Raw genomic sequence first — 56480 nt, 5'->3', positions numbered from 1 at the left:
GATTGAAAGATCCATGCTCTTACCTTTTCAAGAATTTGATAGTGTTGATTATTAATCTATATTCAATTTTTAAATAGTTTAGGGTATTTTCTGATTTGAATTGGGTTTTTTGGATTTTATTCCTGTTTGACAGCCCTTCCCTTATCCCTGAAAGGTAAAGTGAACCGAATCCTTTCCTTAAAAAGAAGATATACTTTATGAAAAACCCAAAAAAGAGGAAGATGAAATTGGTAATCTTCAGTGGAATCGGGATGTTCTTGTAAACCGTCCATACGTTGTTTCTTGCAGCCAGCCTTACCTTGAACTCGTTGTATCTGCTTCCGCTGGTTGCGCTTCCGATATGATAAACGATTGCCTGAGGACATAGCATGTTTCTGTAACCGCTGATTTTTGACCTCAATGCAAGGTCAACGTCCTCCATATATGCAAAGAAATTATCGTCAAACATTCCAAGCTCTTCAAGCATTGACTTTCGATACATTGCCGCACCGGCGCAGCTTGAAAATATCTCCATGACTTCGCCGTATTCGTCTGATTTGTGGTTTTCTCCTGTCTTTTTTGTCCATCCGAGAAGGTTGTATTCGTCTCCAACATCATCAATGAGGTTTTTGTTGTCATACTGAAGCATCTTTGCCTGGACTGAGAAGATATCGTCGGCAGATAAAATCAAATCAATCATCTGTCTTATGGATCCCTTTTTAACTTCAGTGTCATTGTTAAGGGAAAATATGTACTCATATTTTGCATTTCTGATTCCCTGATTTACTGCAGGAGCAAATCCCAAGTTTTTATCGTTTTCAATTAGCTTAACAGGGAAGTTGAAACTGTGGCTGTTAATGTAGGATTTGCTCTCGTCACTGGAGCCGTTGTCTATGATGATTACCTCTCCAATGCATTCACTGTCATTGTCTAAAGATTCGAAGAAAGCTTTAAGAAATCTTTCCCCATTATAATTCGGTGTTACAACAGAAACTTTCATATTACTCAATTGAATTTTTGAATTTGAACCATATCCGATAGTATAGCCTTGGGTTCAAAAGAAACATTTTTATCTTTAACTTGAACTTGAAATCACCCTTAAACCTGTCTAGTTTGGAGAAAAGGTTTCTTTTCTTCATCACATACATTACCTCGTCGAATCCATAGCAGCTATAAAAGAAGTAGTTCATGTTGCCAAAAATGGCTTTTGGAATCCTTGAAGTGATTATGAGATTCGCAAGTTCTCTCTTGCCTCTGATTCTATAGTAGTCGACCAAGTTTTCAAATATGTCCACAATATCGAAGCGTCTAAACTCGGTTGTCCTTATTGCTGAGTCTGTGCGCTGGATGTAGTAGTATGTTACTTCATTGCTGATGTGTATCCTGTCGCCGTAAATCAGTGCCTTGAGGGCAAATTCCGTATCTTCGCCGTAAACTACTCCCGGTGTGAATCGGACATTGTTTTCTTTGATGATGTCTGCACGGTACATCAGCTGGAAAAAGTTGAAGAGGATTTCCATTCTGAGTTCCTTTCTGATGAAATCATCTGTAGAAATGAATTCGAAATCAAAATGGTTTGGAGTAGAGAGGGTGTCGCCATCCTTTTTAACGAATTGTATCATGCTAAAGTCGCTTCCTCCAGCATAGAGCTCTGAGAGATGATTTGGCAAGATATAATCATCACCGTCTACAAATACCAGATAATCGCCTGAGGAAACTTCGATTCCATGGTTTCTTGCAACACTTACACCGCCGTTTTCCTGATGGATTATCTTGTAGCTTATTTCACAGCCATTCAGGGTTTCATTGATAACCTTAAGACTGTTGTCGGTTGATCCGTCATCGATGACTATTATTTCAAAATCCCTAAAATCCTGATTGATGACTGATTCAAGGGTCTTACCTATATATTTAGCGCAATTGTAAACCGGAATAATTACACTAATCTTAGCATTTGACATTTTAGCCCCCATATTTTAAAAGAAAATCAACTACCCTTTCGGATGCTTTTCCGTCAATTTCATCAAATTGTGTCTTCACAAATTCGGATAATTTGATTTCATTGAAATCTTTATTTTTTATAGTATTTATCAGTTGATTTGAATCCTCAACAATCGGACCGGGAACGGTTGACCTGAAATCAAAATAGAATCCCCTTTCGTTAGTCATGTAGCTGTCGAAATCATATGTGAAAAAGACAACAGGCTTTTGAAGCATTGCAAATTCAATCATTATAGAGGAGTAGTCGGTAATCAGGATATCGCTCATCAAAAGAAGCTCCTGCTCTGAAGGATAATCACTGCAGTCGATGTATTCTCCTTTGGCTGAAATGTCACCGCTGTAGAAGTCCCTTATTTTCGGATGCAGCCTCAATGCCAGAATATACTCATCACCGAGCTCAATGTTGAAGCTTTCCAAGTCAAGATAATCGAAGACATTGTTGTACTTTTCCTCATCCCTGAATGTTGGGGCGTAGAGAATAATCTTCTTGTCCTCTGAGACACCATACCTCTTGAAAAATTCCCTTTTCAGCCCGTCAATGTCATGGTCTTCAAAATAGTAATCTGCTCTAGGAAGTCCCAAAGGCTTTATCTTGTCTTTTGGCATTTGGAACGCTTCGCAGTATTCATCCTCAATGTTTTTCGAGGATATGATAAGGTAATCTGTGTTGGCGCTGATTTTAGCAAGGATTTCAGCACTTTCCGCATCGACTGACGCTCCGAACTTCTTGGATGCTCCGGGAGCATGCCACAACTGGACCACAACGGTTTCATCCTTGAAGTTCATGAAAGCTATCGGAAAAAAGTTATCGTTGAGAAAAACGAATCTGGAAGTTGCAAGATTCTTGAAGGCTGAAAAGGAAAGTCTGTCCTTGTAAAAAAAGTCATATTCGAAGTCTCCTCTCCTTTCAAACTCCCTTTTGATATAATCAAGATTGCCCTTGAAGGATTCCTTCGAATCTACGATGAATGTTATTCTGTTCTTTTTGATGGGAAACACTTTAAATAAGCTAAATAAAGCACCATATATTTTATGTTTAAGATATTTCATAAAAAATCAATGAGGAAATGTTTAATGGAAGAATGCCATAATTCCAGGGATGGATTCAAGCATTGCCTGCACACCTAAAATGAAAATTGCCAATCCGCCTATGAAATTGATGTATCTTGCATACTTCATTGCGAATCTTGTTCCGAATGTGCCTATAACGAACCAGCCTATTACCGCCAATAGGCTTAAGCAGGCCAATCCTAAAGGATCGACGTGGGCATCAACACCCTGAGCTGCAAGAATAAGGTTTTCAATGTTACCAAACAATATCAAAATAGAAAACTGCTTGATTTCATCTGTCATCCTATTCACCTCTTGCGGATTGAATCATAGCCTGGAGGCCTAATACGAATATTGCAAATCCACCTATGAAATTAATAAAATCGACATATTGATAAAGCAGCTGAGTTCCAAAGGTTCCTATAGTCAGCCACATTATAACGCATAATAAACTTACAATACCGAGTTTTACAGGATTTACCCCTGCTACAACACCCTGAGAGGATAAAACCAAATTTTCAATATTACCAAAAACAATCAAGCCAACAAACGGTAAATATTGCTCCAACATCCAAATCACCATTTCCCAAAAAATATCGGAAAGCCCATTTCCGAAATAATAATGTTTGTACAATCAATATTAAAGAATAATAATATATAAAACTATCCTATTTATTGTAAAAATGATGCCCTATGAAATCACTGAAAAAATAAATGAAATAATAAAATGATTAAAAATTTTTAAAAAAATATTAAAAAATATGAAAAAAAGTGGATATTTTCAAAAAATTAGAGGTGAGTTTCAAGTGTAAAACTATCTGTCACCATACATCTTTTCATAATATTTCTGATAATCGCCGCTTTTGACCTGGGCTGTCCAGTTCTGGTTGTCAAGGTACCATTGGATTGTTTCCCTGATTCCCTTTTCAAAAGTGTATGACGGAGACCATCCCAAATCATTCTGGATTTTGGTTGAATCGATTGCATAACGCCTGTCATGGCCTAACCTGTCGGTTACGAATTCAATCAGTGATTCAGGTTTTCCTAATTCTTCCAAAATCAGTTTGACAATGTAGATGTTTTCCTTTTCATTGTTACCGCCGATGTTGTAGACTTCACCCAGCTTGCCTTCATGTAAAACAAGGTCTATCGCCTGGCAGTGGTCATATACATGCAGCCAGTCACGGATATTCTTTCCATCACCGTAAATCGGCAGATTCTTATCCTCAAGAGCATTTGAAATCATCAAAGGAATCAATTTTTCTGGAAACTGATAAGGCCCGTAATTGTTGGAGCATCTGGTAATGTTGATTGGAAGGCCGAAGGTTTCACCATATGCCCTTGTAATCAAATCCCCGCCTGCCTTTGAAGCGGAATACGGGCTGTTAGGCTGAAGTGGAGTGGTTTCCGTAAAGTATCCAGTCTTTCCAAGGGTTCCGTAGACCTCATCGGTTGAAATCTGGATGTACTTTTCAACGCCGAACTCCTTGGCGGCATTCAAAAGAATCTGGGTTCCCAAAACGTTTGACTTGATGAATATTTCCGGATCCTCGATGCTTCTGTCGACATGGCTTTCGGCTGCAAAGTTGATTACGTAATCGCATTGCCTGACCAGGTCATCAACGACTGACTTGTCCCTGATGTCCCCTTTGACGAATGAGTAATTGTCCTTATTTTCAATGTCCTTTAGGTTTTCAAGGTTTCCACAGTATGTAAGGGCGTCAAGGTTTATAATTTCATATTCTGAGTATTTGTTGACCATGTATCTGACGAAATTGCTTCCGATGAAGCCTGCTCCGCCTGTAACCAATATCTTTGCCATGATATCACTCGTACTTTATTTGGGATTCCCTTAGGGTTTTCCATTCCTTGTCCTTGTCGGACAGTATTATCTCGTCAATGTCATCAATAGGCCAGTCTATTGCAATATCCTCATCGTCCCACATGATTCCGCTTTCATCCTCTCCGTGGTAGAATTCTGTGCATTTGTACTGGAATTCCGCTTCGTCTGAGAGAACCACGAACCCGTGTGCGAATTTTGGTGGGATATAGAGTTGCTTCTTGTTTTCCTCAGACAGTATTGCCCCTGCCCATTTTCCGTAGGTCGGTGAGTCTGCCCTGAGGTCGACTCCAACGTCAAAGACCTCTCCTTTGATGACGCGAACCAGTTTTCCCTGAGGATAGTTGACCTGCAAATGCAGACCCCTTAAAACGCCTTTTGTTGATTTTGACTGGTTATCCTGAACGAATGTCAAGTCATATCCTGCCTCTTTAAAGTCGTTTTCGTTGTAGGATTCCATGAAGTATCCTCTATTGTCTTCAAAAACTGTAGGTTCAACAATGAACATTCCTTCAATGTCCAATTCAGTAAATTTAAATTTTCCCATAAGATCACTTTTTAACTAAATTAAATAGGTATTGTCCATAATCAGTTTTTTTGAGTTCCTGAGCTGTCTTCAGCAATTCTTCATCGTTAATGTAACCTTTAAGGTAAGCTATCTCTTCAAGACAGGCTATGTAGAGTCCCTGTCTTTTCTGTATAGTCTCTATAAAGTTTGAAGCTTCCAAAAGCCCTTCATGAGTACCTGTGTCAAGCCAGGCCATACCCCTTCCCAAAAGCTCGACCTTAAGCTTTCCACGATTGAGATACTCCTCGTTGATTGATGTAATTTCAATTTCGCCACGCTGGGAAGGCTTGACGTTTTTGGCTATTTCGATTACATCGTTATCATAAAAATAAAGTCCAGGTACAATATAGTTTGATTTAGGCTTGTCCGGTTTTTCTTCTATTGACAAAACGTTCCAGTCCTTGTCAAACTCAACAACTCCAAAGTTTTCAGGGTTGTTGGTGTAGTATCCGAATATAACTGCACCTTCTTCCAGTTGCTTTGCCCTTTCAAGGATTTCTGTGAATCTATGACCGTGGAAAATGTTGTCTCCCAAAATCAGTGCAACATTATCGCTGCCAATGAATTCCTCACCAATTATGAATGCTTCAGCAAGTCCGTTGGGATTTTCCTGAACCTCATAGGAAAGTTCAACACCGAAACTGCTCCCGTCACCCAGCAAATCCTTATACATAGGCAAGTCACGGGGAGTTGAGATGATTAGGATTTCCCTGATTCCCGCAAGCATCAGTACGGATATCGGATAATAAATCATCGGTTTATCATATAAAGGCAGCAACTGTTTTGAAACCGCTTTTGTAATTGGATAAAGACGAGTTCCAGAACCGCCTGCAAGTACTATACCTTTCATAACAATCACTAAAATAAGATTTTATTTTTTATAATTAATATAAGTTATTTAAAAAAAAAGGAATGGAAACATTTCCGATTAAGGAAACATTTTCAATTTCAGAAAGTCGTTTTCCAAAGCCGCATCCTTAAAGGTGTCAATGATGTCCTTGTCAACGGCTCCTGCATTGACTATCACTATATCGGCTTCGATTTCACATAGGCAGTCATAAAGGGCATCAAGATTTTTTCCATAGTAATCAGGAAGTTCCAAAGCTTTCATGAGATAATCATGACCGTCCTTTTTGATAAGCTCTCCGTCCAACTGCATGCTATACCTCCTTAAAGGTGTTGTAGTGGTCTGAAGTGTAGTAAACCTTATAGTCGCCGGTATTGTAGACTATCCTTTCAGCTCCACGGGCGGTTCCGTTGGCGTTAATGTCGCATTCTATGTATTTTGAATCTGAATCCGGAAGGACATGCTGACGGTTGGTGAATGTGTCACCGCCTATGCTTTTTCCCGGTGCATAGCTTTTAAGAGGTCCTCCATGCCATCCTAGAGCCTGTGCCTGCTTTTTAGTGATGTAGTTGCTTGGAAGCTTGTGGTATTCCTTGATGTATGCCGCAACTTCATCCACTGTGCAGTATTGGCCGTCCTCATCAACGCTTACTGATGATGAATCGTCCCCGAATTTTAGAAAATCGAAAAATCCTGCACTGACACTGCCGATTGCAAAAAGGGCAATGATGATAGCAGCGATAAACACTATTTTCTTGTTCATTTTATCAGCTCAATGTATTCTTTTATGGCTTCCTTATAATCTCTTAAAGGTTCAAATCCGTTGTCTATCCATTTCTTATTCTTGAGGACTGAGTATGACGGCCTTGGAGCCGGCCTTGAAAATTCGGATGCCGTTACGGGAACGACATTGATGTCAAGCCCTGCAATTTCGAATATGTATTTTGCAAATTCGCACCATGAGCAGCTGCCTGAATTTGTCAGGTGATATATCCCGTAAAAGTCAGTTTCAATAAGTTGTGAGATTCCGTAGGCCAAATCGGGAGTGTATGTAGGTGTTCCGACCTCGTCGTATACGACTGTGATTTCGGGATGGTCCTTTGCAAGTTCAAGCATTGTCTTTGGGAAATTCTTTCCGTTGATTCCGTAAAGCCATGCTGTCCTTACGATGAAGTACTTGTCGAGGATTTCCAAAATGGCCTCCTCTCCTTTGAGCTTGCTTTTTCCGTAAATGCTTATAGGGCCTATCTCGCCGTCCTCTTCAATAGGGTCTCTTGCACTTCCGTCAAAGACATAATCTGTACTTACATGAACTAGCGGGCAGTCCGCTTCCTTGCATGCAAGAGCGAGGTTTTTAACCCCTTCGCCGTTTACGGCATAGGCCAAATCCTGATTTGTCTCGCATCCGTCGACATCGGTATAAGCCGCTGAGTTGATGACAATGTCCGGCTGGTTTTGAGTGATGCATCGGATTGTGCTTTGCCTGTCGGTAATGTCGAGTGTCTTTGAAGTTGTAAGGACCAGTTCGTGCCTGTCCTTTAAAACTTCGATTAAATCATGGCCCAACATTCCGTTGGAGCCTGTAATTAAAATCTTCATAATAATCACTTTAAAAACTTTAATAATATGATTAAATATATATTATATGTAATATTTAAAAGAGGAGTTAAAATCATGAAAGTATGTATTATGGGTCAAGGTTATATTGGACTTCCGACTGCCGCTCTGTTTTCAAGAAGCCACTGCGAGGTTGTTGGAGTCGACATTAGCGAAGAAATGGTCAGCAACCTGAATAAGGGAATCATCCATATTGAAGAGCCTGGAATCGGAGACATCATCAAGAAATCCGTTAGAAAAAATACATACAAAGCATCTTTAACTCCCGAAAAGGCTGACGCTTTCATCATTACCGTTCCCACACCATACATCGTCGAAAACTACAGCTGCGATTTGAGCTACGTAATTGCAGCATGCAAAACCATACTCCCCTACCTTGAAAAGGGAAATACGGTCATCATAGAATCCACAATAGCTCCAATGTCAACCGATGAGGTGATAAAGCCTATCTTTGAGGAAGCGGGCTTTACAATCGGTGAGGACCTGTACCTTGCCCATTGTCCTGAAAGGGTTCTTCCCGGAAAAATCCTCGAAGAGCTTGTCCACAATGACAGGATAATTGGAGGAGTAACTCCGGAGTGCGCCGTCAAGGCCAGTGAAGTTTATGGCCAGTTTGTGGAAGGATATCTGATGCTTACCGAAGCAAAAACAGCCGAACTTTCAAAATGTATGGAAAACACCTTCAGGGACGTCAACATTGCCCTTGCAAATGAGCTTGCAAAAATATGTGCCGAAATAGGCGTCAATGCACTTGACGTCATCAAAATGGCAAACAAGCATCCGAGGGTGAATCTGCACTCACCTGGTCCTGGAGTTGGAGGCCACTGCCTTGCAATCGACCCTTACTTCATCTATGCAAAGGCTCCCGAAACCGCAAAGATTATCAAGCTGGCACGTGACACCAACAATTCCATGCCTGCCTTTGTCTGCGAGTACGTGAGGAAAATCATTCCATCCGGAAAAATAGCCGTTCTGGGAGTCTCATATAAGGGAAACACCGGCGATGACAGGGAAAGTCCTGCCTATAACATAATAGCTGAACTTGAAGGTGACGGATACGAATTGGCAATCCATGACCCGCACTTTGAAAGGGATGATTTCGTAAGCTTTGCCGATGCTGTTGACGGTGCCGATTTGATACTTATTCTGTGTGACCATAATGAATTCAAGCATCCTGATTATGAGCTAATAAGCAAGAAAATGGCCAAACCTATTATTTTTGACACTAAAAACATCATACACAGGGTTCCAGACGACGTAACACTCTACAATTACGGCAATCTATATACCCTTTAATATTGATTTAAAAAAAGATAAAAAATCAGAGCAGTTTCATTCGCCGAAACTGACTCTTTCGAATTTTTCCAATGTCTTCAATGATTTTGTTGCATCCACACCAATTTTTGTAGTGGTTCCATCGCTTTCAGCCACAGGATCAAGTGATGAGCCCCTTACGTTAGGAACTATCATGATGTCCCTATCACCTTTGACACGTGTGGATATTGCATATTCGACATCTTCAGCATCAAAAACATTGACGTCAGTGTCCACCACTACGCAATGCTTGAGTGACGGATGAGCGGACAATGCAGCCATGATTGCATTTTTGCCGTCCCCCTCAGTCTGTTTTCTGATTGATACAACTGCATGCAACCAGCAGCATCCCCCTTCAGTCAATACAACATTTTCAACTGTAGGAACCGCATTCTTAACGGATTTGTAAATCCTTGGTTCCTGAGGAAGGCCCTGCAATAGCTTATGCTCAAAGCCGGCAGGAATGATTGCATGGTAAACAGCATCCTTCTTGATGTGCATTGTTTTGAGGTTTATGATTGGCTGGTCACGGATGATGTCATAAGTGTCAGTCAAATCGACGAACGGACCTTCTGCAACGGTTTCGGTAACGGATATCTTACCTTCAAGAATGATGTCGGCCTGCGGAACATTCAGATTGCCGCATTCAATCAGTTCAAGATCACCGTCCTTGAATGCGTTTGCCACATCCATCTCATCATAGTCAATAGGTATTGAAGTTGTACTTGCAAGCAGGATTGCCGGATCCATTCCGATGGCAATTGCAATTTCCAAATCCTCCCCAAGATTTTGAGCCCTTTGGAAATAGGTATATAGGTTTCTTGGAACAATCCTGATGACCAGTCTCTTGTCGTCAAGCACCATCATCCTATGGATTGACGCATTCTGGATTCCGGTTTCAGGGTCACGTGCAAAAACTACTCCTGCAGTGATGTATGCTCCTCCATCCCTTTTATAGTGAGTCAGAATCGGGATTTTGCTTAAGTCAACTTCTGAGGTTTCATATTCGCTGAAGTCTGTGAACTTATCGACCTTTACAGGCTTTTCCATAGCGTCAATGATTTTCTGGGTGATTTCGGAAACTTCACAGTTTATTGATTTTGCTATCTTTTCTCGTGTATTGCAGATGCCTGAAACGACTGGCATGTCAAAGCCCTTTACATTCCTGACTATGACTGTGTCCTTAGGATATTGCCTGAGGACCTTGGCCACTTCAAACTCGTCTGAAAGCTCGTCTGTTATTTCGATAATGTTATTTTCATCAATTTTCATGTTATCCCTTTATAAAGTAATCTTTTTGTCCTTTAATTTTCCTAAAAGCTCTGTAATGTTCGGATCGTGTATAGCAAGGATTTCACCGGCAAGGACAGCCGCATTCTTACCGTTGTTAATTCCGACTGTTGCAACAGGAACGCCCGGAGGCATGCTGACTGTGGTGAGCATGTAGTCCTCGCCCCTTTCATTGGCACATGGAACTCCAATCACCGGCTTTTCTGTAAGCCCTACAATTCCTCCTGTAACCTGTGATGAGTTTGAACTGATTCCAATGAATATCTTTGCCTTTTTCATGCATTTAACGTAATTTGTGAATTTTTTAGTGGATCTGATCGGACAGACGACCTTGATGTCATAGCTTATCTTGAGCCTGTCGAGAATGATTCCCACATTTTTGGCGATAGGCAAATCAGTCTGCCTTCCGACGATGATTGAAACTTCAGCATCGCTGTTCTTGCAGGACACCTCAGAAGCGCTTTCATCGATTTTAACGCCATTTATCTCAAGATTCTTGATTCTTAAAAAGTCGTTTTGAATGAATGGTCTGTCAATTTTCTGAACAATATCCTCGTTGCTTCTATAAACCTTTTTGGCATAATCCCATCTTAAATCTATCAGTCTCTCTCGCAGTTCTTCATCATGAAGAGCTATAAACTGAGCAGCCAATATTGCAGCATTGTCTCCCCTGTCGATTCCGACGGTTGCAATCGGGGAAGGATATGGCATCTGAACAATGGACTGCAGTGCATCGATACCTCCAGTCTTGACATTAACCGGAACTCCGATGACCGGTCTTGGTGTGTAGGCTGCAATGGCCCCAGGCAAGTGTGCTGCAAGACCTGCAATTCCAATGAAAACCTCAATTCCAGCATCGCTTCCTTGAGTTACGATTTCACGAATTAGATTAGGAGTTCTGTGGGCAGATGCTATTTTAAGGCTGTATGGCACTTCAAGCTTGTCTAAAATGTCCATTGCCTTTTCCGCAACAGCAATATCTGAACCGCTTCCAAGAATTATCATAATTTTTGGTGTCATTAAATCCCTTCTAAAAATAAATTATTCATTATATAATATAGATTTTTAAATATTTAAATTATCATTGACAACTGAATCCTGTTTCTTGACAGGTCAACATCCAGCACTTTAACATCCACAATTTCACCTACGCTGACGATGTCTAGAGGGTGTTTCACATATCTGTTTTCAACCAGCTGTGATATATGGACCAGTCCGTCCTGGTGAACTCCGATGTCCACAAATGCACCGAAATCAACGATGTTTCTGACTGTTCCCTGCATTATCATTCCCTCTTCAAGGTCTTCAATTGACAGCACGTTTTTCCTCAGGATTGGTTTCGGCATGTCTTCCCTTGGGTCACGGCCTGGCTTTTTAAGTTCGGAGATGATGTCCTTTAAGGTTTCAACACCTACATCCAATTCGCCGGAAAGCCCTTCCAAATCCAGGTTGTCAAGTTTCAATCTGTTGGAGCCTATGTCGTTGACTGTGTAGTTGAGCTTCTTCAATAGCTTATCTGTTGCGGCGTATGATTCCGGATGGATTGTGGTATTGTCGAGAGGATAATCCGGATTGTCTATCTTGACGAATCCTGCGCACTGCTCGAATGTCTTTTTTCCCAGTTTCTTAACGTTTAAAAGTTCCCGACGATTGGTGAAGCTTCCGTTTTCATCCCTGTATTCTATGATGTTTTTGGCAGTGGTTTTTCCGATTCCAGAAACATGGTTGAGCAGACTATAGGAAGCGGTGTTCAAATCAACGCCGACTTCGTTTACCACCTTTTCCACCACGCCGTCCAGTGACTCTGAAAGCTGCTTCTGGTTCATGTCATGCTGGTACTGTCCGACACCTATGGATTTCGGATCTATCTTTACAAGCTCGGCCAACGGATCCTGAAGCCTTCTTGCAATTGAAACCGCACTTCTCTCACCTTCTGTGAAATCCGGAAACTCCTCATCGGCCAGTTTTGAAGCGGAATATACTGACGCTCCGGCCTCATTGACGATGATGTATTCCACATTTGTTCCCTTGATGATTTTTGCAACGATTTCCTCGGATTCCCTTGAAGCGGTTCCGTTTCCTATTGCTATAACATTGATGTCGTACCTGTCAATCAGCTCACGGACGGTTTTGATAGATTGTGAGACTTTGTTTTGAGGTTCTGTCGGATAAATCAGGGCTGTGTCAAGGACCTTTCCTGTCTCGTCAATGATTGCAAGCTTGCAGCCTGTCCTGAATGCAGGATCCCACCCTAAAATGGTCTTTCCCACAAGAGGAGATTCCATAAGAAGCTGATTTAGGTTTTTGGCAAATACCTCTATTGACTTTTCCTCAGCCTTCTGCGTAAGATAGTTTCTGATTTCACGCTCGACAGCAGGTGCAATAAGCCTTTTGTAGGAATCCTCGATTGCCTCAACAATGACGGGAGTGGTATGGGGATTGTATTCTATCTTTTCAGGTATCCTTGATTTGTTTTTGAGCATGTGCCTTTTAAGGTAGCTTACCGCATCATCGCTGTCGCATTCGACCTTTGCCCTGATAACACCTTCCTTTTCTGCCCTGTTGATTGCAAGAATCCTGTGGGGAGGAATCCTTTTTATGTCTTCTGAGTAACTGTAGTAGACCTCATATTCCGTTGACTGTTCCGTGTCCTTGGCCTTTGTTGTAATCTGGCCCGTAAAGAATGTGTTTTTCCTGATTTTTCCCCTGAAACCGGAATTGTCTGAAACCACTTCGGCAATGATGTCCTTGGCTCCTTCGATTGCCTCTTCGGGGGTTTTGACCTCTTCGTTGACGTATTTACTGGCAACCTTCTTAACGCTTTCGTTAATGTCCTGTGCCAAAATGATGTCTGCTAAAGGCTCAAGACCCTTCTGCTTGGCCTTGGTTGCCCTTGTCTGCTTTTTGGACTTGTAAGGCCTGTATAAATCCTCAAGCTCAACTAAGGTAGTTGCATCCATAATCTGCTTTTTAAGCCCATCGTCCAGCTTTCCGAGCTCTTCGATTCTTTTGATTACCTTTTCCTTTTTCTCCTCAAGGTTTCTGAGGTACCTTAACCTTTCATCAAATTTCCTTAATGTCTCGTCATTGAGTGAGCCTGTCACGTCCTTTCTGTAACGTGCAATGAATGGTATTGTGTTTCCATCATCAATCAGCTTAATTACCTTTCTTACCTGCCAGTCGGCCAGATTCAATTCCTTTTCAAGTGTCTTTACAATCATAAATACAGCCCTAAAAATTATAATACCATATTGAATTCAAAATAATTTAAAATTTTTCATTAATCGGAAAAAAGGCCTGAAATTCGATAATATATATAATACTTAACAAACAAATTTATAAATAATTAAAATAATTTCGGTGAAATCATTGTATTGGTTTATTGTCATTATAGCATTTCTACTGGCAGGCATCAAAACCGGAAAACCTAAAAAGTATCAGAAGGTTTCAGTCATCATCCCTGCATACAACGAAGAGGAAACCGTTTCAAAGGTAGTTGAAGTGGTCAAGAAGGTGTCCTTTGTAGATGAAATCATCGTTGTAAATGACGGGTCAACCGACAATACCGAAGCCGAAGCAAAAAAGGCCGGCGCAATCGTAATCAACCACGAAACCAACAAGGGTAAGGGTGAAGCGCTCAATACAGGTTTTAAGGAAGCAGAATGTGACATAATTGCATTCATCGATGCGGACATCTACAACCTAACATCCAAAAAGGTGGAAGCCATGATCAGACCTATCCTTGAGGGCAAGGCCGAAATTACAAAAACCAAATTTGCCCGTGAAAGCGGGCGTGTAACTGAACTCACTGCAAAGCCGCTTTTAAACTTTTTCTTCCCTGAAATATCATTCGAACAGCCATTGAGCGGTCAGTTTGCGGCACGTAAGGAAATATTAAAGAAAATTAATTTTGAAGTCGACTACGGTGTGGACGTCGGTATCGTCATTGATGCTGACGTTCTGGGAATATCAATAATGGAAGTGGACATCGGCGCAATCCAGCATGACATGTCACCGCTGGAGGACCTGCATCTGATGGCCAATGAGGTTGTAAGGACAATCATAAACCGTGCAAACAAGTACGGAAGGGTCATAATGATTGATGAAATCGGACATTACATCAGAATGTCAATCGTAGGTCTGCTTCTGGTGATTTTAGGTTTGTTTACAATATTTTTTGTCAAGTTCGTTCCCCTTATTCTGGGCGTTCTTGTAAGCCTCATCGGACTCATCATTGCAATATACTACATCATAAAGGTCATCGTCCAGTCAATCGTGATGTTCAAAAAGACGCCGAGGGGAAACCTCATCAAGTCCTTCGTTAAGATTCACTTCCCGATGATTATCTCAATAGTCATTCTTCTTTTGATGATTTCAACATTCATCGGTGCGGCCCACTTTGAAAACGGAGTGCTTTCAATCGAGCCTAACTCAAGAAACCTGATTATCTATGCCGACGATTCCCCTAGGGAAAACACTATTTCGGCAAGAGGCCCGTACACCATCGATACTGCAATCGAAAACGAATCCGACCAGATAAGGATGCCATCTGACGCCATGATGACGCTTGGAATAAAATCCAACGACACGATGGTGATAGACGGCGAAATCTATACTGTCAACGATACAAGGCCGGGAGACCAGGACATGATAAGGCTGCCTCTTGAAGCCAAGAATGAACTGAAACTGGAAACCGGTGCAGTTATACAGAACAGCCGCCTTAAGGAGATATTCGGAGGAGTGGGCATACTTCACAACTATGAAGGCGAGAACATGACTGCAATCGAAAAGTTCAGCGTATCCTCAAGGGACAGGGACGCATGTAACTTCGAGGTGTTCATAGACAACGTTTCAGTCATGACTTCCTATGGAATATTCCGTGACAACTCAACATATGACATTACCGTCAATGATGAGGTCGTGAAAACCGTTTCCTATGAAGATAAGACATTTTCCGATTCAAACTTCACATATGACGGTCATGAAATCGTGATAAACTTTGTAGACAGGAACAACACTTCAATCAAGCAGTTCGTAAGGTCCGATCAGGGCAATTTCCTGAATTTCTACATTGAAAATTATGATGAAGATTAACTTGTTTTAAAAAAAATAGTAAAAAATCTAAGAAGATTCTTAGATTATTTTTTATCATACGCTTTTACAGCTTCCTCGACATCATCGTAAAGGCCTAAAGCTGCAAGAGCTCCAACTTTTCCCTGCTCGCCTGTTACGGCAATCAGAGGAATTCCCAATTCTTCTGCAACGCTTTCTGCAGTTTCGACATCCATCATTCCGGATTTGGTGGCAATGGAATATTCCCTCAATTTTTCAGGAATGTCCAAACCTTCAAGAATGGCTATGGCTGTCTTGTCGGATAGGGTGTCCCTTTTGAGGATTTCAATTACCCTGTCAATCAAGTCCTGCTTTTTAGCCTCTTCAACCGCAAATGTCAAAGCGATTGAAACGCAGTTTTGAGTCTTGTGAGGATTGTGTGGATACAGCTGGACTATGATGTGGTCCAGGTATTCAAAGCCCTCTTCTGCAAGCTCAACGCCCAGGTTATGGGCCATTGTCCATGTAGCACCGGCATCCTTGGTGTCGGTATCGTCGACTCCTATAACCACCTTTTCAAGCTTAGGTGTGACAACGGTTGCCTTTCCAGCCTTTGAGCCTCCTCCGACTTGAATGAGCTCGACATATTTTACGCCTTCGCCCATTCCTCTGCACATTCCCGCTCCAACGCCAGCGCCTGCAAGGCCTGCATGGGTCACCTTTACCTCATCGCCGTCGACGATGATTTCATCGATTCCTGCGGCATTGAAACTGGCTTTCAAATCCAGAGGAGCGCTTCCGACATGACATTTGTAGACGTGCTTGTTTCCGTCACGGTAGGCTGAATCAATAAGCTCTGAATTGTTCCTGTACTGATTCAAAAGCCAATGGGATCCTGAAATGCACGGATGGTATTCGACGATTTCGACCTTGTCGCCGTCCACCATGGTGAGAACCTTCTTGTACGGCGCTATCCATGGATCTTGGAATTTTTCTTTTAGTTCGTCGGGTTTTAATATTTCCATCTAATCACTAGATTTCTTTTAGTCTGTCGCACATTTTAATTGCTGCTTCAACTGCACTTTTTGCGTTTTTGACACGTCTGTGAGCGTCCAATCTGGTCATTCCTGGACCTGTGATTCCAAGTGCTACAGGAGTGTCGTATTCAAGTGCCAGATCAGCGATTTTACGGGAAGCGTGCTGTGCTACAATCTGGTCGTGGTCGGTTGCGCCTTCAATTACAGCGCCTAATGTGATGATTGCGTCGTATTCGCCTTTCTGCAATAATTTTTTGATTACAAGAGGCATGTCGAATACACCTGGTACTGCGACCACTTTTGTAATTTCACAATCTCTATTTTTAGCTTCTGCTTTAGCTAATTCCAACATCATTTGTGTAATATCATAATTAAATTCAGCAACTACTGCTGCTATTTCATATTTTACCATTTTATCTACCTCTAGTTTATCCAAATATTATCAATAAGAATCCTGCAACCCCACTTACTACCATAATGAATATGATAAAGAGTGCTGCCATTTGCATTCTGGTCAATTTCTTGAAATTCATATTAGTTACTCCATTTAATTTTTTCATAAGTTATTTCTAACCGCTTCGGCAAGCTCGACTGTTGTAGCTGAGCCTCCCAAATCACCGGTTAAAACATTAGCGTCATTCAATACCTTCAATATTGCCGCTTCGAATCTGTCGGCGGCTTCGTTTTCGTTGAGGTATCTGAGCATCATTATTGCCGAAAGCATCATTGCTATCGGATTGGCTATGCCCTCACCTGCAATGTCAGGGGCTGAACCGTGTACAGGTTCGAATAGTGCCGCATCCTCGCCTATGTTTGCTGAGGGAATCACGCCAAGGCCTCCTACAAGGCCTGCGCCTTCATCGGATAGTATGTCTCCGAAAAGGTTTGTTGTCACGATGACCTCAAAGCTTTCAGGCTGTGTGATGAGATACATTGCGGTGGCATCCACATAAAAGTCCTCGGTTGCAATATCAGGGTACCTTTCTGCAACTTCATAGAAAATTTCCTTGAACAGCCCATCGCTTTTTTTCAATACGTTTGCCTTGTGAACGGCTGTGACTTTACTTCTGTTGTTTTCAACCGCATATCTGAATGCATAGTCGATTATGCGCTCTTCAGCCTTTCTTGTTATGATACGCCTTGCAACTGCACCTTCATCGGTGTATTGCTCCTCATCGGCAATGTACATCCCTTCGGTGTTTTCACGAACAATCATGAAATCGATATTCTCAAAAAGAGAATTTGTGTTGGGATACGATTTGACGGGACGAAGGTTTGCAAACATCCTCATTTCCTGGCGTATCTTGACTATGACGTCGGCTGCAGTCTCTCCTGCCGCACCGAACAGGCATGCATCAGCATTGCGTATGATGTCCAAGGTCTCATCAGGCAGGGCTACTCCAGTCCTTTCTAGGCATTCGTCACCCGCTTCACCGTAGACGTAATCGAAATCTATGCCTAAGCTGTCTAGAACCATGAGTGTAGCATCCATTACTTCACACCCGATTCCGTCTCCAGGCACAACAGCTATCTGATATCTATCTTTTGTTTTTGAGGTACTCAATCAAACCACCCTGATTTAGAATTTCCATCATGAACGAAGGCAATTTTTTGAATGTTATTGACTCGCCGTTCTCATTTGTTATTGTTCCTTTTTCCATGTCGACTTCTATTTCCTCTTCGTTTTCAACAAGCCCTGTGATTCCAGGAGCTTCAAGAAGAGGTATGCCTACGTTTGTGGCGTTCCTGTAGAATATCCTTGCAAATGACTCTGCAATCACCGCTGAAACGCCCACACCCTTAAGGGCTATCGGAGCATGTTCACGGGATGATCCGCATCCGAAGTTCTTTCCGGCCACAATGAAGTCTCCCTTTTTGCATTTGCTGCTGAAATCTGCATCAAGCCCTTCCATGCAGTGCTGGGAGAGTCTTTCCTCATCAGTGTAAATCAGATATCTTCCGGGAACGATTATGTCTGTGTCAATGTCATCCCCGAATTTCCATGCGGTTCCTTTCATGGTTTTGCCTCCGGTGCAACGATTCTTCCTTCAAGAGCTGAGGCGGCAGCCACTGCTGCTGAAGCCAGATAAACCTCTCCGTCAGGTGAGCCCTGTCTTCCCCTGAAGTTTCTGTTGGAAGTCGAAAGGCTTACCTCACCGGGACCTATGATTCCGGTGTGCCCTCCAAGGCACGGTCCGCAGCATGGAGCGGAAACAAGTGCTCCTGCATCGACGAATATCCTGATGAGTCCCTCATCAAGTGCCTTTGAGTAGACCTCCTTTGATGCCGGAATGACGAGCATCCTTGTGCCTTCGGCTATTCTATTGCCTTTAAGTATCCTTGCGGCATCCCTCAAATCGGAAATCCTGCCGTTTGTGCATGAGCCAATGAACACCTGGTCGATTTCAACATCGACCTCACTTACAGCCCTGACGTTGTCGACGTTGTGGGGACATGCCACCTGCGGCTCCAAATCTCCCACATCAATGTCTATGACCTCAAGGGACGGAGAGTCCATATCAGTTTTATAAATATTATAAGGTTTTTTGGAGCGGCTTTCGACGTATTCTATTGTCTTTTGGTCCGGTTCGACAAGCCCGGTTTTTCCGCCCATCTCTATAGCCATGTTGCAGAGAACCATCCTGTCTGATACGGTCATGTCGCTTACGGTCTGGCCTGCAAATTCGCATGCCTTGTATGTTGAGCCGTCAGCGCCCATCTTGCCGATTATATGCAGAATGACATCCTTTGCATAAACGTTGTCCTTCAAATCACCTGTGATTTCGAATCTGTTTGTCTCAGGCACCTTAAGCCACAGGTTGCCTTCGGCAAATACCATTGCCATGTCTGTTGAACCTATTCCTGTGGAGAATGCCCCGAGGGCACCGTGAGTGCATGTATGTGAATCGGCTCCCACAATCACTTCCCCAGGCACCACATGGCCAAGTTCTGGAAGTATCTGATGGCAGACTCCCGCATTCACATCATAAAAGTTTTCTATTGCCTGACTCTCAACAAATTTCCTCATGACGATATGATTCATGGCAGAGTCAATTGAATCGGCCGGCACCTGATGGTCGAAGGGGATGACTATCTTTGACGGGTCCCATACTTTGGAAGCTCCGATCTTTTCAAACGATTCGACTGAAAGCGGTCCTGTCAAATCGTGAGCCATTGCCACGTCAATGTTGGCTATGACAATGTCGCCTGCTTCAACTTCATCCTTTCCGGCTGCTCTGGCCAAAATTTTTTCTGACATCGTTGGCATATTTTCAACCTCTATAATAATGATAATTATATGTATTTAATCAGATATATAATTTCGTTATTTTTAAAAAAAATCGGCATTTTTGATATTTATAAAATTTATATATCATGTATAACAAATTATGTTACATGAGTAATTCATTTTTTAGTAGATTAAAGAAAAAAGAAGAGCCAGTTATAGAAGAAACCCCAAATATAATTGAAGACAGGGAGTATTGGATTTCAATCATGCGTAAAATCACAACTCCGGTATTGGGAAACCTTGCAAAAGGAACATTAAGGAAAAACATGCCTTACGAATCAACAAGCCTTGAAAATCAGAAGTTTTCATATCTTGAAGCCTTTGCACGTGTCTTCAACGGAATCTCAGCATGGATGGAACTGGGACCCGATTCCACAGAAGAGGGAATCCTGCGTGAAAAGTACATTAAACTAACCCTGAAAGCCATTTCAAATGCCGTGAATCCGAACAATAACGATTACATTTTTGTTGTGGAACCTAAACAGTCCCTGGTTGACGTTGCACTATTTGCTCAAGGATTACTCAGAGCCAAAAACCAGATCTGGCTCAACTTGCAGATGGACGACCAGGCAAGAATCATCAGGGAGCTCAAGAATACCAGAAACATCGCTCCTTATGAAAACCACTGGCTTTTGTTCACTTCAATGATTGAAGCTGCCCTTCTGGAATTTACCGGAGAATGCGACAAGGAACGTTTAAGCTATGGAGTTCGCAGATTCCGTGACGAATTCTATGTTGGAGACGGAATCTACTCAGACGGTGAAGACTTCACTGCAGGATACTTCAACAGCATCGTGATTCATCCTATGCTCAACGATATCCTCAAAGTAATGAGAAAGTACGGAATCAACGAAGGGGAATTTTTGGACGTCCAGTTAATGAGGTCTTCCAGATTGTCCTCACAGCTCGAAAGGACAATTTCACCTGAAGCGACCTATCCTCTTTTGGGAAGCTGCCTTGCCTACCGCTGCGGAGTTTTCCATTTGCTTGCACAGGCCGCCCTTTTAAAGGCCCTTCCAAGAAACATCAACCCTGCCCAGGTGAGAAGCGCACTTACAAGAATCTTGAGAAAGCAGTTCGGTGACAACAGGAACTTCAACAGTGCAGGATGGCTGATTGTAGGTCTTCAGGGCTCACAGATGGACATTTCCGAAAGCGACATTAACACCGGAAGCCTTTACATGTGCTGTACCGTGTTCCTGACATTGGGTTTGCCTGAAGATGATCCTTTCTGGACAGCACCGTTTGCAGAGTGGACCAGCCTGCAGGCATGGAACGGCAACCAGATACAGAAAGATCAGTCAATTGATTTTTAAATATTCCCTAAGTGAATATTTTCAATTCCTTTATTTTTTGCTATTTTTTGAGCCTCAAACAATATCTCCGGATTTGTTGGGGTAATATCTTTCATCTTATAGTATGGAAATGCCCTTGTAAAGTGAAGAGGAACTTCAGGACCCAATTCATTAACAACAAAGTCACATAATTCTTTAATTTCATCGCTTGAATCGTTATGGCCGTTTATTATCAGATTTGTTATTTCCAAATGTTTGCCTTCCATGTAAATTCTTTTAAGATTATCCAAAATTATATCCAGGTCAGCTCCGCATACCTTCTTATAGAAATCCTCAGACATCGATTTCAAGTCTATGTTGAACGCATCCACAAAATTCAGTACCTCTTCGAGAGACTTGTCTGAGTAATATCCATTGCTGACATATATTATTTTCAGGTTTTGACTCTTTGCAAGAAGAGAAGTTTTCCTGTTGAATGGCAAGTGTATAGTAGGTTCATTATAGGTCCAAGCAATTGACTTGCATCCATAGCTAAGTGCATTTTCCACGATGGCTTCTGGTGTTATCTTAATGCCTCGTGAAAACTTATCATATTCATGTGATATCATATAGTTCTGACAATGCAAACAAGTCATGTTGCACCCAAAACCGCCGATTGAATATGTTAATGTGCCTGGTAAAAAATGATGCAAAGGCTTTTTTTCAATTGGATCGGGACTCAAGGATGAAACTATACCATATGATTCATCAAATAGCTCTCCGTTAATGTTTTTGTGCTGTCTGCATATTCCAACTTTACCGTCCGCTATTTTACAATAGTTTGCACATATTTCACATCTAATCTTTTGTGACTTTGAACTTTTTTTGTAAAGGTTATTATTCACTAACATAATGCTCATAGCCCTTGTTTTTGATTTCGACGACAATACTATTCTCCAAAGTAAGCTCGACTTTATTTGAACGATTAACTTTACCTATGATGTTATAGTCAATGTTTAATTTATCCAGATTATCTTCACCAATCGTGAACAAGAGTTCAAAATCCTCTCCAACATGCAATATCAAATCAAGATAATTCAAGCCTAATTTTTCACAGATTTCCTTATATTGCTCTGAAATGCCAAGTTTTTCCTCATAAATCATGAATCCAAATCCTTCCCTTTTCATTTCATAGAGTTCGCTTGCAAGCCCATCGGTGATGTCGGTTGCGGAAGTTGCTCCCGCATCTTTTATTAAAATGCCCTCATTTATTCTAGCTATTGGTTTCAATGCCTTTTCAACGTAAACGTTATCCCTATCATTGAGATTGAAACCTAATGCGGCATGGCCAATATCACCAGTCACTGCCAAAAAATCGCCGTCATTGTATGAATCTTTCAGCAAGGGATTGTCGCATAAACCAAGAGCAGTACCGGAAATAATAATTTCAGAAGCCTCATTCGTATCACCACCGATTAACGGAATAGAATAGTAATTGCAGGCGCTTAAAACACCATCAATGATTTGTTTGAATGAATCCAAATCCAAATCCTTAGGTATGGCAATAGACAATAAAAATCCCAATGGATTTGCACCCATTGATGCCAAATCGCTTACATTAGCTGTGACTGACTTGAATCCCATTTCATGATAAGTCATGTTATCGGGAAAATGTCTGGACTGAATCATCATGTCGCATGTTGAAATTAAATTATTTCCGTCCAAACTAGTTATTGCACAATCATCGGGAGTGATTTCATTTGAATTCGCAATAATATATTTAACCAATTCTTTTTCACCAATATCAGAGACTTTTAAGGTCATAATATTAGTATAAATTTTAAAATAAATATAGTTAATCTAAAAAAAAGAAAAAATTTGGTTTCAGAACTATAAGTTGTCTGAAACTCTGTCTTTGATGATTTCGTATAAACGTGTATCAATGCCTAACGGGTCGGTGAGGATGATTTCGCCGTCAAATTCCACTTCTTCCTCATCATGGTCATGATGGTGGTGGTGATGATGTCCGTGGTCGTGGCCGTGATCATGGTCGTGGTCATGATGGTGGTGATGATGACCTGATACTGATTCAGCGTCAAAATCACTTTCAATACCTAATATGGAAGGTATGTCTCTTTTTGTGTGAAGCCCATGAGCTACAAAGACAGGAACGACGATGATTTTATCCAAATCGTTTTCTGTTGTTAATTTTTTGATTGTTTCGGGAATGCCAGGTTTTCTGATTTCCATGAACCCGTATTCTACAGGGTATTCAGGAAATTCTTCAGCATACATTTCTTTATAAGCTTTAATTACTTCTTCACCATCATCCAGTCTTGATCCGTGGCTTAAAAGTAAGATTCCAGTTTTTTCAGTCATGTTAAAATCTCCATTAAATTATAAGTTAAATTCTATTAAGTTATCTTGATTAAAAATTTCTTCAAAAAAATATATGAAAAATCTATAATTTTTCATTTACCATATCAACTAAAATTTCTATTAAAATATCATCCGCTTTGATTGGTTCCGGATACAGTATTTCACCGTCAAACTCGACAGGAGTCAGGTCATGGACATGGTCACCGTGATTGTGGTCATGTGAATGTTCATGGTCTTCCAGAAATCCTAGAATATGCGGGATGTCGTGGGTTGTGTGCATTCCAGGAGCAATGAAGACAGGAACAACGACCAGTCTTTCCAAGTCGTTTTCATCAACCAACTTGTTGATGGATTCCGGGATGCTAGGTCCGCAAAGTTCCATGAATCCGAAACTGGATGGCAAATCACAGGTCTTTTCGAATTTTGCATATAGTGCGGTTGCAAATTCCTTGTTGTAGTTCAATCTGGAACCGTGGGTTACAAGCAAAATTCCTGTTTTTGCACTGTCGTCAAGCTTTGAATCGGCCAATGCCTCATCGATTCTTTTGTCGATGATTTTTAAAAGCTCATCACGAGGCCCGATTGACTCCAAAAGCTCTATTTCACCGTCGAAGTCAACGTCGTCGGCTATTGAAAGGTAATGTTCCGGAGGATAGTTTCCATCAGGACATCTCGGGTCGACTTCCAATGGTTCTAATCCGAGCAATTGCGGAATGTCAATGTTTGTATGAATTCCTGGAGCCAAAAACACAGGAAGGGCGATGATTTTATTTAAATCTTCAACTTCCTCTTTCAATATTTCGACTGCTCCGGCAATTGTAGGTTCTGAAACCTTCATGTAGCCAATTTCAGTGGCCAGACTTGTGGCTTTAATGAACTTTTCCTTGATTTCGATGAACACTTCCTCAGCATAAGGCAGAGTGCTTCCGTGACTTACCAGAATGACAGCGGCATTATTTGATGACTTTGAACTTGTATCCATAAGAGATAACTCCGTCTTTTCCATCCTCTCTGATTCTTCTGAATACCATTTCTACATCATCACCAATTTCAATATCGTCAACATCACAGTCTACAAGTTGGGATGTTAATTTTGCACCTTCTTCGAGTTCAATTACAGCAACTGCATAAGGAGCTGCTTTCTTGAAGTCATCAGGAGCGGATCTGATTACTGAAAATGTGTGAATTTTACCTTTTCCGCTGAACTGGAACGGTTCAAGATTACCTTTTCTTCTGCAGTTAGGACAAACTACACGTGACGGGAAGAACAGTTCCCCGCAGGTGGTACATTTTGAACCTATAAGATTGTATCTTTGTTGAATATGACGCCATGTTCTAACAGTATCTGACATGTAAATCCTCCATATATTTTCAATATGTATAATATCTAAATGATAATATAAATAAGTATTTTTTTTATTACTGTTTTACGGGTTTTTTCAAAAAAGTAATACACATTTGTGCAAAATCATACAGTCGCACTTCGATATAAAATTTATAAAATCAGGTCATATCTTTAATAATGAAAATCGATTCAAACGGTAATTTAATATTAGGTACGACAGTCATTCTGATAACAACATTGTTGTTGGTGGCTATAATTGTTTTTACGACAGTAAATTATATTGACAATGAAAATATTGACTCACAGGAGAATGACAATTTCAAGTATATCATTGACGATTACTCAAACAATATTGAAGTTCTAGGAAGGGATTCGCTGTATGATGCCTGCGAAAAGGTTTACCATACATATAAGCTGCTTGACAGCGAAGACCAGCTTAAAAAGAATCTCAACAAGAAATTGTCAAGTAAAAATGAGGAATTCAAGGAGAAATATGATGCTGACATCTCTTCTGAGGTGCTGTCCGTCGAAAGTACGGATTCGCCCTGGAAGGTATTGTTTAAAGTGAAGCTGAACGTCAAAAAGAACAGCAACAGGTTTTCCAAAATCATCGAAAAGAACGTTTCCATCGAAGGGCTGAAGGATCCCCTGCCTCTTGCAAAGCTGTCCGTTGCTTCGGGAGTGTTCTATCAGGGAGACAAGCTCAACTACAAGAATGCCCTTACAAGATATCTGAAAATAAGGAATTTAGACTCTCCACTATCCTATGCATTTGCAACAACACCTCTCTACATCAAAAAGTGTCCCTATGACCCTTACATTCATCACGGGGACAGGAACGGTGAAGTCATGAAGGATTGCCTGAAGCAGGGATTTTTCCATGAAAGCGCTGACGGAAGCTGCTATCTATGCAGGCTGGAGGGCAAGGGAAAGTGCCCGCATTACGGAATGGAAGTCTTCATCCAGCCGCATACGCCTCTTGTAAATGATTCAATCTCATGTTCAGACCATGTGGTATTCTCAGACCACTATCCGGGCCAGAAAATAGACAAGCTTGACATTGACAGTCTGATTTTGGACAGTTCACACAGAAAGAAATACGGGTTGTATTACAATGATTGACAATAGGGGAAACGCAACGGTTGAAATAGCGCTCGTCATGATTGTCATTGTGATAATATGCGGCGTTGTGCTTAACTACTCAGAAATCATGACACAAAAGACCGTGAAGGCATCCGAAATGGAAAACACGGAAAATCTGATTTCAGAATTCGTTGATAATCTCATCAACAATCCAGGAGTGCCTGAAAACTGGGAAAAGTATGAAAAGGGAACACCAGGCCTTGCAATCATAAATGAGCATGGTGAAGTGATTCCAAACAGCGTTTCGTATGTGAAATTTACCGTGCTTGGCAAGAACTACAAAAAGCTCATCGACCGGAAGCTTTTCGACTCGAAACTCAAGACCTCACTTGAGCTGGTTCCGCAGGAGAGTAGCATTTCAAGTGTAAAAATCGGGAATCAAAACGAGAAAGGAGACGTCTTTAGTGTGAACAGGCTTGTCAAATGCGACTTTTATAAAAAATATGTCCTTAAGGACTTTCAAAATCCGGGAAAGTGCAATCACAAGCACAACCAAGACAAGGACAGCTGCAGCTACTTCAAGGTCTTTGAAGGAAACCTGAGAAAGTCGGATTACTACCTGCTGATTGATTCAAAGCAAAAAGACGTCAGTTATTTTGTTGATACGACAGTGGTGGCAAAGGGCAAGGACTGGCAGACTCCTATATCAAACAGAATCTACATCAACGATGAGTTCAGCTTCTATGGCGATTCAAGTGCGGTTGTATTCATCCATCTCGACAAGCCCCATGCAAAGGCAGTGCTGGTGTCAGTTCCGAAAGGCTTTGATAAAAGAAATCTGAACTATGATTATTTCAGGACAAACGACTGCAACTTAATCCTGAAGGCGTGGTACTAAATCAGCATGCCTAAAATGATCAGTGATACTGATATCAGTATAAGGCTTGAAATGGAGTCGGTGATGCTTGTTGAAATCGGAATTACAATATTGTCCGGGTCAAGATTATGGTTGTATGAGACTGTGGAGACGTAATATACAAGAAATACCATGATGGTAACTAAAATCAATCCGGACAATGTGCTGATTGGAATAATCTTATCGAATCCGACGCCAATTGTGCCGAACATCAATGATGAGCTTTCGGCAAGTATTCCGATTAACGGGAACATGACTATGGTCAACATGTAGCAGATTCCAAAGTTGTGAAGCGCTTCACCTGAAGGTCTGGACAACGGTTCAACAAGACCTGAGTGGAGTCCGGATGACAGTCTTGCTCCTAAAATACTGATGAGGCTTCCGCATTCTCCTGAAAAGAGCGGAACCAGTGTCAGGAGACTAGGATTTGTCAGCAGTGTTTCAACGGAACTGTTGAGGATTCCTCCTGCGGAACCTCCCAAAAAGGAGCATAAAAGCAGGACAGGAGTGGATTGCTTTAAAATGGTTTTTGTCTCATCAGACATGCGGTAGCAGTGTATGAAACTTACCAGAACGCTGATTAGGATAATGACCAGAACAATGTCCTTTACGATGATGCTAACATCCAATGCATTCAATATAAAGATTGATACGATTATTGCCGGAAGGGTGAAAAGGTCTCCAAATGCCGCTATAATTGGGCTTGTGATATTGTCTGGGTCCCAGCCGTGCTCATAGCTTTTGAATGAAACGAACATGGTAATCGGAAGCATTATCAGATTGGATATTATTCCCGCTATTGTACAGATCAATATGAAGTCAATCAGTTCCATTGAAGGGTAATGAAGCAGAATGCAGAATATCTTGGCTACAATTCCTAAAAATATGGATAAAACAAGTGTCAAAACAAATGAAGCGAAGATATTGTTATTCAAATCTTCGGAAAATTCAAATTCAGGAGATATCAAACCGATGTGCAGGCTTGTTGACAGCCTTGAAGCGAATGACCCGAAAATGTTTCCTCTCATTCCGATTGCACCTGGAATGACTACTAGCAATCCTGGGAATGTTTCTAAAAAGAAGGTCATTTTGCCTAGGATAATACCTGCTATCAGGTCTCCTACGGCACAAATCAGAAGGGCTATGAGTCCCTCCTTTATGACTGAGTTATGCTCGGCATAAAAGCTGGAAAATGCTTGCATAGATAGTGAACTGCGAATCTTCTTCTGTTTGTCTTTCACAATTATCACTACCTATAATCATATTTTCACAACCTAGTCTTCATCTTCTAATTCTTCTGGAATATCTTCAAGTGAACAGGTTCCTGCAGCCAATTTTTCAAGCAAATCGGCACCTTCGTCTGTTCCTTTTAAAATTAAAGTATCGTTCGGTAAAATGGTTGTATTCTTATCAGGACCGTAAATCCATGATGTTCCTCTTCTGATGGCGATTACTCTCATACCGGTACGGTTTACCAAAAGCAAATCTCCTAAAGTATTGTTTGCCAAATCTGAATTTTCATCAACAATCACTCTGGCAATACTTTTGTCTGATTCTTCCATAACCATTTTAAATACTGGATGAGGTTTAATTCCTTTAATCACTAAATCAGCTAAATCCTTTGCAGCGTTTGCCATACTTTCAGCGGCTTCTGCAATTTCAAGCAATGCTGTGAGTTTTTCAGCATCCTCATATGAACGTGCCGCAACCAATGATTCCTTTTTGATTTCATAATTCATTGCATTGACTTCATTTTCTAAAGTGATAACCTCTTCTGCAGCGGCTTTGCTGTTGAATAGAACGGCCGAGTAAGCCAAGTCAACCATAAGTTCCGACATGTTTTTCATTTCTATTAATAAGTTTTTAATTGACAATTAAATACCCCTAAAGATCATTTGGATTGGTTTTCAATAAGCAAGCTCTTCTAAGCTTCAATAAAGTTTTTTTCTTGGTTTTCAAATCTTCAACATCTTCTAAAATATTTTCCAAAGGCTCCCTTAGACATTCGACTGCTTCCTTTTCATGAAGCCACATGCATTCCTTGCAGTTCCAAACGTCTTTGCCTTTAATCCATTCTCCGCCTGTTGAAGAATCACCGCAAGGATAAAACGGACAATAGCAGAAATCGCAGTACTGGCCTTCATAGTGGCATGGATAAAATTCGCATTCACGGTTAGGTCCGTGGCCGATGTTGCCGTCCAAAAACATTTCATAATGGTTTTTTGATAGCGGATGGATTTGAGACCTGATGACATATCCTCTTGGAGTTATGAGCTTTCCGTCCTGAACGTAGGTCAGGTCATTGCCTACAATAAGTGTGCAGGACATGTTGACAATGTCTTCTGTCAAATCCTTAATCTTGACGATTGTAGCCTTTGGAGGCTCATAGGTACTGTCTATGATACCTATCAGTGCATCCTCTCCTTTGATGTCAAGCACGCATTGCTTGAATCTTCTGAAAGGTTCCTTTCTGGTTTTGCTTATAGGATTGTAGATGGCCACAATCAGATTGGCTTCAAGAGCGAATCTCAGTTTCTTTTCTATTTCGGATAATGGAGTTAAAATATTGCTTAAGCTGATTGCAGCAAAATCATGCAGAGGCGCTCCCAAATGGCTTGAAGAATAATTGAGAGCAGACACGCCAGGATAAACCTTTATCTCGACATCATCGCCATATTTGCTTACAATCTGAAACAATACATTAGCCATTCCAAAGACACCTGGGTCTCCGGAACTAATTAATGAAACGGTTTGGCCTTCCAAACTTTTCTCGATAGCAAATTCAGCTCTTGCTATCTCATCGCCCATACCTTTCTTGATAATTTCCTTGCCGACTATCAAATCCTCAATCTGTGAGATGTATTTCTTGTATCCGACAATGACATCAGACTCTTCGATTGCCTTTACGGCTCCCAAAGTCATGTTTTCTCTATTTTGACCAATACCTATTACATTAATCATATTAACCACTAATACAATTTTAAAACTGAATTTATTGTAACTGAATCCTTGTCTACCATCAGTCCTCCGCTCTTGTAAGAAGCAACACCATATGCTATAATCTTGTATGAAGGCACTTGGCTGATGACAATCTGACCGGATGTTGAATTAGGAGACTCGTAACCTAAAGCCTGAATGGTTACATTAAGCTCGCTGTTGTCAGGGTCCTCATAGGTTGTAACGTTTATGGATTCGTAATTAACTCCATCAACCTTCGACAGCTCCTCCATTTGCAGGGCAACGTCTTTCTTGTTTGAAATGGTCAGCGGAGTAGGATCCTTTACCAAAACCTGATTGACGTTTTCGGGACTGAAAAAGCCTGTGATTTTGGAAATTTGCATATCTATCAACCCTTGAATATTCGGAGCTTCAGCGGTAACTATTGTATATGAACCGAAAAGACCTAATTCAAAAAATACAATAAATAAAACAATTATTAAAATAATTCTAACTACCTTATTTGCCATTTTATCACTATCATATTGTTAATCGAATAACAACTTACTATAATATTTTAATTTTATTTCTAATATATAATAAAGATAACTATGTTAAAAACAATTTCACAAGGAAAAATCAAAAACACAAAGTAAAATTCTCAAAGTTTATTAACATTGACAATTAAAATTTTAATTAATATGTCAACTAATAAAATTCTATTAAAATTTGCAAAAAAGGGTATCAACCTATCACCTGAAGCATATGACAAAGTCATTAGTGCAGAAAATCCTTTAGATTTTGCATCTTCATTAATAGTCAAATTAAAAGGTGATAAGTTTACATCCAAAGATCTAGTTTGCGTAAGCAGCGAAACCATCGATGAACTTACAGGCAATGTGGCAAAACCCGACAGCACCAGTCAGGAAACTTTGACTAAAGAGCCTGCAAAGGAAGTTAAACCTGCACCTGAAGTTGAAAAACCAAAACCAGAACCTGAAAAGGAAGTTCAAAAACCTGCTGAAATCAAAAAAGAAATTAAAGCAAAACCTAAAGTTCAAAAACCTGCAGAGCCTAAAAAAGAGGTAAAAACTGAATCTGTTAAGCCTACATCAATCGAAAACCTCAAAAAGGACACCGACAAGCCTGAAAAGCATGTCAACCAGACAATCGTTGAGGCTTCAGAAACCGTGAAGGATGAAAAGATTCAGTTCAAGAGGAATATGCAGAAGTCAAACGTCGAATATGACTTCAAAATCATTCAGGATACAAGCAAGAAATCATACACAAGCGGAGAAATCGAAAACCTCATCGCTTACTTTAAAAGCAGGTATGAAAAGCTTGCAAACATCCTGTCAAAGAGGCCTGAACTCAGGAATTTCACAAAAATAGCTGACATTGACGATTCACAGGACAGCTTAAGTCTTATATTAATGGTTCGTGAAATAAGGACTAGTAAAAACGGTCACAAGATTGTCGAATTCGAGGACGACACAGGAACCATTTCAATTCTGTTTTCACACAACAACGATGAACTCTTTGCCGAAGCCGAAAAGCTTGTAAGGGATGAGGTTATAGGAGTCATTGCAAACAAAAGCGATGACCGCCACTTTGCATTCGGCCAGCAGATCATAAATCCTGGAGTCCTGAGAATTCCCGAAAAGGAAATGGACTTCGGTATAGTGTTCCTGTCAGATGTCCACATCGGAAGCCTTACATTTCTTGAAGACGCATTCAACAGATTCATCGATTGGATCAACTGCGAATACGGTGATGAAAGCCAGAGAAGGGTTGCAGAAGACGTCAAATATCTCATAATAGGAGGAGATATCGTGGACGGTATCGGAGTGTATCCTAATCAGGACCAGGAACTGGTCATCAAGGACATCACAAAACAGTACGAAGAGGCTGCAAGGCTATTGGGAAACATCAGAAGCGACATCAAAATCATCATCGCTCCTGGAAACCACGACGCATCAAGAGTTGCTGAACCGCAGCCTGCTGTTCCTGAAGAGTACGCTAAGGCCCTCTATGAACTTGACAATGTCGAATTCATTTCAAATCCTGGTGTAGTGTCTCTTGACGGCATCAATGTTCTCATTTATCACGGGCGCAGCTTTGACGATCTGGTAATGGCCGTCAAGGAATTTACATACGAAAAAAGTGATCTGTTAATGGAAGAGATTCTCAAGAAAAGGCATTTGGCACCGATTTATGGTGAAAGAACACCTTTGGCTTCAGAACTTGAGGATTATCTTGTAATTGACGAGGTGCCGGACATTTTCCATACAGGACACATTCACGTTAACTCATACAGAAGATTCAATGGAATACACCTTATCAATTCAGGTACCTTCCAGACTCAGACAAGCTTCCAGAAAATTCACAATATTATGCCTACACCTGCAGAGGTTCCTGTCATCCATAAGGGCAAATACAAGCATTTCAAATTCTTATAAATAAGGTGGATCGATGAAAAAGAATGTTCAAGAAATAATAAATGTCGGAAAAAACATCTATGAAAAAGGCCTGATTTCCGGTAAGTCAGGAAACATAAGCGCAAGATTCAAAGGGGAAAACGGAGACATCATTGGAATAACCCCTACCCTGAAATCATTGTCAGATTTATCAGAAGAGGATATCGTTCTTGTTGATTTGGATGCAAACACATTAACAAACGGAAAACCATCCTCAGAAGTAAATATGCACATAGAAATCTATAAAAAAAGGCCTGACGTCAATGGAATTGTCCACACACATTCACCTTACGCAACAGGATTTGCATTTTCAGACAAGAAAATAAAAAGGCTTGAAGGTTTCGGAGCGATAAAAAAACCTTATTTACCAGAAATTGATTATGAAAAGCCAGGATCAAATGAGCTTGCCAAAAAAGCCAGCGAAGGCATTGGAGACGATGATGTGCTAGTTTTGAAAAATCATGGTGTTATTTGTGTAGGTGAAAATCTAAAAGAAGCTGAATCCCTTGCGGTATTCATTGAAGAGTCTGCTAAAACCCAATTTATTACTTATATGTTAAATTCAGTTGAAGATATAATCTAATCTTCATCTGAAATAACAGTTTTACTTCTACTTGCCATTCCTTCTTCAATCATTTTAATGATTAATCCGGATAATGAAGTATCTTCATCTATTGCTAATTTTTTTAATTCTTTTTTCAAGTCCACAGGTAAATTTATAGTTGTTTTGCTTATATCTGACATGTATAATAATTCAATTTAATTTAATATAAATTTTTCTACTGAAAAATATTGAAAAATACCACAAAATATTTAAAGATAATCCGAACAAATATATTTTATAATACTTATTTACTTGTTTTTAATGAATTTTTTGGAGGGAGTATTATGAGTAATCAAACTATAGATGAAGTATGTGAAATACTTGAATACATTATGGACAACAACACTGTACCTCGTAACATCAGAGAGGCTGCAAGTCAATCCAACGACTTATTAAAAGATGAGGAACAGGATCAGTCCGTGAGAATAAGTACAGTATTAGGAAAATTAGACGAAATCAGTAACGATCCAAATATTCCGGTTCATGCAAGAACTTTAATTTGGGAAGTTCTCTCAAAATTAGAATCCATCTAATTTTACTTTTTCTTTTTTTATTTATTTTATTTAGATATAGCGATGGCTATGGTTACGCCATCATATGAAGTCTTTTTATAAATCAGTTTTGAATCAAATCCAGCCATAATTAAAGCTGAAGGCTCGCAAACGCCATAAATTCCAAATTTAGATTTAACAAACTCTGATTTTTGAATGTCAGGTGACTCGAAAAGACTTAATCTTTCGAGTTCAACGAAATTAACAGGAATACCTAATTGATCTGACAATTCCAGAATGCCTTTCTCATCCTTTTTGATTTCGGCTGATGCAAGCATGTTGACCCTTGATATGTGAATGTTCAATTCACCTATGGATTTTACAAATCCTTCATGAATCCTTTCACACTCCTTGCCACGCCTGCAGCCTATTCCAACAACAATCCTCTTTTCCTTCAACACCATCTCATGGCCGTCCAGGCTGACATGAATTTCATCTGCATTTACACTTGAGGACTGCAATATTGAAACGTTAATCTCAAATCTTGTATTGTTTAGATATTCAAACAGATAATCGAAGTTTTTCTCAGAATTTACAGTGAATGTGATTTCACGGCCTTCAAGAATTGCCTTGTTGAAAAACAGAATCTCTGAGGTATCATCAATTGATAAATACAAATCATTTGCAAGAACGTCAATTCCAAGTTTCTTATTGACGTCAGTGGAAGTGGTGATGACGGGTGTTGCCCCAATCAGTTCTGCAATCTTGTTTGAAAGCTTATTGGCACCTCCCAAATGACCTGACAGAGTGGATATGGCGAAGTTGCCATTATCGTCAATGTTTACGACAGCAGGATCAGTCGTTTTGGAGTGGAGGTATGGAGCGATGGACCGGATAAGTATTCCTGAAGCCATAATGGCGATTATAGCATCATATTCGAAAAATGCAATCTTCAGGTATTTTTTAACATTCTTATGATACAGGTCAGTCCTGATTATTGTTGAATCATCATCCAATTTGTCCTTAAGCTTCAATGCCAATTCTTTTCCTTTATCTGAAACTGAAACGATTGCTATTCTCATAATATCACATACACTAATGTCAGTAAGATTAATATTGTTAATGTAAACAGCGCTATTGTCATTCTTGACAGGTTAACCGCTTTGGTAATGTCATCCTTTCCTATTTCCTTGTTTGCATCTCCTAAAACATATGTTCCCTTTTTGATTAACTGAATGTTGAGTGCCCCTGCGGTTGTTGCCATAGTAAATCCTGAATTTGGACTAGGGCATTTTCTTGCATCCCTTCTAAGCATCCTATAGCTGTTCTTGCCGTTGAGTTTAAGAAGATATGCTGAGATGACAACATAAGCGCCTGCTATTCTTGCTGGAACATAATTCAAAACATCATCGGCCTTTGCCGGAACGTAACCGATATTCTTCAGTTCATCGGTAGTGTAGCCCACCATTGCATCGAGGGTGTTGAACATTCTGTAAATCATCGGAATCAGCAGCAGAAAATACAATTGATTGTCAAATGGCCATATCATAATCACAACTGCAAATATCGCAAAGTAAAATATTGGAGCAATGTATGAATCTGTTATGTTTTCGCTCAGACTTTCAATCACAGCGGATACTATGAAGCTTTCAGTCAGTTCACCTGTGTTTCTGCTTACCAAATATGACACTGATTTTCTTGCCTTATCTATGCTTTCATCAAGATCAGCCTTGACGTCAACAGCAGTCCTCAAAAGCATATTCACTGAAAAAGTCGATGACAACATTACTGAAAAGAATATAAACAACAATATGCCATTTATTGAAAAAATAGAATATAAAATATATAATAATACACTTACACATACTCCTGTTGACAAAACCAGAAGCAGACCTGACAATTTGCTTTTCATGGCGATGAACTTGCTTTTAAAAAAATTGATAAATGAACCGATAATAACAACCGGATGTATTTTAGTCGGCAGCTCACCGCAGATGAGGTCAATTGCAAGTGAAACCAACAGTGAGAATATAATAAATAAAAATAACTCAAATGAATCCGATTTTATGGAAAATATTTCAAATATCAATTTATTATATTCAATCATAGTTTATATTATATATAATAAAAAAATAAATAATTTATTATTAAATTTAAAGATGATAATATGAATATCGAAGAAGATGTTGAAAAATGGTTACTTGACGAAGATATTTTAAGAGAAATGAAATATGACGAAAATGCCGATTTTCATTTCATTGTCGAGTTTCCAAAAGAGAATATTATGGATGTTGTAAAGCCTAAGGGTAAGGATTGTATTATTATCGCATGCGCTACCCAAGTCGCTCCGCAGCATCAGGACCTGATGAGATCTGCAGATGCCAAAACAAACAAGAATTTCATCATGGATTTGAATGTTGGTTTAAGCCAGTTTTTGGTTGACTTTGAACTGCAGATAAATCAGAACATTTTGCATCAGTTTGTCATTACCGAACAGATATTTGAAGACGGTTTGACTAAAGATAGATTGTTTACAACATTGAAAAGAGTCTTTAAGGCAAAATTACATTGCATCTGGCTGATTGACATCAATTTTGTCAATGCCGATATTGCACCTCAAAACGAAAATGACATGTTCATTTAGAGGGAGAGGTGCATTTCAAGTATAACCCCTTTGCGGGGGTATATTAAGATTGAAGGGGTATATTTCAACTGTAAACACTTGAAATTTAACTCTTTATTTTTTCTTTATTTTTCATTTTAAGCTCATTCTGTTATTTTTATGTAAATTTTACAAAGTCAGGTCAATTTTTCATTTTTGTTACACTTGAAATGCATGTCTCGATTTTCGTTTCCTGCCTAAAATTCATTACACTTGCAACACACCTCTCTGTCTTGATGATAAATCATGATATTTTTTTTTAAAATTTCCTTATTTGAGCCATCTGAGGACGTATTTTTCCTGTCTATCCTAAATTGTTACACTTGAAATCATTATATTATATTTGAAATAGTCCTATTTCATGTTTTAAATTTAAATCAATATTTAAGTTTAATTTCAAATTATATGATATATATGATTGAATATTTTAAAAAGAATAAGTTTTACAACTGTTAATGTCAAACAAATAGATTTGGTGAATTTAATTTTTCAGTTTTATTGCAATTTTATTAACTTTCAGCAATATTAGTAATAAAAACCTTTATTTATTAGGTCCATAATATTATTAACACTGGAAATTATACTCGTTAATTTTATTGTGGTGTTATAATGTCAAACGTTTTTGAAGAAATTGAGAATGATATGGAGAAGTTGTCATCCGTGCGGATTTTCAAAAATAAGAAACCGCTGGATCACAGATATCTTCCAGAAAAACTTGTTCACAGGGAGGAACAAATCAGGCAAATCGCCAGGTATTGGGTTGATGTTTTAAACGGTGTCACTCCTGCCAACGTCACTCTTTACGGCAAGACAGGAACAGGAAAGACCGCAGCATCAAGATTTGCACGTGAACAGCTAATTGAAATCGCAGACAAAAAGAAAGTTTTCGTCAAGGTCGAACATATAAGATGCACTGATTATACAACAGAATATCAGGTTATTGCAGAGCTGTGCAATAGGATGGGACGTACAGTTCCGAACCGTGGATGGACCAAGGCTGAAGTCGTAAACACATTCAGGGAAACATTCAGGTTAAAAAACACTTACGGCAAAAAACTGCAATTGATTGTCATTTTGGACGAAATTGACATTCTGCTTAATAAGGACGGCGATGGAATATTGTATACCCTGACCAGAACAGACAACGTTTCAGTTTTATGCATAAGCAACTATCTGGACTTCAAGAACCTAATTAAGTCCAGGGTAAACAGCAGCCTCAACGACAAGGAAATTGTATTTCCTCCTTACGGAGCAGATCAGCTCTCAGACATTTTATCAGAAAGGGCTGAATTGTCCTTCCAGGAAGGTGTTTTGGAAGATGACGTGATTCCTTTATGTTCTGCAATGGCAGCTAAAGAGGAAGGTGATGCAAGATACGCTCTTGATTTACTTAAAAGCGCAGGCGAACTGGCTTTCGATGATGATTCAGAAACAGTCACTGGTGAACATGTAAGACTGGCCAAGGATACAATAGAGCACAATAAGGTTATTGAAATCATTTCAACCCTACCTATACAGCAGCAAAGGGTTTTGGAAGCTATCTTAAATCTGACAAAACAGGGTGAAGAGATTTCTTCAGGAAAATTATATGATGAATACAAGGAGATATCAAAAAAGGACGCCGTAACCTACAGAAGAATCTTCGATTTCATCAATGAACTTGAATTATTGGGTATAATTTCAACAAACACAATTTCACGTGGCCGTGGAAAGGGCAGAACAAACATCATAAAACTTCAATGCGATGAAACATTACTTGAAACAACCCTCTTTTCTATTTAGGGTTGTTTTTAATCAATGTTTTTAATATTGCCATTCTCACCGGAACGGCATTTGCGGCCTGAGTGAAATACTTGTTGTATTTGGTATTGTCGACGTCAGTGTCGATTTCATCAATTCTAGGCAAAGGATGCATAACAATCAAATCCTTGCCTTCAAGCATTTTTTTATTTATTATATACGCGCCTTTTATTTTCATGTAGTCTTCAATGTCTGCGAAACGCTCTTTTTGAATTCTTGTCACATATAAGACATCAACATCATCAATGATTTTTTCAATAGAATCCACCTCTTCCCAGGTGATGTTTGTTTTGTTTATGTCATGCAGGACCTCTTCAGGCATCTTGAGCTCAGGCGGGGACACCAGATATATTTTCACGTTTTTATAAAGTCCCAGAGCATTTGACAGGGAATGGACTGTACGGCCGAATTTCAAATCCCCGACCAACGCAATTTTCAAATCGTCGATTTTACCTATTACCTTTCTGATGGTGTATAAATCTAGCAGTGTTTGGGTAGGGTGCTGGCCAGCTCCGTCACCTGCATTTATTACAGGAACGTCTACAATGTCTGAAATGAATTTTGACACTCCTTCAAGCTCGTGCCTTATTACAAGTGCATCGCAATATCCTTCAAACATCTTTGCTGTATCGGCAATGCTTTCACCTTTTGAAACGGAACTGGATCCGCTGCTTTCAAAACCTATGCATTCTCCATTCAGACGTTTCATTGATGTTTCAAATGACATTCTTGTTCTTGTGGAAGGTTCAAAAAACATCAAACCCAATATTTTTCCCTTAAGCTCTTCTGACACCTCCCGGGACTTGGCGATGTTTTCGAGCTTTGACGCTTCATCGAGAATATAGTCGATGTCCTCTTTTTCGAAATCCTTTATAGAAATTATGTTTTTCAGTTTAAAAATTTTAATCAACCCTCTTTTCAATCATCTTGTTTATGATATCAGCGAATTTATCAATTTCATTTATGTTTAACGTTGGGAGACTTTTCCCATCTTTTTTGTATTCTTTAATCTTATTGTTTATTTTTCTTTTTTGTAAAAAGTTTCCTTCATCCGGGTCCAATTCATAACCGAAATTTGAGTTGGCATATGATGATTCAACCATTTCTTCAGTAAATGCTTTATTCAATCTTCCCCTAATGTCAATGTTTTGTTCGCAATTCACAGCTAAAGCTATCGGTTTTTCTTTTAAGTTTTTCTTATTTCTTGAAATAAACAGCTTAAGGTTGTTTTGAACTTTACCTTCCAAGGCTGAAGCAACTAAAATTATGAAGTTATACTTTAAAAGACAGGATGTTTTTGCATTTTCGATGGAAATCAATTTAACATCAGAATTGAGTTTGCCTGAAAGTATTTCACAAGATTTTTTAGTTGATTTGTTTGAAGTTGTGTATATTATTGCGATTTTCATATTATTCTTTCGATAGGCATTACAAGTATGTCCTTTGCCCCTGCATTTCTCAAGTCGTTGACCAAACTGAAAACTTCCTTCTCATCAATTACCGCCTGAACCGCAACGGTCTTTTCTGAAGATAGAACTTCTGAAATTGTAAGACCTCCTAATGACGGCATAACCTTCTTTACCTTATTTAGGTTTTCACTTTTCACATTCATTGTTACAAGCTTTTTGCGGTCAGCATCAAGAACACCTTTAATGCTTGTGCTTACAGCTTCCATGATTTCCTTTTTATTTTTTAGGCTTTCTTCATTAGCTATAAGTTTGATGGAACTTTCCAAAATAGTGTCAATGATTTCCAGATGGTTCATCTTCAGGGTTGTTCCTGTGCTTGTCAGGTCAGTGATCAAATCCGCTATTCCAATGAACGGTGCGGCTTCTGTAGATCCGCTCAATTTGACAATTTTCAAGTCAAGACCCTTTTCATCAAGGTATTTTTTGGTAAGCACTGGAAATTCGGTTGCGACTTTCATGTCTTGTGTGATGTCTTCAACTGATTTCACATTTGACTCTTCAGGCGCTGCCAGAACAAGCTTTGTATGTCCAAACTTCAAATCCAAAAGCTCGATTATATCTGCTTCATTTTCTTTTATTAAGTCAACACCTGTTATTCCCATATCTGCAACTCCATCGTTTACGAATTCGGGAATATCTGAAGCTCTTGCAAACATTACTTCTATATTTTCGTTAAATGTTTTTGAAATCAGTTTACGATTGTTTTTATCGATTAATCCCAGTCCCGCCTTTTCCAGGATGTTTATGGAAGGTTCACTTATCCTTCCCTTTGAAGGAATCGCTATTTTTATTTTCATATAATCTTTCCATTATTTCATTTCAATATTATATTTAATTTCATAATATATTTATTTATGTAAAGTTTTATTATTACTGTTCTTATTTTTCGATTTATACATGATTTTTGCAAAATATTTAAATATAAAGTCGTATAATAGTGATATTTAGCTTATTATTAACGATATTAATAATAAGTTTATAAATTATTGTGAGGTGAAAAACATGTCTGAAATACCAAAAGCTCCTATCGCAAGAATTATCAAAGAATCCGGTGCTGAAAGAGTTAGCGAAGATGCAAAAGCTGAATTAGCTGCATACTTAGAAGAAGTTGCTCGTGATGTTGCTAAAGAAGCAAACAAAGTTGCAAAAGTCGCAAAACGTAAAACTATCAAAGCGGATGATATTAAATTAGCTATCAAAAACTTAGAATAAGTTTATTAGCTTCTTTTTTTATTTTTTTTAAGGTGTCGTTATGACAGAAAATACTATTTTAATCAAAGATGCATTTATTTTAAATCCTAATAATTTTGAAGAAAAAAAACAGTCTCTTTTAATAAAAAATGATTTGATTGCTGAAATTGCAGACGAAATCGACGAAAGCAATGCCGATAAAATCATTGACGGTGAAGGAAAAATACTGCTTCCCGGACTTATAAACACTCACACTCATTTATCAATGACCTTATTCAGAGGCCTTGCCGACGACTTAAGCCTGGACAGCTGGCTCAACGATCACATATGGCCGATGGAAGCCAATCTCAATGGAGAATACTGTTATATCGGAGCCCTTCTCGGAGCTATCGAGCTCATCAAATCAGGAACAACTACATTCAGCGACATGTATTTCTACATGGAAGATGTTGCCCGTGCTGTTGATGAAGCTGGAATAAGGGCGGTACTCTCTTATGGAATGATAGATTTCGGAGATGAGGAAAAAAGGCAGGCTGAAATTAAGGAAAATCTTACATTATTTGAAAACTGCAATGGAATGGCTGACGGAAGAATCAAAGTCTTTTTCGGTCCGCACTCCCCATACACAGCTTCAGAGGAACTTTTAATCGAAGTCCGCAAGTTGGCAGACGAATACAATATGGGAATACATATACACGTTTCCGAAACCGAAAAGGAAATCAATGACATTTCCGCTGAAAAAGGATTAAGGCCATTCGAATACTTGGACAAGATCGGATTTTTAGGCCCTGATGTAGTTGCAGCACACAGCGTATGGCTGAGCGATAATGAAATAGAAATCATAAAGAAAAACAATGTAAAGGTTTCACACAATCCGTGCAGCAACATGAAACTTGCTTCTGGAATAGCACCTGTTTCCAAGCTTATTGAAAATGGCATCTGCGTTTCAATAGGTACTGACGGCGCTTCTTCAAACAACAATCTTGATTTGATTGAAGAGCTCAAGACCGCAAGCCTTCTTCAGAAGGTCTCAACTTTGGATCCTAATGTACTCAATTCCCGTGAAGCCATTGCAATGGGTACAATCAAAGGTGCGGAAGCACTTGGATTGGATTCAGAAATAGGTTCCATAGAAGTCGGAAAAAAAGCGGATATCATTTTGATTGACACAGACTCAGCCAATATGGTTCCGGACAGTTCCACATTAACATCCAACATTATCTACTCTGCAAACGGTTCAAATGTTGACACTACCATCTGCAACGGTAAGATATTAATGGAAAACAGAAAACTGACTGTTTTGGATGAGCAGGAAATTTATGCCAAGGCCAGAGAAGCCATTAAAAATTTAAAAGAAGCTATCTAGCTTCAAATTCTATTTTATTTTTACTCAATACAATACTCTTTTTCCATTCATCAAGGGATTCAGGAAAATCAGACCTGAAATGTGCGCCTCTGCTTTCCCTACGCAATATTGCTGATTTTACAGTAAGGATGCAGATTTCCACCATGTTTATTACTTCCAGTGCAGTCACCAAATCGGTATTGTACTGCTTTTTATCGTCGACGTCAAGACTGTCCAGCTCATTTTGCATTTCCTGAAGCTGGCCTAAAGCTTCATTCAATGTTTTCTCATCCCGCACAATTGCAACCTTTTCCCACATCAGGTTTTTAATCCTATTTTTAAATTCCTGTGGTTTGATGGAACCTTTTTTGATAAGTCCTTCGATTCTTGAAGCTTCGCCTTGAACCATTTCATCGTTGGTTTTGATTTCACAGTCCTTTGCCGCTTTTGATGCGCTTTCACCGGCAATCTTTCCAAATACCTGGGTATCGGCCAGGGCATTACCTCCCAAACGGTTTGCTCCGTGAACTCCTCCGCAGACTTCACCGGCACCGAACAGGTTTTTCAGGGATGTTGAAGCATCAGGATTGATTTTCAAACCGCCCATGAAGTGGTGTGCTGTTGGAGCAACTTCTATAGGTCCGTGCTTGATGTCAACGCCGACATTTTCAAACTGCAGGACCATTGTCTCAAGCTTTTCCTCGATATAATCGTCGTCCAGGTGGGAAATGTCAAGGTACACTCCGCCATTTTCTGTTCCACGCCCTTCAATGATTTCCTGATATATTGAGCGTGCAACAACGTCACGGGTGGCTAACTCCATCTTTTCTGGCGCATACTTGCTCATGAACCTTTCGCCGTCCTTGTTGATTAGCTTTCCTCCTTCGGCTCTTACGGCTTCAGTCACCAATACTCCCTTTTTGGATTCAGGGGCTACCATTCCGGTTGGGTGGAACTGGATTTGTTCCATATCAACCAATTGCGCTCCGGCTCTGTAGGATATTGCAAAACCGTCTCCGTTCTTTTGGAAGGTGTTGGATGTTACAGGGTATAGCTGGCCGGCACCTCCGCTTGCAAGGATTGTTGCTTTTGCCTGGAAGTAAATAATGCTTGAGTCCTTAAGGTCAAGTCCGGTTGCACCGATGACTTCATCGCCGTCGGTTACAAGGGATGTAATCATTACCTCTTCGATGCATTCTATGTCTCTTCTGATGATTTCTTCCTTAAGAGCATTCAAAAGTTCTGCACCGGTTCTGTCTCCCTGATAGCAGGTTCTTCTGTAGGTCTGTCCGCCGAATGGCCTTTGGTCAATCTGACCTGATTCCTGCCGGTCGAAGAGTGCGCCGAAGTTTTCCAGATCAATCAACCTTTTAGGTGATTCGCTGACAAGGATATCAACAAGTTTCTTGTCATTGAGATAGCTTCCGCCCTTCAGTGTGTCGTTGATGTGGGCTTCTATTGAATCGTCCTTATCGACGGTCTTGAATACGGCATTGTATCCTCCTTCTGCCATTCCAGTACAGCCAGACCTGAATGAAAGACCTTTGGATACAATAATTGCCTTCAAACCGGCATCATCAACTTCAATAGCGGCTCTTGAACCTGCTCCTCCTGAACCGATTATTAATACATCTGTAGAGATAGTTTTTATTTCCATTTCAATTACCCTGTAAAATTTTGTTATAGTATTACTTTTAGTTTTTAGTTGTTAAATAAATTTCTTCAAAAACGTTTATTAATAAAAATGATTTAACTTATAGTATCGAATCTATATTTCTTAATTTAAATTTCAATATAATTTTTGGTGATTTAATTAAATTAAAAGTATAGTTAAAATTTATATATTAACATCAGACATCTGTTAATTTAATTAGAGGTTATTTCATGAAAATTGATGGTGAAGTTACAACCGGTTTGGGGAAAGCTGCGTATTTCCTCTCACAGGACTTTTACACTAGGGAATTTGAAAAAAATCTGGGCTTCGTTCCATATCCAGGAACACTGAACGTTATCATCAGTGATGAACATTTGGATGAAATCAATGAAATTAAAGATCAATGTCAAAATCTCATAAAGCCCGACACAGAATTCGGTGCGGTAAAATACATCGAAGCCATATTGAATGATAAGGTTAAAGGTGCGATTGTGTTTCCTGCAAAAACTACTCATGAAGAGAATTATTTGGAATTCATTGCAGAAAATAAATTAAGGGAAGAATTGGATCTAAAAGATGGTGATACAGTATCTTTGGAATTTTAGATTTCTTTTCTGATTTTTTCTATTTCTTCTAAACTCAATTCTGTTTCTTTTTGTATTTCTTCGTTGGTTTCACCATTTTTAATCATATATTTTGCCATTTTTTTGTTTCCTTCTTTTTTTCCTATTTCAATTCCTTCTTCTTTTCCTATTTCGATACCTTCTTCTTCACGTCTTTGGCCGTAATCGTATATAGCACTCATTTTTCCACCTAATGCATCACATATAGCTGTTTTTTTGTCTCCGTCTTCTAGAAATTTGTCTGTGAGTAAATAAGCAATACTTTTTACAAGATTTTTTACTTTATTTTTTTCTAAGTCAATTGATAATATCAATTCAACTGATTTTTCGATTTGTTGTTCTTGGGTATTTTCACTACCCATTAAAGGAACTAGTGACAAATCAATTAATTCCTCATCAGTAAAATCTTTGTTATTTTCTAATTTAGTTTCAATGTTATTTATAACATTGTCCCCATCTTCTTCCATCAGGGAGTAGATGTCGAATGTGAATTTAACACTACCTTCAAGTATGTGAATGATTTTTTTGCTTTCTTCAGCAGTGCTGATTACCACTAATTTAACTTTTTTATTACTTTTCTTTTTGTAGTTTACCATTGACAGATACGCTAAAAACCTGTCTTTATCATCAATATCCACATTAGTACTTTGAAATTCAATAATTAAAATAGTATTGTCTAATTCAATTATTAGGTCTGCGATTAGTGCTGTTGGGTCAATATAGCGTATTTCTGTTGGATTTAACTTTTTTTTCTTAGATTTAATTTTGATTCTTTTTAAAAACACGTCTACTTCTTCTTCGCCGACATCTTTAAAAAGTAAATCTTCTTGTTTTGTTGCCATATTATCACTTTTTTTAATATTTACTCTTATTTTATACTTTATAGTATTTAAATTGCTTTGTTTTTTATTAGAACAATTTTACACTCTTAAAACAATTTTTTAAGGTCATAACAATTTTATATTATTGGGGCAATTTTACAGACCTAAAGCAATTTTACATTGTCAGGACAATAGCGATGTGAAAATATTTTCCACCAAAAAGTATTTTATACATGTTAAATAAAATTAGAAAATACGTTCTCAGGGTGTGGTGCAATTCCCTACCGGTGGTGATTTTTAATAAAATAAGTCCACGAGCACAAAAACGTGTTGATTTGGTGAGATTCCAAAACCGACGGTGATAGTCCGGATGGAAGAGAAGAAATAGTTATTTAGTTATTTTTAGCCCTGGTTCTAGTAAATAAGGAGATGTTACTATGAATCAAGAAACAAATTTAGATAAGGCTCTAGAAGCTATTAGAAATGGTGAATTCGTACTTGTTTTTGACGATGATGACAGGGAAGGGGAAGTCGACATGATTATCGCTTCCGAATTCGTGACCCCCAAATCAATTGCAACAATGAGAAATGATGCAGGCGGATTAATCTGCAACTGTTTACACGCTGATTTTTGCGATGCAATTCATTTGCCTTTCATGGTCGACATCATGAAAGCGGCAACAGAAAAATATCCGGAGCTCGCAGAACTCGCACCGACTGACATTCCATACGATGAAAGATCCTCATTTTCAATTTGGACAAACCACAGAAAGTCTTTTACAGGAATCACTGACCATGACAGAGCAATGACAATCAGTGAAATGGCTTTGATGATGAAAGAGGAAAGATTCGATGAATTTGGAGCAACATTCAGATCTCCAGGTCATGTATGTCTTTTAAGAGGAGCAGATGGTCTTGTTAAAAACAGACAGGGACACACTGAAATAGGTCTTGCCTTGTGTGAACTTGCAGGAGTCACTCCGGTTTGTGTAGTATGTGAAATGATGGATGGTGAAACTGGTAAAGCTACATCCATTGCTGATGCTCGCAAATATGCAGAAGAAAACGGTTTAGTCCTGCTTAGAGGCGAAGACATCATAAATGAATATTTAAAAGAATAATTATCCTAAATTATTCTTTTTCTTATCTACAATATAATTTGCAATAAATTCTGTAATCTGTTTTATCTTATATGAATTGTAAATGCTGAAGGCGACGTATTTGCCGTCGTTCATCTGTATTTCCATACCGTCCTTTACTTCTTTTGACTGATTGATGGCTATTATCTTATGCCATGGAATCCTTAGTGTTTTACTTTTCAAAGCCTTTTCGATATGAATTCCGTCATCCTTGAATCTGACTGTTTTGACAATGCGTCTGTTAATGTCGGAACCTATTTGAATGTCTCCGTTTTCATCAAACACGTAATCCGGTATCAGACAGGTTGCCTTCCAGCCTTGCTTCATTTTTTTAAGTACATGTGCACGATCTTTTTTTGTCAGTTTAACGCCTGTTTCAGGGCTTAGATTAAGTGCCATTTAAATCACTTTGCTTTTAATTTCTTCAAATGAATAGATTTTTTCAAATTCGACTTCATGGGCCATAGCTATTATTTCATCAATGTTCAGGTTGTTTTCAATCAGGTCCATGGAATGGCTTGTGAAAAGCTCATATCTGATTTCGACTTCAGGAATGAATCCTCTCATGTCCGCTGATTTCAGTTTAGGGAGCTTCAATACCTTATCGACGCTGGCGTTGTTTCTAATGTACGGCACCACATTGTCGAATATATCGTCATTGTATACTTTATTGAGCAAAACGGCTTCTACTGACACCCCGAACTTTTCAAGCATATTTGCATGTGAAACGATGTCGATGGCCGCTGATTCGATTCCACCCTTGTTGACCCCTGTAGCCAATATCATCGGAATGTTTGAGGACATTGCAATCTCTGCAGCTGAATACGGCACGGTTTCGTTTAAAAGGCCGGTGAACACGCTCATGACACCTTCAATAAGCACGATGTCATAGTCGGATGAGTTGAGTTTCGCGACTGTAGATTCTATGTCGGCCCAACCCAGGTGCCCGATTTTCACTGAAGCAAAATCCTCCATCTTTCCCTTTGTCAAATATAATCCTGGGATGATGTCGCGCACATCAGGCCCCACTTTTAAAAGGGCAACTTTATATCCCCTTTTTCTTAATGCTCCGGCAAGTCCTGTGATGATGAATGTTTTGCCGGAATCGGAACCGTTGCTTCCAATCATCAGGTATTTTGGCTTTTTGTTGTGCTCGATTTCTGGTATTTTCATGTTGGTGTTGATTCCCACTTCGCTTTGAAGGAATTTTTTGACTTGCATGTTTCTATTGTAAATGTCATCGAGGTCCTGTATATCTATTTGTTCTCTTAAATTTTCTACAATAATCGGATTTTCATCAAGGATTCCATGAATCATGGTGCCTATAACATTACCGTCGTCATTGCACGCTCCGGAAAAGATGTTGTATTCGCCCTTTTTGTTTGTATCACCGTAGTTCATTCTCTGGACCTGTGAATAGAACAGAGGCTTGGCATCCCCTTCCACTTTACCGTAGGTATGTGTATGAAATCCGGTGACGTCTTCTGTCTGGTTTTTAACCAAAAATGAGTTGTCGAAAACTTTTGCCTTTACCCGGTCACTTGTAATCAACGGGGAAAAGTTCACATCTATCAGTCCAAGGCCTTCCTTGACTATTGGCACAGGCGATTTTCTGCCGATGTCAATCTGGTTTGATAGCAGCTGAAAGCCGGCACAGATTCCTATGATTGGCTTCCCGTCACGGGCCATTTTTTTGATTTCGGTGTTCAAGTCCATGTTAATGTCGTTTGACTCAATCAAGGTTCCGCCAGGAATTATTAAGGCATCCAGTTCTTCTGAAGCCCTGTTACCATTGACTAATCCGTTTTCTTTTACAATGTCTGTCGGCAGGTTTCCAAAATCTTCAAATCCTGGAACTGCCCCGCTGACGTAAGCAAGTCCGATTTTTGTCATAAGAATAACCTCTTGGTAATAGTATATTTAAGGTGATATTTAAAGGTAAATTTCAAGTGTAAAAAAAAGTAATTATTGAGCGTTTTCGAATACGCTCAAAGCTTTGATAATTTTTAAATCATCCAAAGGTTTTGCTTGGATTTGCAATCCTACAGGAATGCCTTCGACTTCACCTGCCTTGATGCTTGCTGCAGGAATACCTGCCAGGTTAGCGATTACTGTTAAAATGTCGTAGGCATACATTTCCATAGGTTCCAATTCAGTTCCTATCTCGTGAGGAAGTTTTGGAACTGTAGGTCCTACAATCATGTCAACGTTTTCAAGCATTGAAGTGATTTCTCCCCTGATTACAGATCTTGCCTTAAGTGCTTGCTTGTAGTATTTACCACTGAATTCGGCTTCTGCAATATGTGAACCGATTTTGATTCTTCTCAATACTTCGTCTCCGCATACCTCTTCGATTCTTGATCCGTAGTCTCTTCCATCGTATTTTCTGGTTGCTGAGAAGAATTCCACATAGTTAATCAGGTAGTATGTAGGAAGGCACAAATCGATATAGTCAAAGCTAACTTCAACAAGTTCGGCGCCGGCATCAACCAGCTTGTTGATGGCCTTGTTCACGGTCTTGTTGATTTCCTCATCGGTGACGTCAATGAATTCCTTACATACAGCAATTTTCATTCCTTCCAGACTGGTGTCTTCAAGCACTTCTGTAAAATCAGGCTTGTCCCAGTTCAAGGTTGTGCATTCGGTTTCATCATATTTTGCAATTGTATTCAATGCGACTGCAATACCGCTGACGTCATTTGCTAAAGGTCCAATCTGGTCCAGACTCATGGACAGGTCGAGAAGTCCCTGTCTTGACACGGCACCGTATGTAGGTTTGAATCCGACTACTCCACAGTGTGAAGCAGGGTTTCTGATTGATCCTCCGGTGTCTGATCCGATTGCAATATCACACATTTCGGCCGCAATTGCCGCTGCGCATCCTCCGGATGAACCTCCAGGAATTCTGCCCATTGCCGCTGGGTTTTGGGTAGGTCCGTAATAGGAGGTTTCGGTTGAACTGCCTGCTGCAAATTCGTCCATATTCAAAATACCGATGATTATTCCGTCTTCAGCCAATATTTCATCAACGACAGTTGCGTTGTAGCTTCCTATATAGTCTTCTAATGTCTTGGAAGCTGCGGATATAATCATGTCTTCAACATTGATGTTTGCTTTTATACCGAATACCAAACCAGCTAAAGCACCAACTTCTTCACCGTTGGCTATTTTTTCATCAATAGCTTCTGCTTGTTTTAATGCATTTTCATAGTTTAATTCAATGAATGCATTAATGGTTTCGTTATTTTCATCGATAACTTTAATGAAGCTTTCTACATTTTCTTTAGCTTTAATTTCTCCACTTTTAATGGAGTTTAACTTTTCAATAACGTTCATTAAAACACCTAATAATCGTAAATTATAATATTATTATTCTATTTTTCAAGGTTTATATATTTAATTTATTGTATCGAGATTTTTTAAATTAAATTTATAAATAAATATGAATATAATATTCAACATGAAAAAGGCTGTCGTGTTTGATAACTCAGGAACATTGATAGAACGATACAGAGTCATTAAGGATGTCTTAAACGGCAACATTTTCACTGACATTAACTCTTTGGATCTGATTGCCTCAGCTGACTCGCTGGCTTTGGTTGTGCTTCAATTCAATACAAACAAATTGTTAAAGTTGGATCAGAACATTCTTATCTCAGATATTATTAAGGAGTATAACATCGATTTTGACATCAGCTTTTCCACAAAGCAGGTTTCTAAAGCCGAAGTCAAGGATATTTTAGACAATGAAACATCAACCACAATTTCCGACATCACCGATGGATTCGACATTCTGCGCGAAAAGATTTCCCACATGGAGCTTTGCAACGGATCCGCACTGATAGTTGACATGGATTTGGGCACTGTTGCATACACCATCACTTCAGCGGGCCGATTTTTCCCGAAGGTCTTTGAAACAGTTGAAACCTTGAAGTCCAGGGGAATTGAAATATTTATTGCATCAGGTGACAGAAAAGGAGCAATCAACAGGCTGGCCAATATGCTTGACGTTCCCGAAGACAATGCCTTTGGAAGCGTTTCAACCAGGGGAAAATGTGAAGTCGTATCTATCCTCAAGGACGGCGGCTATAAGGTAATGATGGTCGGTGACGGTCTCAATGATATATTGGCATTTAAAAAAGCCGATGTCAGTGTCCTTACAATAGAGCAGCAGGAAGAAGTATCTCCAAAAATGATGGACAAGACAGATTATGTCATTGAAGACATTTTTGACGTCACAATGATAGACTTTTAGTTTATTTTTTTGGCTCTAATAACTTATAAGTTATAACTTATAACTAATAACTTATAAAAAAATAATGAATAAGTTATAAGTTTTCAATGACTTTCTTGCTTTTAAGGACGTTGTCGAAGTTGTTGAGCTCAATTATTCCTATATCAATCTTTTTAAGCAGATTCAAGTCCAGTGTGCCTTCACCTAAGGTAATGTGCTGGTCTTTCACACCGTCATTGTCATTCAAATGACAATAGCTGATGTTTTTCAGCTCAAGCATCTCTTCAAGGTTTCCGCAGGTGTTTCCGTGACCGGTATCTATTGTAAGGCTGCAACCTGTGGCCTGCTGAATTATTTCTATTTCCTCAACAGTATTTGCCAGGAATTTGCCTCGAACCGGCATGTTTTCGACTGAAATTTCAACATTGGTGTTATCGATGATTTCGCCGACGCTTTCACATGCAATTTCCAGTGCCCATTTCCTCAACCGTGGTTCGTTCCTGCCGATTATTCCAGGATGGACGGTTATTGTCTTTGCGCCGATTTTTTCAGCATATCTGCCGCATTCAATCATCTGCTTAATGCTTTCATTTCGGATTCCCCTGTTCAGGCTTGCAATGTTAATGTCGACTGTTGCGGCATGTATTCTCACATCCAGTCCGCAGTCGTTGTATTCCAGATTTTCCTTTTCAAAAAAGGGGCCTTCACCTAGTATTTCTATCATTTCAAATTCGTGTTTTTTAGCTAAATCGATGATGTCATTGTTAGGTTGCATGAATAAAGCCAGTGTAGTAAATCCCAGTTTCATAATCATATATTAATTTTTTAAAATACATAAACTTATTAACTTTCTTTTTTAAATTACCATCAAAGGGAAGTAATGATTATGGAAACTATGGAAAAACTCAAAAGCGAAAATATGAACATTGCCGATAAGATCTATATTTTCGATACAACATTAAGGGACGGCGAGCAGACACCAGGTGTTGCTCTTACGGTTGATGAGAAAATTCAAATTGCCCAAAAGCTGAACAATTTGGGTGTGGATAAGATTGAAGTTGGATTTCCCGCTTCTTCCAAAGGTGAGATACAATCTGCAAAGAAAATCAAATCCATGGATTTGGAATCCACACTGGTGGGTTTGTCACGTTCACTTACAGGTGATGTCGATGCCGTTCTTGATGCCGACCTTGAATATGTCCATACATTCATAGGCACTTCCCCACTGCATCGCGATTATAAGCTTAAGATGAGCAGGGAAAAGATTATAGAAACCGCAGTTTCAGCCGTGGAATATGCAAAGGATCACGGGCTTACAGTTGAATTTTCAGCAGAAGACGCAACAAGAACTGAAAGGGATTTTCTCTTTGAAGTATTCAGAGATGTCGTAGATGCCGGCGCTGACTTTTTAGACATTCCCGATACTGTCGGTGTTTTGACACCAACCGTTACCCATGAACTGATCAGTGACATTAAAAACAATTTTAAAACACCAATCAGCGTTCATTTCCACAATGATTTTGGACTTGCCACTGCTAATACTCTGACCGCCATAGAGTGCGGTGCAAACCAAGCCCATGTCACCATCAATGGATTGGGTGAGAGAACCGGAAACTGCTCTTTGGAGGAACTTGTCGTAACATTGAAGGTTGCTTACGGCATTGATTTGGGTCTTGACACCACCAGACTGTACAGTCTGTCAAATCTCGTTGGCCGTCTGACAGGGGTGAAGATGCCTGTCAACAAACCTATAGTAGGCGACAATGCATTTGCCCATGAATCCGGAATTCATGTTCATGGAATCCTTAACAATTCATCTACCTATGAGCCTATGTCACCTGAAATGGTTGGCCATTCAAGGCGAATTGTTTTAGGAAAGCATACCGGAGCCAATGCATTGAAATCAAAACTTAAGGATTATCACATTGATTTGGATGAAGACCAATTCTGCAAGGTATTCGATGAAATAAAATCATTGGGCGACAGCGGTAAATGCGTTACTGATGATGATTTGATTGCTATTGCTATTACTGAGCTTTCCTCAGCTCGTGAAACACCTATTGTTCTTAAAGGATTGGGGCTGTCTTCAGGTGGAGGAGTCTCACCAACAGCAACCGTCAAATTAGAAATCGATGGTGAGGAAAAGGAAACAGCAAGCACTGGTGTCGGTCCTGTTGATGCAGCACTGAATGCAATCAGATTTTTGATTCAGGATACTATGGATATTGAACTTGAAGAATATAATCTGGAAGCCATTACAGGCGGTACAGATGCTCTTGCAGAGGTTTTCGTTATCAGTTCGGATTCACATGGCAACAAATCCACAGGAAGATCAACAAATCAGGACATAGTTATGGCAAGTATTTTAGCAGTACTTGACTCCATCAATAAATTATTGTTAATTCAAAGAGCACAATAATTTGACATGTTCTACTTTTTTTTAATTTTTTTAATTATTTTTAATTTATTGTTTTTTATTAATTTTTGATTTTATTTACTTTTTGTTTGTTTAATATTTTATAGTTTTATATATTTTTTGTTTAATATTATTTATCATAATTTGATGTAAAATTTTATATACACGTTTTTACTTATTTTAATATGGTGAGATTTACATGGAAACAAATACAATTTTTGTAGGTAGTAAGCCTGTTATGAATTATGTTTTAGCAGTCGTTACTCAGTTCAATAATGGTTCCGATAGTGTAATTCTTAGAGCTAGAGGGAAAGCAATCAGCCGTGCTGTGGATGCTGCTGAAATAGTAAGAAATAGGTTTGTACCTGGTTCAGAAGTTAAAGACATTCAAATTTCTACCGAAGAAATTGAAAACTTTAACAAAGAAAAGACCAATGTGTCTATTATTGAAATTTTAATTGAAAAGGGTGAATAACTCTTTTTAATCAAATTTCTTTAAAACATTTTTTTCAAAGAGATATTTTGAAAGCAAAATATTGGATGTACCCTTTCCATGGGCCTCAATTTTATTTTTCTTGATTGCTTTTAGTATGCTGTCAATATCCTTTTCCGCTTCAACCATGCTAAAGCAATCGCCGACGAACTTGTAGTAATGTGCATCGCTTGCACCCAAACCAGGAAGATTTTCAGATTTTGACAAATTTTTTGCCTTGTTATTGCAGTATCCTACAATGAATCTTGCATTTTTTGTCTCGATTGCATCAATTTTTAAATCATTATGGTCACACTTATGAAGAAGTCCATGCCTGTAGAAACAATACGGATGGGGGATTATTGCAAGACCCCCTAAATCATGGATTCTGTCTATGGTATCCTGTGGTGATAAGTCTCTAGGTACTGTTTCCTCACACCCAAAACCAAGGATATGCCCTTGTGCTGAAGAAATTTCTATAGATGGAATGGCAAGTATATCTGTATCCCTTGTTTTTTTAATAACTTCGCCTGTTCCATCGACGGTATTGTGATCGCTGATTGCAATCACATCAATGTTTTTCTTTTCGGCAATTTTTAAAATATCGTCAATTTTGGAATTTGAGTCTGGAGAATATTCGCTGTGAATATGGGAATCCATCTTAAGCATCATTATCTATCCTTGAATTGTTTTAATCAGTCCGATTGTTCCTGTCATCATGACGTCGCCTCCAGGACATGCATGATGCCAGTCGAGATTGGTTTTTTCTATAAGCTCTCTTTTTGGGCCGCTTGCAATGACTTTTTCAATTTCAGATATCGGATTTAGCACGTGGGCTCCATGGCCGTGGTCATTGTAGACCTCTTCATTTGTGATTTCTCCTGAAGCCAGCCTTTTCATGTATCTTTCCAGTGACTCTCCTGTAAGGCTTGAAGTGTGGTGTTCAAAGACTCCCTGAATTTTTCCGTCCTCTATTGATGCTGCGGTAGTGTGTCCGTTTCCGATGTCAATCACGATAAAACTTTTAAGATTTTTAGCTATTTCATCATAGCACATTCCGGCTATTGATGCGAATTTTGTATCCATCAGCAATGGAACATCCTCTATTCCTTCACTTTTAATGATTCTCCTTACAGCCTGCATTCTTGTGTAGTATTCGGGCAGGTCTTCTTTAAATCCAAATTCCAATGGAGATATTGGTTCGGATATTTTTTCCCTGATTTTTTCAAATCTGAAATCCCTGTCGCCCATGTTTTCATTGTATCCGTGATCCTGAACGGCGATTGCGATTTCGTCAAAGTCGAATTCCAGATCATAGCCCAGCAGGAATTCTGAGAGTTTTGTGATGTTAATGTCGCCCAAAGTTATTTTTGTGTAATCCTTATAGTCTTCATTTTCATCAGCAATTTCAATTCCGAATGATTTTACCTGTTCAAGGTTGTCTCTGATTGTCTTTGCACATGTAGGCTCCATCACTACCTTATAGCCTTTTTCTATATGTTGCAAAAGGGTGTTTTTTATCTTTCCTCCGCCCATGATTTCTCCCTGGAGGTATATGTCATTTTCAATTTCCCTAATCTGCTGTGATATGTATAGGTGAGGTGAAGGCAGAACAAGCTTTATTGAGTTTTCAAGTTCCTTTTCAGTATCGTAAATCATTATATCCTGTGTTCCAGTTCCGACATCTATAGCTAAAATTCTCATGATTAATGATTGTTTTTTATGATATTAATAATTGCAGTGTACATTTTTGTACAACAAAGATTTAAATAGTACATTATACTACTTATTATCATGACTTATAAAATTGAATTATCATCAGATGAAGTGCCTAAAAAATGGTACAATATGCTTGCAGACTTGCCTGCAGAACTTCCTGCTCCAAAAAACAGTGAAGGAAAGGATCAAATTTCATCTTTACAACTTGCTTTTACAAAAGCTGCTTTAGAACAAGAATTTGCTACTGATCGCTATATTTCAATCCCAAAGGAAGTTAGGGAATTATATATGGAAATGGGCAGACCTTCTCCTTTAGTCAGAGCCAACAAACTAGAAGAATTTTTAAATACTCCTGCTAAGATTTTCTTTAAAAGGGAAGATTCTTCTCCAACAGGTTCCCATAAATTGAATTCTGCTATACCTCAAGCATATTTCGCTAAAAAGGAAGGTGTTGAAAGATTGACTACAGAAACTGGCGCTGGCCAATGGGGTACTGCATTATCTTTAGCATGTAATTTGCTAGGCATAGATTGTACCGTATATATGGTTAAAGTTTCATTTAACCAAAAGCCTGACAGGAAAAATATCATGAGCATTTATGACAGCAATGTTTTTGCTTCTCCTAGTGAAAATACTAAAGTCGGCCGTGGCATTTTAGCAGAAAATCCAGATCATCCTGGTTCTTTGGGAGTAGCTATTTCTGAAGCAATGGAAGAAGCTCTAGAAAATGAAGAAGTTAAATATTCATTAGGTAGTGTTTTAAACCATGTAATGTTACACCAGACTGTTATAGGTCAGGAATTAAAAACTCAACTTGAAATCGCTGAAGAAGAGCCTGACGTGATGATTGCTTGTGCAGGTGGTGGAAGTAATTTAGCAGGATCTCTATTCCCATTCATTAAAGATAAAATCGATGGAAATTCAGATACTCAATTTATCGCTGTTGAACCTAGCGCTTGCCCTACATTAACACAAGGTAAATATGAATATGATTTCGGAGATATAAGTGGATTTACACCAATGCTTAAAATGTTTACTTTAGGTCATGACTTTGTAGCTCCTAGTGTTCATGCTGGTGGTTTAAGATATCATGGTATGTCACCTATTGTTTCTCTTTTAACTAAAGAAGGTTTAATTGAACCTAGAACTGCTCATCAAGTTGATTGTTTTGAAGCAGGCATTACTTTCGCACGTAATCAAGGTATTGTTCCTGCTCCTGAGACTACTCATGCTATTAAAGTTGCTATTGATGAAGCTTTAAAATGTAAAGAAACTGGTGAAGAAAAAACCATTGTATTGAACTTCTCAGGCCATGGAATGTTGGACTTGAAAGGATATGCTAGCTATTTTGAAGGAACTATGCAAAACGCAAAATAATCCTTCTTTATTTTTTTTAGATTTTTTTACTTATAACTTATAACTTATAATTTTTATTTAGTTATAACTTATAACTTATTAATGTTAACAAATAAGTGTTAAGTTAGATGTGAAAACAAATAATTTATAAGGAAGAAGTTATAAAATATAACTTATTTGTTAAAAGTT

General features: G+C 39.2%; 60 protein-coding genes and 1 riboswitch. Of the genes, 18 read left to right on the top strand and 42 right to left on the bottom strand.

The features are described from left to right. Positions 1-19 precede the first annotated feature (19 nt). The 11 genes from Q0W26_RS01960 to rfbD form a co-directional block, all read right to left on the bottom strand. Entirely contained in the window at positions 20-979 is a 960-nt protein-coding gene (locus tag Q0W26_RS01960) for a glycosyltransferase family 2 protein (RefSeq protein ID WP_298521772.1), read from the bottom strand. A gap of 1 nt (position 980) precedes the next feature. After that, on the bottom strand, positions 981-1940 hold the full coding sequence (locus Q0W26_RS01955) for a glycosyltransferase family 2 protein (protein ID WP_298521770.1): 960 nt from the start codon (positions 1938-1940) through the stop codon (positions 981-983). Position 1941: 1 nt separating this feature from the next. Then, positions 1942-3030: a CDP-glycerol glycerophosphotransferase family protein gene (locus Q0W26_RS01950; protein ID WP_298521768.1), complete on the bottom strand. Its 1089-nt coding sequence runs from the start codon at positions 3028-3030 to the stop codon at positions 1942-1944. A 21-nt stretch (positions 3031-3051) separates the two neighbouring features. Continuing rightward, positions 3052-3333, bottom strand: coding sequence for a hypothetical protein (locus Q0W26_RS01945; protein ID WP_298521765.1), 282 nt, complete (start codon positions 3331-3333; stop codon positions 3052-3054). Position 3334: 1 nt separating this feature from the next. Beyond that, positions 3335-3601, bottom strand: coding sequence for a hypothetical protein (locus Q0W26_RS01940; protein ID WP_298521762.1), 267 nt, complete (start codon positions 3599-3601; stop codon positions 3335-3337). Positions 3602-3844: 243 nt separating this feature from the next. Next, on the bottom strand, positions 3845-4852 hold the full coding sequence (gene rfbB / locus Q0W26_RS01935; protein ID WP_298521759.1) for a dTDP-glucose 4,6-dehydratase: 1008 nt from the start codon (positions 4850-4852) through the stop codon (positions 3845-3847). Between the two features lie 4 nt (positions 4853-4856). Further along, positions 4857-5417, bottom strand: coding sequence for a dTDP-4-dehydrorhamnose 3,5-epimerase (gene rfbC / locus Q0W26_RS01930; RefSeq protein ID WP_298521756.1), 561 nt, complete (start codon positions 5415-5417; stop codon positions 4857-4859). Between the two features lie 4 nt (positions 5418-5421). Next, on the bottom strand, positions 5422-6288 hold the full coding sequence (gene rfbA, locus Q0W26_RS01925; RefSeq protein ID WP_298521753.1) for a glucose-1-phosphate thymidylyltransferase RfbA: 867 nt from the start codon (positions 6286-6288) through the stop codon (positions 5422-5424). Positions 6289-6366: 78 nt separating this feature from the next. Then, the gene (locus tag Q0W26_RS01920; RefSeq protein ID WP_298521751.1) at positions 6367-6597 is read right to left on the bottom strand and encodes a barstar family protein; all 231 of its coding nucleotides are present in this window, start codon (positions 6595-6597) and stop codon (positions 6367-6369) included. A gap of 1 nt (position 6598) precedes the next feature. After that, positions 6599-7048 (bottom strand): ribonuclease domain-containing protein, encoded by a 450-nt coding sequence (locus Q0W26_RS01915; RefSeq protein WP_298521748.1) that lies wholly within the window; start codon positions 7046-7048, stop codon positions 6599-6601. Continuing rightward, the gene (gene rfbD, locus Q0W26_RS01910; protein WP_298521746.1) at positions 7045-7884 is read right to left on the bottom strand and encodes a dTDP-4-dehydrorhamnose reductase; all 840 of its coding nucleotides are present in this window, start codon (positions 7882-7884) and stop codon (positions 7045-7047) included. The genes Q0W26_RS01915 and rfbD overlap by 4 nt, the downstream gene beginning before the upstream one ends. A 75-nt stretch (positions 7885-7959) precedes the next feature. On the opposite strand from rfbD, the gene Q0W26_RS01905 reads away from it, so the two are divergent. Continuing rightward, the gene (locus tag Q0W26_RS01905) at positions 7960-9198 is read left to right on the top strand and encodes a nucleotide sugar dehydrogenase (protein WP_298521744.1); all 1239 of its coding nucleotides are present in this window, start codon (positions 7960-7962) and stop codon (positions 9196-9198) included. Positions 9199-9234: 36 nt separating this feature from the next. Here Q0W26_RS01905 and Q0W26_RS01900 read toward each other — a convergent pair whose 3' ends face one another. The 3 genes from Q0W26_RS01900 to Q0W26_RS01890 are packed head-to-tail and all read right to left on the bottom strand — an operon-like array spanning position 9235 to position 13727. Further along, complete coding sequence (locus Q0W26_RS01900; protein WP_298521742.1) at positions 9235-10488, bottom strand: UbiD family decarboxylase; 1254 nt, start codon at positions 10486-10488, stop codon at positions 9235-9237. A 9-nt stretch (positions 10489-10497) separates the two neighbouring features. After that, positions 10498-11526 carry a 5-(carboxyamino)imidazole ribonucleotide mutase gene (gene purE, locus Q0W26_RS01895; protein ID WP_298521740.1) on the bottom strand — a complete coding sequence of 343 codons (1029 nt, stop codon included), beginning with the start codon at positions 11524-11526 and terminating at the stop codon, positions 10498-10500. 53 nt (positions 11527-11579) lie between these two features. Beyond that, a complete protein-coding gene (locus Q0W26_RS01890; RefSeq protein WP_298521739.1) occupies positions 11580-13727 on the bottom strand; it encodes a Tex family protein in 2148 nt (715 codons plus the stop codon). Between the two features lie 148 nt (positions 13728-13875). Between Q0W26_RS01890 and Q0W26_RS01885 the strand changes: the two genes are divergently transcribed. Beyond that, entirely contained in the window at positions 13876-15600 is a 1725-nt protein-coding gene (locus Q0W26_RS01885) for a glycosyltransferase (protein WP_342765324.1), read from the top strand. A 44-nt stretch (positions 15601-15644) separates the two neighbouring features. Here Q0W26_RS01885 and mmp11 read toward each other — a convergent pair whose 3' ends face one another. From mmp11 to hacA, 5 genes are all read right to left on the bottom strand, one after another. Further along, positions 15645-16583 (bottom strand): methanogenesis marker protein 11, encoded by a 939-nt coding sequence (gene mmp11, locus Q0W26_RS01880; protein WP_298521735.1) that lies wholly within the window; start codon positions 16581-16583, stop codon positions 15645-15647. Between the two features lie 7 nt (positions 16584-16590). After that, positions 16591-17007 carry a 6,7-dimethyl-8-ribityllumazine synthase gene (gene ribH / locus Q0W26_RS01875; RefSeq protein WP_292738685.1) on the bottom strand — a complete coding sequence of 139 codons (417 nt, stop codon included), beginning with the start codon at positions 17005-17007 and terminating at the stop codon, positions 16591-16593. A gap of 144 nt (positions 17008-17151) precedes the next feature. Further along, positions 17152-18159, bottom strand: a complete 1008-nt coding sequence (locus Q0W26_RS01870) for an isocitrate/isopropylmalate family dehydrogenase (protein ID WP_298521734.1) — start codon at positions 18157-18159, stop codon at positions 17152-17154. After that, the gene (locus Q0W26_RS01865; RefSeq protein ID WP_298521732.1) at positions 18134-18613 is read right to left on the bottom strand and encodes a 3-isopropylmalate dehydratase small subunit; all 480 of its coding nucleotides are present in this window, start codon (positions 18611-18613) and stop codon (positions 18134-18136) included. The genes Q0W26_RS01870 and Q0W26_RS01865 overlap by 26 nt, the downstream gene beginning before the upstream one ends. After that, entirely contained in the window at positions 18610-19863 is a 1254-nt protein-coding gene (hacA, locus tag Q0W26_RS01860) for a homoaconitase large subunit (protein WP_298521731.1), read from the bottom strand. The genes Q0W26_RS01865 and hacA overlap by 4 nt, the downstream gene beginning before the upstream one ends. A 107-nt stretch (positions 19864-19970) precedes the next feature. Here hacA and Q0W26_RS01855 point away from each other — a divergent pair, with 107 nt between their 5' ends. Next, on the top strand, positions 19971-21200 hold the full coding sequence (locus tag Q0W26_RS01855; protein ID WP_298521730.1) for a DUF2264 domain-containing protein: 1230 nt from the start codon (positions 19971-19973) through the stop codon (positions 21198-21200). Here the strand turns inward: Q0W26_RS01855 and amrS are convergent. From amrS to Q0W26_RS01830, 5 genes are all read right to left on the bottom strand, one after another. After that, positions 21197-22069 carry an AmmeMemoRadiSam system radical SAM enzyme gene (amrS, locus tag Q0W26_RS01850; protein ID WP_298521729.1) on the bottom strand — a complete coding sequence of 291 codons (873 nt, stop codon included), beginning with the start codon at positions 22067-22069 and terminating at the stop codon, positions 21197-21199. The two genes, Q0W26_RS01855 and amrS, sit on opposite strands and share 4 nt — an antisense overlap. After that, positions 22056-22982: a thiamine-phosphate kinase gene (gene thiL, locus Q0W26_RS01845; RefSeq protein WP_298521728.1), complete on the bottom strand. Its 927-nt coding sequence runs from the start codon at positions 22980-22982 to the stop codon at positions 22056-22058. Before thiL ends, amrS begins: the two co-directional genes overlap by 14 nt. Before the next feature lie 66 nt (positions 22983-23048). Further along, the gene (gene cfbA, locus Q0W26_RS01840; protein ID WP_298521727.1) at positions 23049-23537 is read right to left on the bottom strand and encodes a sirohydrochlorin nickelochelatase; all 489 of its coding nucleotides are present in this window, start codon (positions 23535-23537) and stop codon (positions 23049-23051) included. Positions 23538-23619: 82 nt separating this feature from the next. Beyond that, the gene (cfbA, locus tag Q0W26_RS01835) at positions 23620-24519 is read right to left on the bottom strand and encodes a sirohydrochlorin nickelochelatase (RefSeq protein ID WP_298521726.1); all 900 of its coding nucleotides are present in this window, start codon (positions 24517-24519) and stop codon (positions 23620-23622) included. Continuing rightward, complete coding sequence (locus tag Q0W26_RS01830) at positions 24491-24889, bottom strand: Zn-ribbon domain-containing OB-fold protein (RefSeq protein WP_298521725.1); 399 nt, start codon at positions 24887-24889, stop codon at positions 24491-24493. The genes cfbA (Q0W26_RS01835) and Q0W26_RS01830 overlap by 29 nt, the downstream gene beginning before the upstream one ends. Before the next feature lie 170 nt (positions 24890-25059). Here Q0W26_RS01830 and Q0W26_RS01825 point away from each other — a divergent pair, with 170 nt between their 5' ends. Then, on the top strand, positions 25060-26004 hold the full coding sequence (locus tag Q0W26_RS01825; RefSeq protein WP_298521724.1) for a hypothetical protein: 945 nt from the start codon (positions 25060-25062) through the stop codon (positions 26002-26004). Continuing rightward, a complete protein-coding gene (locus Q0W26_RS01820) occupies positions 25997-26863 on the top strand; it encodes a hypothetical protein (RefSeq protein WP_298521723.1) in 867 nt (288 codons plus the stop codon). The genes Q0W26_RS01825 and Q0W26_RS01820 overlap by 8 nt, the downstream gene beginning before the upstream one ends. Here Q0W26_RS01820 and Q0W26_RS01815 read toward each other — a convergent pair. The 4 genes from Q0W26_RS01815 to Q0W26_RS01800 all read right to left on the bottom strand — a co-directional run bounded on the left by Q0W26_RS01815 (position 26860) and on the right by Q0W26_RS01800 (position 30348). After that, positions 26860-28083, bottom strand: coding sequence for a magnesium transporter (locus Q0W26_RS01815; RefSeq protein WP_342765327.1), 1224 nt, complete (start codon positions 28081-28083; stop codon positions 26860-26862). The two genes, Q0W26_RS01820 and Q0W26_RS01815, sit on opposite strands and share 4 nt — an antisense overlap. Before the next feature lie 72 nt (positions 28084-28155). Next, entirely contained in the window at positions 28156-28755 is a 600-nt protein-coding gene (locus Q0W26_RS01810; RefSeq protein WP_298521721.1) for a potassium channel family protein, read from the bottom strand. A gap of 10 nt (positions 28756-28765) precedes the next feature. Next, complete coding sequence (gene cobJ / locus Q0W26_RS01805) at positions 28766-29842, bottom strand: precorrin-3B C(17)-methyltransferase (protein ID WP_298521720.1); 1077 nt, start codon at positions 29840-29842, stop codon at positions 28766-28768. Between the two features lie 8 nt (positions 29843-29850). After that, complete coding sequence (locus tag Q0W26_RS01800) at positions 29851-30348, bottom strand: hypothetical protein (RefSeq protein WP_298521719.1); 498 nt, start codon at positions 30346-30348, stop codon at positions 29851-29853. A gap of 171 nt (positions 30349-30519) precedes the next feature. On the opposite strand from Q0W26_RS01800, the gene Q0W26_RS01795 reads away from it, so the two are divergent. Next, on the top strand, positions 30520-32277 hold the full coding sequence (locus Q0W26_RS01795) for a DNA-directed DNA polymerase II small subunit (RefSeq protein ID WP_298521718.1): 1758 nt from the start codon (positions 30520-30522) through the stop codon (positions 32275-32277). A gap of 13 nt (positions 32278-32290) precedes the next feature. Then, entirely contained in the window at positions 32291-32878 is a 588-nt protein-coding gene (locus Q0W26_RS01790) for a class II aldolase/adducin family protein (protein ID WP_298521717.1), read from the top strand. Here Q0W26_RS01790 and Q0W26_RS01785 read toward each other — a convergent pair. Next, entirely contained in the window at positions 32875-33039 is a 165-nt protein-coding gene (locus tag Q0W26_RS01785) for a Met repressor (RefSeq protein WP_298521716.1), read from the bottom strand. The two genes, Q0W26_RS01790 and Q0W26_RS01785, sit on opposite strands and share 4 nt — an antisense overlap. A gap of 144 nt (positions 33040-33183) precedes the next feature. Here Q0W26_RS01785 and Q0W26_RS01780 point away from each other — a divergent pair, with 144 nt between their 5' ends. Beyond that, positions 33184-33432, top strand: a complete 249-nt coding sequence (locus Q0W26_RS01780) for a UPF0147 family protein (RefSeq protein ID WP_298521715.1) — start codon at positions 33184-33186, stop codon at positions 33430-33432. A gap of 26 nt (positions 33433-33458) precedes the next feature. Here the strand turns inward: Q0W26_RS01780 and Q0W26_RS01775 are convergent, their stop codons facing one another. Both Q0W26_RS01775 and Q0W26_RS01770 read right to left on the bottom strand, forming a co-directional pair. Beyond that, positions 33459-34472, bottom strand: coding sequence for a cobalt-precorrin 5A hydrolase (locus Q0W26_RS01775; protein ID WP_298521714.1), 1014 nt, complete (start codon positions 34470-34472; stop codon positions 33459-33461). Further along, on the bottom strand, positions 34469-35497 hold the full coding sequence (locus Q0W26_RS01770) for a cobalamin biosynthesis protein (protein ID WP_298521713.1): 1029 nt from the start codon (positions 35495-35497) through the stop codon (positions 34469-34471). Before Q0W26_RS01770 ends, Q0W26_RS01775 begins: the two co-directional genes overlap by 4 nt. 60 nt (positions 35498-35557) lie before the next feature. Between Q0W26_RS01770 and Q0W26_RS01765 the strand changes: the two genes are divergently transcribed. Next, positions 35558-36034, top strand: coding sequence for a DUF2299 family protein (locus Q0W26_RS01765; RefSeq protein ID WP_298521712.1), 477 nt, complete (start codon positions 35558-35560; stop codon positions 36032-36034). Between the two features lie 627 nt (positions 36035-36661). Beyond that, positions 36662-37834, top strand: coding sequence for an orc1/cdc6 family replication initiation protein (locus Q0W26_RS01760; protein WP_298521711.1), 1173 nt, complete (start codon positions 36662-36664; stop codon positions 37832-37834). Here Q0W26_RS01760 and pyrB read toward each other — a convergent pair. From pyrB to hisG, 3 genes are read right to left on the bottom strand one after another with little or no spacing between them, the layout of a single operon-like run. Beyond that, positions 37827-38762, bottom strand: a complete 936-nt coding sequence (pyrB, locus tag Q0W26_RS01755) for an aspartate carbamoyltransferase (RefSeq protein ID WP_298521710.1) — start codon at positions 38760-38762, stop codon at positions 37827-37829. The two genes, Q0W26_RS01760 and pyrB, sit on opposite strands and share 8 nt — an antisense overlap. Further along, positions 38755-39261, bottom strand: coding sequence for a flavodoxin domain-containing protein (locus tag Q0W26_RS01750; RefSeq protein WP_298521709.1), 507 nt, complete (start codon positions 39259-39261; stop codon positions 38755-38757). The genes pyrB and Q0W26_RS01750 overlap by 8 nt, the downstream gene beginning before the upstream one ends. Next, on the bottom strand, positions 39258-40118 hold the full coding sequence (gene hisG, locus Q0W26_RS01745) for an ATP phosphoribosyltransferase (RefSeq protein WP_298521708.1): 861 nt from the start codon (positions 40116-40118) through the stop codon (positions 39258-39260). Before hisG ends, Q0W26_RS01750 begins: the two co-directional genes overlap by 4 nt. Before the next feature lie 181 nt (positions 40119-40299). Here hisG and Q0W26_RS01740 point away from each other — a divergent pair, with 181 nt between their 5' ends. Beyond that, the gene (locus Q0W26_RS01740; RefSeq protein WP_342765326.1) at positions 40300-40533 is read left to right on the top strand and encodes a histone family protein; all 234 of its coding nucleotides are present in this window, start codon (positions 40300-40302) and stop codon (positions 40531-40533) included. A gap of 40 nt (positions 40534-40573) precedes the next feature. Further along, entirely contained in the window at positions 40574-41878 is a 1305-nt protein-coding gene (locus Q0W26_RS01735) for an amidohydrolase family protein (protein WP_298521706.1), read from the top strand. Here Q0W26_RS01735 and tfrA read toward each other — a convergent pair. Continuing rightward, positions 41871-43514 carry a fumarate reductase (CoM/CoB) subunit TfrA gene (tfrA, locus tag Q0W26_RS01730; protein WP_298521705.1) on the bottom strand — a complete coding sequence of 548 codons (1644 nt, stop codon included), beginning with the start codon at positions 43512-43514 and terminating at the stop codon, positions 41871-41873. The two genes, Q0W26_RS01735 and tfrA, sit on opposite strands and share 8 nt — an antisense overlap. 227 nt (positions 43515-43741) lie before the next feature. On the opposite strand from tfrA, the gene Q0W26_RS01725 reads away from it, so the two are divergent. Beyond that, entirely contained in the window at positions 43742-44116 is a 375-nt protein-coding gene (locus tag Q0W26_RS01725; protein WP_298521704.1) for a DUF120 domain-containing protein, read from the top strand. Here Q0W26_RS01725 and Q0W26_RS01720 read toward each other — a convergent pair. Then, positions 44113-44976: a hypothetical protein gene (locus tag Q0W26_RS01720; RefSeq protein ID WP_298521703.1), complete on the bottom strand. Its 864-nt coding sequence runs from the start codon at positions 44974-44976 to the stop codon at positions 44113-44115. The two genes, Q0W26_RS01725 and Q0W26_RS01720, sit on opposite strands and share 4 nt — an antisense overlap. A gap of 232 nt (positions 44977-45208) precedes the next feature. Continuing rightward, a riboswitch (FMN riboswitch) is annotated at positions 45209-45341 on the top strand. A 51-nt stretch (positions 45342-45392) separates the two neighbouring features. Here Q0W26_RS01720 and ribB point away from each other — a divergent pair. Further along, on the top strand, positions 45393-46076 hold the full coding sequence (ribB, locus tag Q0W26_RS01715; protein ID WP_298521702.1) for a 3,4-dihydroxy-2-butanone-4-phosphate synthase: 684 nt from the start codon (positions 45393-45395) through the stop codon (positions 46074-46076). Here ribB and Q0W26_RS01710 read toward each other — a convergent pair whose 3' ends face one another. The 3 genes from Q0W26_RS01710 to gatA form a co-directional block, all read right to left on the bottom strand. Beyond that, positions 46077-46493, bottom strand: coding sequence for a hypothetical protein (locus Q0W26_RS01710; RefSeq protein WP_298521701.1), 417 nt, complete (start codon positions 46491-46493; stop codon positions 46077-46079). It lies immediately after the preceding gene. After that, the gene (locus Q0W26_RS01705) at positions 46494-47987 is read right to left on the bottom strand and encodes a DJ-1/PfpI family protein (RefSeq protein WP_298521700.1); all 1494 of its coding nucleotides are present in this window, start codon (positions 47985-47987) and stop codon (positions 46494-46496) included. 72 nt (positions 47988-48059) lie between these two features. After that, the gene (gatA, locus tag Q0W26_RS01700) at positions 48060-49430 is read right to left on the bottom strand and encodes an Asp-tRNA(Asn)/Glu-tRNA(Gln) amidotransferase subunit GatA (RefSeq protein ID WP_298521699.1); all 1371 of its coding nucleotides are present in this window, start codon (positions 49428-49430) and stop codon (positions 48060-48062) included. A gap of 124 nt (positions 49431-49554) precedes the next feature. On the opposite strand from gatA, the gene Q0W26_RS01695 reads away from it, so the two are divergent. Next, entirely contained in the window at positions 49555-50349 is a 795-nt protein-coding gene (locus tag Q0W26_RS01695; protein ID WP_298521698.1) for an HAD family hydrolase, read from the top strand. A 73-nt stretch (positions 50350-50422) separates the two neighbouring features. On the opposite strand, the gene Q0W26_RS01690 is transcribed toward Q0W26_RS01695, so the two are convergent. Beyond that, positions 50423-51136, bottom strand: coding sequence for a sugar phosphate isomerase/epimerase family protein (locus Q0W26_RS01690; RefSeq protein ID WP_342765325.1), 714 nt, complete (start codon positions 51134-51136; stop codon positions 50423-50425). Positions 51137-51208: 72 nt separating this feature from the next. Here Q0W26_RS01690 and Q0W26_RS01685 point away from each other — a divergent pair, with 72 nt between their 5' ends. Both Q0W26_RS01685 and albA read left to right on the top strand, forming a co-directional pair. Beyond that, positions 51209-52747: a 2-isopropylmalate synthase gene (locus Q0W26_RS01685; protein ID WP_298521696.1), complete on the top strand. Its 1539-nt coding sequence runs from the start codon at positions 51209-51211 to the stop codon at positions 52745-52747. Between the two features lie 196 nt (positions 52748-52943). Continuing rightward, entirely contained in the window at positions 52944-53219 is a 276-nt protein-coding gene (gene albA / locus Q0W26_RS01680; RefSeq protein WP_298521695.1) for a DNA-binding protein Alba, read from the top strand. A 6-nt stretch (positions 53220-53225) separates the two neighbouring features. On the opposite strand, the gene Q0W26_RS01675 is transcribed toward albA, so the two are convergent. Continuing rightward, complete coding sequence (locus Q0W26_RS01675) at positions 53226-53888, bottom strand: PHP domain-containing protein (protein WP_298521694.1); 663 nt, start codon at positions 53886-53888, stop codon at positions 53226-53228. A gap of 3 nt (positions 53889-53891) precedes the next feature. After that, complete coding sequence (locus Q0W26_RS01670; RefSeq protein ID WP_298521692.1) at positions 53892-54920, bottom strand: DUF1786 domain-containing protein; 1029 nt, start codon at positions 54918-54920, stop codon at positions 53892-53894. A gap of 90 nt (positions 54921-55010) precedes the next feature. Here Q0W26_RS01670 and Q0W26_RS01665 point away from each other — a divergent pair, with 90 nt between their 5' ends. Beyond that, the gene (locus Q0W26_RS01665; protein ID WP_298521691.1) at positions 55011-56312 is read left to right on the top strand and encodes a TrpB-like pyridoxal phosphate-dependent enzyme; all 1302 of its coding nucleotides are present in this window, start codon (positions 55011-55013) and stop codon (positions 56310-56312) included. Positions 56313-56480: the final 168 nt, after the last annotated feature.

This window comes from uncultured Methanobrevibacter sp., assembly GCF_947169325.1.
GTDB lineage: Archaea > Methanobacteriota > Methanobacteria > Methanobacteriales > Methanobacteriaceae > Methanocatella.
Note: the sequence above shows the minus strand (reverse complement) of the source record. Positions and strands in the feature narration are given on the sequence as shown.

Excerpts from the sequence above, each read along its gene's own strand:
- Q0W26_RS01765 (WP_298521712.1), top strand. The coding sequence starts at position 35,558 with ATGAATATCGAAGAAGATGTTGAAAAATGGTTACTTGACGAAGATATT.
- Q0W26_RS01820 (WP_298521723.1), top strand. The coding sequence starts at position 25,997 with ATGATTGACAATAGGGGAAACGCAACGGTTGAAATAGCGCTCGTCATG.
- Q0W26_RS01945 (WP_298521765.1), bottom strand. The coding sequence starts at position 3,333 with ATGACAGATGAAATCAAGCAGTTTTCTATTTTGATATTGTTTGGTAAC.
- rfbD (WP_298521746.1), bottom strand. The coding sequence starts at position 7,884 with ATGAAGATTTTAATTACAGGCTCCAACGGAATGTTGGGCCATGATTTA.
- rfbC (WP_298521756.1), bottom strand. The coding sequence starts at position 5,417 with ATGGGAAAATTTAAATTTACTGAATTGGACATTGAAGGAATGTTCATT.
- cfbA (WP_298521726.1), bottom strand. The coding sequence starts at position 24,519 with ATGGATACAAGTTCAAAGTCATCAAATAATGCCGCTGTCATTCTGGTA.
- Q0W26_RS01920 (WP_298521751.1), bottom strand. The coding sequence starts at position 6,597 with ATGCAGTTGGACGGAGAGCTTATCAAAAAGGACGGTCATGATTATCTC.
- Q0W26_RS01675 (WP_298521694.1), bottom strand. The coding sequence starts at position 53,888 with ATGATGCTTAAGATGGATTCCCATATTCACAGCGAATATTCTCCAGAC.
- purE (WP_298521740.1), bottom strand. The coding sequence starts at position 11,526 with ATGACACCAAAAATTATGATAATTCTTGGAAGCGGTTCAGATATTGCT.
- Q0W26_RS01955 (WP_298521770.1), bottom strand. The coding sequence starts at position 1,940 with ATGTCAAATGCTAAGATTAGTGTAATTATTCCGGTTTACAATTGCGCT.
- Q0W26_RS01760 (WP_298521711.1), top strand. The coding sequence starts at position 36,662 with ATGTCAAACGTTTTTGAAGAAATTGAGAATGATATGGAGAAGTTGTCA.
- hisG (WP_298521708.1), bottom strand. The coding sequence starts at position 40,118 with ATGAAAATAAAAATAGCGATTCCTTCAAAGGGAAGGATAAGTGAACCT.
- ribH (WP_292738685.1), bottom strand. The coding sequence starts at position 17,007 with ATGGTAAAATATGAAATAGCAGCAGTAGTTGCTGAATTTAATTATGAT.
- rfbA (WP_298521753.1), bottom strand. The coding sequence starts at position 6,288 with ATGAAAGGTATAGTACTTGCAGGCGGTTCTGGAACTCGTCTTTATCCA.
- Q0W26_RS01775 (WP_298521714.1), bottom strand. The coding sequence starts at position 34,472 with ATGAGAATAGCAATCGTTTCAGTTTCAGATAAAGGAAAAGAATTGGCA.
- Q0W26_RS01725 (WP_298521704.1), top strand. The coding sequence starts at position 43,742 with ATGAAAATTGATGGTGAAGTTACAACCGGTTTGGGGAAAGCTGCGTAT.
- Q0W26_RS01800 (WP_298521719.1), bottom strand. The coding sequence starts at position 30,348 with ATGGCAAATAAGGTAGTTAGAATTATTTTAATAATTGTTTTATTTATT.
- Q0W26_RS01710 (WP_298521701.1), bottom strand. The coding sequence starts at position 46,493 with ATGGCACTTAATCTAAGCCCTGAAACAGGCGTTAAACTGACAAAAAAA.
- hacA (WP_298521731.1), bottom strand. The coding sequence starts at position 19,863 with ATGCCAACGATGTCAGAAAAAATTTTGGCCAGAGCAGCCGGAAAGGAT.
- Q0W26_RS01865 (WP_298521732.1), bottom strand. The coding sequence starts at position 18,613 with ATGAAAGGAACCGCATGGAAATTCGGGGATGACATTGACACAGACATA.
- Q0W26_RS01890 (WP_298521739.1), bottom strand. The coding sequence starts at position 13,727 with ATGATTGTAAAGACACTTGAAAAGGAATTGAATCTGGCCGACTGGCAG.
- Q0W26_RS01685 (WP_298521696.1), top strand. The coding sequence starts at position 51,209 with ATGATTATGGAAACTATGGAAAAACTCAAAAGCGAAAATATGAACATT.
- tfrA (WP_298521705.1), bottom strand. The coding sequence starts at position 43,514 with ATGGAAATAAAAACTATCTCTACAGATGTATTAATAATCGGTTCAGGA.
- Q0W26_RS01785 (WP_298521716.1), bottom strand. The coding sequence starts at position 33,039 with ATGTCAGATATAAGCAAAACAACTATAAATTTACCTGTGGACTTGAAA.
- albA (WP_298521695.1), top strand. The coding sequence starts at position 52,944 with ATGGAAACAAATACAATTTTTGTAGGTAGTAAGCCTGTTATGAATTAT.
- cfbA (WP_298521727.1), bottom strand. The coding sequence starts at position 23,537 with ATGACTGAAAAAACTGGAATCTTACTTTTAAGCCACGGATCAAGACTG.
- cobJ (WP_298521720.1), bottom strand. The coding sequence starts at position 29,842 with ATGATTAATGTAATAGGTATTGGTCAAAATAGAGAAAACATGACTTTG.
- Q0W26_RS01770 (WP_298521713.1), bottom strand. The coding sequence starts at position 35,497 with ATGATTGAATATAATAAATTGATATTTGAAATATTTTCCATAAAATCG.
- Q0W26_RS01830 (WP_298521725.1), bottom strand. The coding sequence starts at position 24,889 with ATGTCAGATACTGTTAGAACATGGCGTCATATTCAACAAAGATACAAT.
- Q0W26_RS01720 (WP_298521703.1), bottom strand. The coding sequence starts at position 44,976 with ATGGCAACAAAACAAGAAGATTTACTTTTTAAAGATGTCGGCGAAGAA.
- Q0W26_RS01950 (WP_298521768.1), bottom strand. The coding sequence starts at position 3,030 with ATGAAATATCTTAAACATAAAATATATGGTGCTTTATTTAGCTTATTT.
- Q0W26_RS01825 (WP_298521724.1), top strand. The coding sequence starts at position 25,060 with ATGAAAATCGATTCAAACGGTAATTTAATATTAGGTACGACAGTCATT.
- Q0W26_RS01750 (WP_298521709.1), bottom strand. The coding sequence starts at position 39,261 with ATGAAAATCGCAATAATATACACAACTTCAAACAAATCAACTAAAAAA.
- Q0W26_RS01735 (WP_298521706.1), top strand. The coding sequence starts at position 40,574 with ATGACAGAAAATACTATTTTAATCAAAGATGCATTTATTTTAAATCCT.
- Q0W26_RS01915 (WP_298521748.1), bottom strand. The coding sequence starts at position 7,048 with ATGAACAAGAAAATAGTGTTTATCGCTGCTATCATCATTGCCCTTTTT.
- Q0W26_RS01960 (WP_298521772.1), bottom strand. The coding sequence starts at position 979 with ATGAAAGTTTCTGTTGTAACACCGAATTATAATGGGGAAAGATTTCTT.
- Q0W26_RS01780 (WP_298521715.1), top strand. The coding sequence starts at position 33,184 with ATGAGTAATCAAACTATAGATGAAGTATGTGAAATACTTGAATACATT.
- Q0W26_RS01665 (WP_298521691.1), top strand. The coding sequence starts at position 55,011 with ATGACTTATAAAATTGAATTATCATCAGATGAAGTGCCTAAAAAATGG.
- Q0W26_RS01940 (WP_298521762.1), bottom strand. The coding sequence starts at position 3,601 with ATGTTGGAGCAATATTTACCGTTTGTTGGCTTGATTGTTTTTGGTAAT.
- rfbB (WP_298521759.1), bottom strand. The coding sequence starts at position 4,852 with ATGGCAAAGATATTGGTTACAGGCGGAGCAGGCTTCATCGGAAGCAAT.
- Q0W26_RS01900 (WP_298521742.1), bottom strand. The coding sequence starts at position 10,488 with ATGAAAATTGATGAAAATAACATTATCGAAATAACAGACGAGCTTTCA.
- Q0W26_RS01795 (WP_298521718.1), top strand. The coding sequence starts at position 30,520 with ATGTCAACTAATAAAATTCTATTAAAATTTGCAAAAAAGGGTATCAAC.
- ribB (WP_298521702.1), top strand. The coding sequence starts at position 45,393 with ATGAATCAAGAAACAAATTTAGATAAGGCTCTAGAAGCTATTAGAAAT.
- Q0W26_RS01815 (WP_342765327.1), bottom strand. The coding sequence starts at position 28,083 with ATGCAAGCATTTTCCAGCTTTTATGCCGAGCATAACTCAGTCATAAAG.
- amrS (WP_298521729.1), bottom strand. The coding sequence starts at position 22,069 with ATGTTAGTGAATAATAACCTTTACAAAAAAAGTTCAAAGTCACAAAAG.
- gatA (WP_298521699.1), bottom strand. The coding sequence starts at position 49,430 with ATGAACGTTATTGAAAAGTTAAACTCCATTAAAAGTGGAGAAATTAAA.
- Q0W26_RS01705 (WP_298521700.1), bottom strand. The coding sequence starts at position 47,987 with ATGACAAAAATCGGACTTGCTTACGTCAGCGGGGCAGTTCCAGGATTT.
- mmp11 (WP_298521735.1), bottom strand. The coding sequence starts at position 16,583 with ATGGAAATATTAAAACCCGACGAACTAAAAGAAAAATTCCAAGATCCA.
- Q0W26_RS01905 (WP_298521744.1), top strand. The coding sequence starts at position 7,960 with ATGAAAGTATGTATTATGGGTCAAGGTTATATTGGACTTCCGACTGCC.
- Q0W26_RS01855 (WP_298521730.1), top strand. The coding sequence starts at position 19,971 with ATGTATAACAAATTATGTTACATGAGTAATTCATTTTTTAGTAGATTA.
- thiL (WP_298521728.1), bottom strand. The coding sequence starts at position 22,982 with ATGACCTTAAAAGTCTCTGATATTGGTGAAAAAGAATTGGTTAAATAT.
- Q0W26_RS01690 (WP_342765325.1), bottom strand. The coding sequence starts at position 51,136 with ATGAAACTGGGATTTACTACACTGGCTTTATTCATGCAACCTAACAAT.
- Q0W26_RS01695 (WP_298521698.1), top strand. The coding sequence starts at position 49,555 with ATGAAAAAGGCTGTCGTGTTTGATAACTCAGGAACATTGATAGAACGA.
- Q0W26_RS01670 (WP_298521692.1), bottom strand. The coding sequence starts at position 54,920 with ATGAGAATTTTAGCTATAGATGTCGGAACTGGAACACAGGATATAATG.
- Q0W26_RS01790 (WP_298521717.1), top strand. The coding sequence starts at position 32,291 with ATGAAAAAGAATGTTCAAGAAATAATAAATGTCGGAAAAAACATCTAT.